General features: G+C 42.9%; 48 protein-coding genes (2 of these 48 cut by a window edge). 26 read left to right on the top strand and 22 right to left on the bottom strand.

The genetic code is table 11. The features are described from left to right. The 5 genes from AC2A4J_RS07210 to arfB all read right to left on the bottom strand — a co-directional run. Positions 1-122 carry the start of a D-alanine--D-alanine ligase gene (locus AC2A4J_RS07210; protein ID WP_484175478.1) on the bottom strand. The gene continues 1,012 nt to the left of window position 1, outside the view, so 122 of the gene's 1,134 nt are visible here — the first part of the coding sequence; the start codon lies at positions 120-122; the stop codon falls past the left edge of the window. Further along, the gene (locus tag AC2A4J_RS07205; protein ID WP_484175477.1) at positions 119-700 is read right to left on the bottom strand and encodes a DedA family protein; all 582 of its coding nucleotides are present in this window, start codon (positions 698-700) and stop codon (positions 119-121) included. Before AC2A4J_RS07205 ends, AC2A4J_RS07210 begins: the two co-directional genes overlap by 4 nt. 190 nt (positions 701-890) lie before the next feature. Continuing rightward, positions 891-1,094, bottom strand: coding sequence for a DUF1289 domain-containing protein (locus AC2A4J_RS07200; RefSeq protein WP_484175476.1), 204 nt, complete (start codon positions 1,092-1,094; stop codon positions 891-893). Between the two features lie 19 nt (positions 1,095-1,113). After that, positions 1,114-1,587, bottom strand: a complete 474-nt coding sequence (locus AC2A4J_RS07195; protein WP_484175475.1) for a GNAT family N-acetyltransferase — start codon at positions 1,585-1,587, stop codon at positions 1,114-1,116. A gap of 43 nt (positions 1,588-1,630) precedes the next feature. After that, entirely contained in the window at positions 1,631-2,044 is a 414-nt protein-coding gene (gene arfB / locus AC2A4J_RS07190; protein WP_255828486.1) for an alternative ribosome rescue aminoacyl-tRNA hydrolase ArfB, read from the bottom strand. A 141-nt stretch (positions 2,045-2,185) separates the two neighbouring features. Between arfB and hisA the strand changes: the two genes are divergently transcribed. After that, positions 2,186-2,947, top strand: coding sequence for a phosphoribosylformimino-5-aminoimidazole carboxamide ribotide isomerase (hisA, locus tag AC2A4J_RS07185; RefSeq protein ID WP_484175474.1), 762 nt, complete (start codon positions 2,186-2,188; stop codon positions 2,945-2,947). A gap of 193 nt (positions 2,948-3,140) precedes the next feature. After that, positions 3,141-3,941: a hypothetical protein gene (locus AC2A4J_RS07180; RefSeq protein ID WP_484175473.1), complete on the top strand. Its 801-nt coding sequence runs from the start codon at positions 3,141-3,143 to the stop codon at positions 3,939-3,941. A 65-nt stretch (positions 3,942-4,006) separates the two neighbouring features. Here AC2A4J_RS07180 and AC2A4J_RS07175 read toward each other — a convergent pair whose 3' ends face one another. Next, entirely contained in the window at positions 4,007-4,474 is a 468-nt protein-coding gene (locus AC2A4J_RS07175) for a hypothetical protein (RefSeq protein ID WP_255828483.1), read from the bottom strand. Between the two features lie 163 nt (positions 4,475-4,637). Between AC2A4J_RS07175 and AC2A4J_RS07170 the strand changes: the two genes are divergently transcribed. Continuing rightward, positions 4,638-5,990: a sigma-54 interaction domain-containing protein gene (locus AC2A4J_RS07170; protein ID WP_255828482.1), complete on the top strand. Its 1,353-nt coding sequence runs from the start codon at positions 4,638-4,640 to the stop codon at positions 5,988-5,990. Between the two features lie 68 nt (positions 5,991-6,058). Here AC2A4J_RS07170 and AC2A4J_RS07165 read toward each other — a convergent pair whose 3' ends face one another. Further along, positions 6,059-6,331 carry a hypothetical protein gene (locus tag AC2A4J_RS07165; protein WP_114411813.1) on the bottom strand — a complete coding sequence of 91 codons (273 nt, stop codon included), beginning with the start codon at positions 6,329-6,331 and terminating at the stop codon, positions 6,059-6,061. Between the two features lie 440 nt (positions 6,332-6,771). Between AC2A4J_RS07165 and aguA the strand changes: the two genes are divergently transcribed. The 4 genes from aguA (at position 6,772) to AC2A4J_RS07145 (ending at position 11,834) form a co-directional block, all read left to right on the top strand. After that, positions 6,772-7,872, top strand: a complete 1,101-nt coding sequence (gene aguA / locus AC2A4J_RS07160; RefSeq protein WP_484175472.1) for an agmatine deiminase — start codon at positions 6,772-6,774, stop codon at positions 7,870-7,872. A gap of 304 nt (positions 7,873-8,176) precedes the next feature. After that, entirely contained in the window at positions 8,177-9,154 is a 978-nt protein-coding gene (rsgA, locus tag AC2A4J_RS07155; protein WP_484175471.1) for a GTPase RsgA, read from the top strand. Between the two features lie 190 nt (positions 9,155-9,344). After that, on the top strand, positions 9,345-9,872 hold the full coding sequence (hemG, locus tag AC2A4J_RS07150; RefSeq protein ID WP_255828479.1) for a menaquinone-dependent protoporphyrinogen IX dehydrogenase: 528 nt from the start codon (positions 9,345-9,347) through the stop codon (positions 9,870-9,872). Between the two features lie 96 nt (positions 9,873-9,968). Then, positions 9,969-11,834, top strand: coding sequence for a cation:proton antiporter domain-containing protein (locus tag AC2A4J_RS07145; RefSeq protein WP_484175470.1), 1,866 nt, complete (start codon positions 9,969-9,971; stop codon positions 11,832-11,834). Here AC2A4J_RS07145 and AC2A4J_RS07140 read toward each other — a convergent pair. Beyond that, entirely contained in the window at positions 11,831-12,307 is a 477-nt protein-coding gene (locus AC2A4J_RS07140; protein ID WP_484175469.1) for a Fis family transcriptional regulator, read from the bottom strand. The two genes, AC2A4J_RS07145 and AC2A4J_RS07140, sit on opposite strands and share 4 nt — an antisense overlap. 150 nt (positions 12,308-12,457) lie before the next feature. Here AC2A4J_RS07140 and argC point away from each other — a divergent pair, with 150 nt between their 5' ends. Both argC and AC2A4J_RS07130 read left to right on the top strand, forming a co-directional pair. Further along, entirely contained in the window at positions 12,458-13,396 is a 939-nt protein-coding gene (argC, locus tag AC2A4J_RS07135; RefSeq protein ID WP_484175468.1) for an N-acetyl-gamma-glutamyl-phosphate reductase, read from the top strand. A 58-nt stretch (positions 13,397-13,454) separates the two neighbouring features. Beyond that, positions 13,455-14,891 (top strand): SLC13 family permease, encoded by a 1,437-nt coding sequence (locus AC2A4J_RS07130; RefSeq protein WP_484175467.1) that lies wholly within the window; start codon positions 13,455-13,457, stop codon positions 14,889-14,891. Here AC2A4J_RS07130 and AC2A4J_RS07125 read toward each other — a convergent pair whose 3' ends face one another. Beyond that, positions 14,892-15,707 (bottom strand): TauD/TfdA dioxygenase family protein, encoded by an 816-nt coding sequence (locus tag AC2A4J_RS07125; RefSeq protein ID WP_484175466.1) that lies wholly within the window; start codon positions 15,705-15,707, stop codon positions 14,892-14,894. A gap of 170 nt (positions 15,708-15,877) precedes the next feature. Here AC2A4J_RS07125 and AC2A4J_RS07120 point away from each other — a divergent pair, with 170 nt between their 5' ends. Then, positions 15,878-17,491 carry an NAD(P)/FAD-dependent oxidoreductase gene (locus AC2A4J_RS07120; protein WP_484175465.1) on the top strand — a complete coding sequence of 538 codons (1,614 nt, stop codon included), beginning with the start codon at positions 15,878-15,880 and terminating at the stop codon, positions 17,489-17,491. 70 nt (positions 17,492-17,561) lie between these two features. Here AC2A4J_RS07120 and AC2A4J_RS07115 read toward each other — a convergent pair whose 3' ends face one another. Continuing rightward, positions 17,562-18,950: an MATE family efflux transporter gene (locus AC2A4J_RS07115; RefSeq protein WP_255828471.1), complete on the bottom strand. Its 1,389-nt coding sequence runs from the start codon at positions 18,948-18,950 to the stop codon at positions 17,562-17,564. Between the two features lie 215 nt (positions 18,951-19,165). On the opposite strand from AC2A4J_RS07115, the gene AC2A4J_RS07110 reads away from it, so the two are divergent. After that, positions 19,166-19,963 carry a transglutaminase domain-containing protein gene (locus AC2A4J_RS07110; RefSeq protein WP_484175464.1) on the top strand — a complete coding sequence of 266 codons (798 nt, stop codon included), beginning with the start codon at positions 19,166-19,168 and terminating at the stop codon, positions 19,961-19,963. A gap of 39 nt (positions 19,964-20,002) precedes the next feature. On the opposite strand, the gene AC2A4J_RS07105 is transcribed toward AC2A4J_RS07110, so the two are convergent. After that, on the bottom strand, positions 20,003-20,683 hold the full coding sequence (locus AC2A4J_RS07105; protein WP_484175463.1) for a hypothetical protein: 681 nt from the start codon (positions 20,681-20,683) through the stop codon (positions 20,003-20,005). A gap of 187 nt (positions 20,684-20,870) precedes the next feature. Between AC2A4J_RS07105 and AC2A4J_RS07100 the strand changes: the two genes are divergently transcribed. Then, positions 20,871-22,223 (top strand): YdgA family protein, encoded by a 1,353-nt coding sequence (locus tag AC2A4J_RS07100; protein ID WP_484175462.1) that lies wholly within the window; start codon positions 20,871-20,873, stop codon positions 22,221-22,223. 101 nt (positions 22,224-22,324) lie between these two features. Here AC2A4J_RS07100 and AC2A4J_RS07095 read toward each other — a convergent pair whose 3' ends face one another. After that, a complete protein-coding gene (locus tag AC2A4J_RS07095; RefSeq protein ID WP_484175461.1) occupies positions 22,325-23,056 on the bottom strand; it encodes an SPOR domain-containing protein in 732 nt (243 codons plus the stop codon). Positions 23,057-23,123: 67 nt separating this feature from the next. Beyond that, positions 23,124-23,558, bottom strand: a complete 435-nt coding sequence (locus AC2A4J_RS07090; protein WP_484175460.1) for a YqaA family protein — start codon at positions 23,556-23,558, stop codon at positions 23,124-23,126. A 215-nt stretch (positions 23,559-23,773) separates the two neighbouring features. Here AC2A4J_RS07090 and AC2A4J_RS07085 point away from each other — a divergent pair, with 215 nt between their 5' ends. The 4 genes from AC2A4J_RS07085 (at position 23,774) to glgX (ending at position 33,175) form a co-directional block, all read left to right on the top strand. Continuing rightward, the gene (locus AC2A4J_RS07085; protein WP_484175459.1) at positions 23,774-25,390 is read left to right on the top strand and encodes a methyl-accepting chemotaxis protein; all 1,617 of its coding nucleotides are present in this window, start codon (positions 23,774-23,776) and stop codon (positions 25,388-25,390) included. A gap of 329 nt (positions 25,391-25,719) precedes the next feature. Next, positions 25,720-28,845 carry a glycoside hydrolase family 15 protein gene (locus AC2A4J_RS07080; protein WP_484175458.1) on the top strand — a complete coding sequence of 1,042 codons (3,126 nt, stop codon included), beginning with the start codon at positions 25,720-25,722 and terminating at the stop codon, positions 28,843-28,845. A 26-nt stretch (positions 28,846-28,871) separates the two neighbouring features. After that, positions 28,872-31,067, top strand: coding sequence for a 1,4-alpha-glucan branching protein GlgB (glgB, locus tag AC2A4J_RS07075; RefSeq protein WP_484175457.1), 2,196 nt, complete (start codon positions 28,872-28,874; stop codon positions 31,065-31,067). 68 nt (positions 31,068-31,135) lie between these two features. After that, on the top strand, positions 31,136-33,175 hold the full coding sequence (gene glgX, locus AC2A4J_RS07070; RefSeq protein WP_484175456.1) for a glycogen debranching protein GlgX: 2,040 nt from the start codon (positions 31,136-31,138) through the stop codon (positions 33,173-33,175). Here the strand turns inward: glgX and AC2A4J_RS07065 are convergent. Together AC2A4J_RS07065 and AC2A4J_RS07060 are read right to left on the bottom strand one after the other, a co-directional pair. Continuing rightward, entirely contained in the window at positions 33,172-34,959 is a 1,788-nt protein-coding gene (locus tag AC2A4J_RS07065; RefSeq protein ID WP_484175455.1) for an ABC transporter transmembrane domain-containing protein, read from the bottom strand. The two genes, glgX and AC2A4J_RS07065, sit on opposite strands and share 4 nt — an antisense overlap. A gap of 107 nt (positions 34,960-35,066) precedes the next feature. After that, on the bottom strand, positions 35,067-36,623 hold the full coding sequence (locus AC2A4J_RS07060; protein WP_255828460.1) for a methyl-accepting chemotaxis protein: 1,557 nt from the start codon (positions 36,621-36,623) through the stop codon (positions 35,067-35,069). Positions 36,624-36,971: 348 nt separating this feature from the next. Between AC2A4J_RS07060 and AC2A4J_RS07055 the strand changes: the two genes are divergently transcribed. The 4 genes from AC2A4J_RS07055 to AC2A4J_RS07040 all read left to right on the top strand — a co-directional run bounded on the left by AC2A4J_RS07055 (position 36,972) and on the right by AC2A4J_RS07040 (position 42,386). Continuing rightward, positions 36,972-37,622: a 2OG-Fe dioxygenase family protein gene (locus tag AC2A4J_RS07055; protein ID WP_484175454.1), complete on the top strand. Its 651-nt coding sequence runs from the start codon at positions 36,972-36,974 to the stop codon at positions 37,620-37,622. Between the two features lie 419 nt (positions 37,623-38,041). Then, complete coding sequence (locus tag AC2A4J_RS07050; RefSeq protein ID WP_484175453.1) at positions 38,042-39,307, top strand: response regulator; 1,266 nt, start codon at positions 38,042-38,044, stop codon at positions 39,305-39,307. A gap of 92 nt (positions 39,308-39,399) precedes the next feature. After that, positions 39,400-40,407 carry a serine/threonine protein kinase gene (locus tag AC2A4J_RS07045; RefSeq protein WP_484175452.1) on the top strand — a complete coding sequence of 336 codons (1,008 nt, stop codon included), beginning with the start codon at positions 39,400-39,402 and terminating at the stop codon, positions 40,405-40,407. Then, positions 40,404-42,386 carry a RecQ family ATP-dependent DNA helicase gene (locus tag AC2A4J_RS07040; protein ID WP_484175451.1) on the top strand — a complete coding sequence of 661 codons (1,983 nt, stop codon included), beginning with the start codon at positions 40,404-40,406 and terminating at the stop codon, positions 42,384-42,386. The genes AC2A4J_RS07045 and AC2A4J_RS07040 overlap by 4 nt, the downstream gene beginning before the upstream one ends. Here the strand turns inward: AC2A4J_RS07040 and AC2A4J_RS07035 are convergent. From AC2A4J_RS07035 to AC2A4J_RS07020, 4 genes are all read right to left on the bottom strand, one after another. Then, on the bottom strand, positions 42,361-42,762 hold the full coding sequence (locus AC2A4J_RS07035) for a VOC family protein (protein ID WP_484175450.1): 402 nt from the start codon (positions 42,760-42,762) through the stop codon (positions 42,361-42,363). The genes AC2A4J_RS07040 and AC2A4J_RS07035 overlap by 26 nt on opposite strands. Before the next feature lie 109 nt (positions 42,763-42,871). Next, entirely contained in the window at positions 42,872-43,186 is a 315-nt protein-coding gene (locus AC2A4J_RS07030; RefSeq protein ID WP_484175449.1) for a GIY-YIG nuclease family protein, read from the bottom strand. 22 nt (positions 43,187-43,208) lie between these two features. After that, complete coding sequence (locus AC2A4J_RS07025; protein ID WP_484175448.1) at positions 43,209-43,817, bottom strand: LysE family translocator; 609 nt, start codon at positions 43,815-43,817, stop codon at positions 43,209-43,211. A 12-nt stretch (positions 43,818-43,829) separates the two neighbouring features. After that, entirely contained in the window at positions 43,830-44,021 is a 192-nt protein-coding gene (locus AC2A4J_RS07020) for a DUF1127 domain-containing protein (RefSeq protein WP_484175447.1), read from the bottom strand. Positions 44,022-44,257: 236 nt separating this feature from the next. On the opposite strand from AC2A4J_RS07020, the gene AC2A4J_RS07015 reads away from it, so the two are divergent. The 4 genes from AC2A4J_RS07015 (at position 44,258) to AC2A4J_RS07000 (ending at position 51,606) form a co-directional block, all read left to right on the top strand. After that, positions 44,258-45,667: an aminotransferase-like domain-containing protein gene (locus AC2A4J_RS07015; RefSeq protein ID WP_484175446.1), complete on the top strand. Its 1,410-nt coding sequence runs from the start codon at positions 44,258-44,260 to the stop codon at positions 45,665-45,667. Positions 45,668-45,866: 199 nt separating this feature from the next. Continuing rightward, complete coding sequence (locus tag AC2A4J_RS07010) at positions 45,867-47,246, top strand: TolC family protein (protein WP_484175445.1); 1,380 nt, start codon at positions 45,867-45,869, stop codon at positions 47,244-47,246. Beyond that, complete coding sequence (locus AC2A4J_RS07005) at positions 47,243-48,409, top strand: efflux RND transporter periplasmic adaptor subunit (protein WP_255828448.1); 1,167 nt, start codon at positions 47,243-47,245, stop codon at positions 48,407-48,409. Before AC2A4J_RS07010 ends, AC2A4J_RS07005 begins: the two co-directional genes overlap by 4 nt. Beyond that, positions 48,409-51,606 carry an efflux RND transporter permease subunit gene (locus AC2A4J_RS07000; RefSeq protein WP_255828447.1) on the top strand — a complete coding sequence of 1,066 codons (3,198 nt, stop codon included), beginning with the start codon at positions 48,409-48,411 and terminating at the stop codon, positions 51,604-51,606. Before AC2A4J_RS07005 ends, AC2A4J_RS07000 begins: the two co-directional genes overlap by 1 nt. 63 nt (positions 51,607-51,669) lie before the next feature. On the opposite strand, the gene zigA is transcribed toward AC2A4J_RS07000, so the two are convergent. After that, positions 51,670-52,881, bottom strand: coding sequence for a zinc metallochaperone GTPase ZigA (gene zigA / locus AC2A4J_RS06995; protein WP_484175444.1), 1,212 nt, complete (start codon positions 52,879-52,881; stop codon positions 51,670-51,672). Between the two features lie 184 nt (positions 52,882-53,065). Continuing rightward, on the bottom strand, positions 53,066-53,926 hold the full coding sequence (locus AC2A4J_RS06990; RefSeq protein ID WP_484175443.1) for a delta-class carbonic anhydrase: 861 nt from the start codon (positions 53,924-53,926) through the stop codon (positions 53,066-53,068). Between the two features lie 285 nt (positions 53,927-54,211). On the opposite strand from AC2A4J_RS06990, the gene AC2A4J_RS06985 reads away from it, so the two are divergent. Both AC2A4J_RS06985 and AC2A4J_RS06980 read left to right on the top strand, forming a co-directional pair. Further along, positions 54,212-54,682: an Lrp/AsnC family transcriptional regulator gene (locus AC2A4J_RS06985; protein ID WP_441806147.1), complete on the top strand. Its 471-nt coding sequence runs from the start codon at positions 54,212-54,214 to the stop codon at positions 54,680-54,682. A gap of 51 nt (positions 54,683-54,733) precedes the next feature. Then, the gene (locus AC2A4J_RS06980; protein ID WP_484175442.1) at positions 54,734-56,413 is read left to right on the top strand and encodes an aminotransferase class V-fold PLP-dependent enzyme; all 1,680 of its coding nucleotides are present in this window, start codon (positions 54,734-54,736) and stop codon (positions 56,411-56,413) included. An 80-nt stretch (positions 56,414-56,493) separates the two neighbouring features. On the opposite strand, the gene AC2A4J_RS06975 is transcribed toward AC2A4J_RS06980, so the two are convergent. Continuing rightward, positions 56,494-57,671: the 3' portion of a hypothetical protein gene (locus AC2A4J_RS06975; protein WP_484175441.1), read on the bottom strand. The gene runs 409 nt beyond the window's last position; 1,178 of the gene's 1,587 nt are visible here — the last part of the coding sequence; its start codon lies beyond the right edge, outside the window; the stop codon is at positions 56,494-56,496.

The raw sequence follows: 57,671 nt of genomic DNA, 5'->3' as shown, positions 1-57,671 counted from the left end.
AAAAACCAGCTTGGCATGAATTCATAAGGTGAAATACTCGCTTCCTCTTCAACTTGGAGCAGCGGCATTCCAGCATTAATTCTATTTGGCGCAATGAACTGCCCCTCAACCATGGCACTCATGACATACCTCGCGTAAACGATTTATTAAGAAAACGATTCATTAAAAACAACAGACCAAATGCCACAGGAATAAGCAGCCATTTCAGCTCTGAAACTTGCATAAAAACACTGCTACCTATTTGGTAAATTAGTGTGAACACCACCAGCGTCCAAATAGAAGTAGCAAGCAGAACAGCACTAAAAAAGACAGGTAACGGAATGACGAGAAAACCACTTAAGGTAAAACCAATGGTTCTTAAGCCGGGAATAAAACGAATTAAGAAAAGGTTCAAAAAAGCACGCTGGGTCAGCTTTTGTCTCACGACTTTAAACGAAGAATTGGTTAAGGCTCGATAGCGTAACCATCTGACTTTTCGGGCGTAACGCCCCAAGACATACAAGCCAAAATCCCCCGTCGCGATGCCAATAAAAATCGACATTAATGCAAGTGAAGAAGGCAAGTCCCCATGGGCAGACAAGGTCGCCGCTGTTGCGATGGCAAGGTCTTCGAGTAAATAAGACAAGAGCACAATGCCAACACACAACAAGGTCAGCGACGCTGTTCCCGATGTTAGCCATACTTGTAATTCTGCAATCAAGGTAAGTTACCTACCTATATCATCTAAAGACTTGGAAAGCTCCAAGCGCCCATATTTTGTTTCTGGAGATTAGACGTAGGCAGATATCACTTTCTTACAAAGAAATTTGAAAAATTAATTTAAAGCAGAACTGAATGCGCCAAATAAGGTAAAGGCGAGGAAGTAAATATTGAAAATTGCTGAGAGAATATTAAGGATAAAGGGAGTCGTGCTTCTTTTTTCGTATTGAGCAATTAGCCAAAATAGCTAATTTTTCACTTTGATTAGATTGCTGCCACCCCATGATTTCCTTCATGGTTCGATAACAGCCCACACAAACGTCGTCACCATCAAGGCAGCACTGACGAATACAAGGGCTTTTTATATTGGGATCGGTTTTATGTGTTTCTGACATAATTTGCAGACCACTACTTTTAGACAATGTTCTTAGACATATTATAGCCGGTCACCACAAAACCTATTTTTTCGTACAAGGCAAAGGCGCGTTTATTGTGGTAAGCCACTCTGAGCTTAATCTGATGAATGCCGTCATTTTTAAGTCGTTCTTCAAGTTCACTCATGGCATGTCTACCAAATTGTTTACTGCGATGAGGCTCATTAATATAAAAATCGCAAATAAACGCCGTTTGGTCTTCAGCATTGATTGAGTACCAAAGATAACCAATCAATGTGTTTTGCTGGTTAATGCTTGTCTCAATACAGAGCAATACTTGGCTATCACTGTCGACACCCGTAGGGAAGCTTTTTGACAGGTCTTGCTGCGCTAATAGAACGGCATCTTCAATAGAACGCTCATAGTTTAGAGCAATTTCTTGACTGTAGTCTTCGATAAAATAAGCACTATAAGCGGAGAATTCTTCTGGAAGCATTTTTCGTAACATAATCATGTTTCTCTCTCCCTAAAATAATACGGCTGGGGTTAATGGATGGCTAATCCCAATTACTACGGCGCAAACTTTTGATTTGGCCTTTTTGCTTTTTCTTATCAATCCGTTTTTTCTGCGAAGAGCGTGATGGTTTGGTCGGTCTACGCGCTTTTTGCACACGTACCGCTTCAAGAATCAGCTCTTTCAGTCTTGCCAGTGCATCTTCTCGGTTTAACTCTTGGGTTCGATGTTGCTGAGCCTTAAGCACAATGTCGCCGTCTTTGGTAAGACGAGAATCGCTTAATGCTAACAAACGCTCTTTATAAAATTCAGGCAAAGAAGAGCTGGCGACATTGAATCTAAGATGGATAGCAGAAGAGACTTTATTGACGTTTTGACCGCCTGCGCCTTGCGCTCGGATAGCGGTTAATTCAATTTCGTGGTCTGGGATCGCCACGGCGAGGGTAATTTGTAGCATGATGGCGGCTTTATGTTTCTTTCTATTGAAATGGCCGACGATTATAACAGGCTTAAGAAGTGTTTGCTTTGGTACATCGTTTATCAGTACATTATCGGTTACAATCGCCGTTTCATTTTCAGACTAGATAGGAGTTTTTTTGTGACCCAATTCCGTCCTTGTATCGATCTACACCAAGGCAAGGTTAAGCAAATTGTTGGTGGAAGTCTAAATGACACAGGTGCCACAGAGAACTTTATCAGCGAATACAATGCTGAACATTACGCAAATATGTATCGTGAACATGGCCTAGTTGGTGGTCATGTTATTGCTTTAGGTAAGGGCAACCAAGAAGAAGCACTTAGCGCCCTTCGCGCTTACCCTGATGGTTTACAATTTGGCGGCGGTGTTAACAGTAGCAATGCTGAAGGTTACTTAAAAGCAGGTGCTTCTCACGTTATTGTAACGTCTTATTTATTCGAAAATGGTGAATTCTCTTGGGATCGCTTAGATAAAATAAAACGAGAAACAGGTACTGATCGTTTGGTGCTGGATTTAAGTTGCCGTCGTACACATGATGGTTGGTATATTGCAACTGATCGCTGGCAAACCATTACATCGACTCAAGTTAACCAAGAAAATCTAATTGAACTAGCAAACCACTGCGATGAATTTCTGATTCATGCAGCTGATGTTGAAGGCTTGCAAGCTGGTATTGATGAAGAATTGGTTCAACTGCTTGGCCAAGGTTGCCCAGTTGCCGTTACTTACGCTGGCGGCGCTCGTTCTTTGTCGGACTTAAAACGCGTTCATGAATTGTCTAATGGCTTAGTGGATTTAACTATAGGTAGTGCGCTGGATATTTTTGGCGGCAAAGGCGTCACGTTAGATGAATGCATTTTGTGGAACCAGTCACAAAAATAATGTAAAGAGAGGCTTGCCGTGGCTTGTCTCTCGCCTTCGCTGTATATGATGTTCACCCAAGTCTTTTAGAGCTTCTATTTGCACTTTTAAATAGAATACTCGCATGAGTAACGGGTACTTCAGCTCGACATACAATCCGCCATACCGCATACTTGGTGACTTAATTATTCGCTTATAATCTCAGGATTAATCAATGTCTACATTTCGTACCGGCCTTTTACTTGCGACACTTTTTTTAAGTGCCTGCTCGATGCCAATTTTTAAAGACTTACAAAACAGTAAAACTGAGACAACACCAGCTCAAAATACCGTAAACACAGAGCAAGAACTCGCCCCTAGCAAAACATCTGCTGGGGAAGTCGAAACGGTAGAAACCAGCGTTATTACTGAAACTAACAATAACAACGCTGCAAAAACAAACAGTACTAAAAGCAACGCAGACTTAGTTGAACAACTTAATGCTCAAAAAAAACTAGCTAATGCTAACTTTTTAGAATTAAAAAACAGAGCGGGAAACGCCCCTGACTTACCTAAAATAGTCACTAATAACAAAATGAGCGAAAAGGAATTAAACACGGGCATTCAACTACTTCGTTCATATGTTAGTAAGACCAATACAGCGCTTGCTATGTTGAATTCACGTGTAAGTGACAGAGAAAAAGTGGCGATGAATGGCGATTTGATTCGAATTTTCCTATCAGAAGCCACCATCACTAATGATAAGGCGACATTTAAAGCTCAACCTCTTGTTGGCCAATGGGTCCGTGGCGAGAGTCGAGTGATTCGCTTAAAAGACAATATTTTGTTTGAAAACCCAAAATCAGAAGACTTGCATATTACTTTCTCGGAAACTTACCAGCTTGTTGTTAATGGTCAGGTCATCTCTACCGTTAATCCAAAAAGAGAAAAAAATAACGCAAGCTTTAATGTGATTACATCAGACAATCATGGCACTATTGTCGGCAAATTGGACTACAGAATGGTAGATAAGTGATAATCTAATTATCATTTAACCACTATGTTTTATAAGTAAAAAAAGAGCGCATGCTCTTTTTTTATTTAGCTCAACTCTGCCGCTTTTCTACGTTTATGTGCGTTATCTAATACCATCTGTATGCAAGCTAAATAATCAACAACCATATTTACCAACAACAGGTTATCTAATTTCTTAACTAACTTACCAATACGTTTTACTACCTGCCAGTTAACCGACATAACACGACTTGCGACATGTTTGTCTGCTGCATTTAGAGCCGATAAATACGCGGTGGCGATATAGCCTGGCTCTGGATTCATTGTGCCAGTGTCTTCTGGTAGCCTTCCCATCCCATGCAACAAGCGTTCAGCCAAACGTCTGTATAAGGACGATACCTTTTTAAACACATGTTTATCCATTGTATTCCCAACTCGCCCATATAGTGCCGAGTTAGCAACAAAGCCATCAAAACACATAGAAAGCATGTCACATAGGACGCATGAGTCCCTATCTGGATAAGGCATACCCTCTGAACTATTGTGGTTAAGCATGCTTGTCTCCTTTCAAAAAAGGGTGAACTTTGTGCAAATAAGGATAATTAACCCCGTGTTTAATGCAAAGTTACTTTAAAAGACTAGGAGCGACTTATCTTCCTATGATTCCATGACCCATATAAATTTTAGGATCAATCTTCTGTTCTATCTAGGGAAAATAATGATGTCTTCACCAAAGCTATTTATGCATGTTCAAGATCCATTATTAGCTTCAAATTTGCTATCTTTAAATGGCGTTCGACAATACGAGTTAAACATCAGCCATCAAGATGAAAACTGGCTGGATCAACTGTCCACCACAAAATCTGATGTTGCTCTTATTGAAGTCAGTTCATTACAGGATGTTGCCTTAAAAGCGCTTATTAATAGCCCTGTCTTGTATCAGACTGAATTCTTATTTTTCAGCAAAGGCGAACCTGACCCAATACTGGATTCGCTAATGCAGAAAGGCGCCGGATTTCACTATCGCGCCCCTTACAATCTAAAACTGATTGAATCTTCGTTAGAAGAAGTCTTTTATGACCTAAACCGATCTCACGAAAACACTCACACCCAAACCAGCTATTTGGATCAATTTGGATTATTGGTCGGCTCTTCAACGGCGATGCACTCTCTTTATCGTACCATTCGAAAAGTAGCTGCAACTAAAGCTAACGCTTTTATTATGGGCGAAAGTGGCACTGGTAAAGAGCTTATCGCCAATACATTACATGTTTTCAGTCAACGCGCCGAAGGCCCTTTTGTCGCTATCAACTGTGGAGCACTTAGCCCCGAATTGATTGACAGTGAACTATTCGGTCATGTTAAAGGTGCATTTACCGGAGCACATAAAGATCACCAAGGCGTTTTCGAGCAAGCAGAAGGCGGTACTCTGTTTTTAGATGAAATCACCGAGATGCCGTATGAGCAACAAGTAAAACTATTAAGAGTGCTTGAAAGCGGTGAATACAAGCCTGTTGGCTCTCAACAAGTAAAAATCGCTAACGTACGCATTGTTGCAGCCACAAACCGCACATTAAGTGACGCCATTCGAGACGAAGTTTTCCGCGAAGACCTCTATTTTCGTTTAGCTCAATTTCCTATCATGGTTCCTACGTTACGTGCCCGTGAAGGTGATGCCTGTGGCCTTGCTCAGCACTTTTTGGCTTACCGAAACGCTCAAGATGGTCAGCAAAAACACTTTTCAGAACAAAGCCTAGAAAAGATCAACCATTACACTTGGCCAGGCAATGTGCGTGAATTAAAACACGCTGTAGAGCGAGCTTACATTCTGTCAGACTCTATTATTCACCCAGAACACCTTGTTACCAATGATCTTAGCGATCAAACCGAAACCAGCACCACAGCAGGTATTCCTACTGGCATGCGTTTAGATGACATCGAAAAAATTGCCATCTTAAAAACACTCAAAAACAATGACGGCAATAAAACCGATACAGCCAATCAACTTGGCATCAGTATCAAAACTCTCTATAACAAATTGGATAAATACGACCAAACTGATTTTTTATAAAGCAATAAAAGTCATATTTAAAAAATGTTAGAAAAAAGGCCGATCACTCGGCCTTTTTTCTGTTCATTTTAGCAATCAGTGTCTTTGGCGTTCATGCCTTCTTTTGCTTCTTCACACTTATCTTCAATGGCGTTACCTGTATCGGTCATAGTGTCTTCAATTGAGTTGCCAGCGTTGTTCAGTGCATCACCAGCATCATCCATAGTTTGCTCAACAGCATCACCAGCATTGGACATTGCGTCTTCTACTTTGTTGTCATCAGAGCTCTGATCACATGCAGCCAATGTACCAGCAGTAACAAGAACCAAAGCAGTATTTAGTAGAGTGCGTTTAATATTCATAATGGTAACCTCCATTTAGTTTTTAAAAGTTTGGGAGCAATAATTGCGGTCTATGCCTGCAGCCCAAATAATCAACTCAACAACCTAAAAAAGAGAACTTATGTTCGTGTTGTTGATTTCACTTAGAGTATTGCGAAGCGCGTGCCAACTTTTCAAAAAATCCATAAGATACTGATAAATATAGACTTTATCGGAAAACATTTAATCAGAGACAATCTCTACTAAGCTGCTAACAAGTAGTTTTTACAAAATTACTCGGTAACTGTTTCCGTCGAGTAATTGTAAAGACGCAAAAAATATGATCTAGCGACCATTTTTGTCGATTAAATAAACCACTCATTTGGTGAAATACACAAAAAGTCTCTTGAATGTTTGTATGTCTGCCATAAAATTGGCCAAAACCTTTGCTTTACTTATAAGCGACTATTAAGGACATGTTAATGAGCACCACGCTAAACACCTCACCAAAATTAGATGGTTTTCGTATGCCTGCAGAGCACGAACCGCAAGATCAAGTCTGGATGGCTTGGCCAACCCGCGAAGACAACTGGCGAGAAAAAGGCAAGCACGCTCAAGCAGAGTTTGTTGCGGTGGCAACAGCGATTGCGCAATCAACCAATGTCACTTTTATTGTCGATGCTAAGCATTATGAACAAGCTCGAACCGCCTTACCTGATCAAATCCGAGTCATTGAAATCCCCTCTGATGATTGCTGGATGCGTGACATAGGCGCAACTTACGTTGTTAACGACAAGGGTGAACGTCGAGCGAACAGCTGGGAATTTAATGCTTGGGGTGGAGAGCTGGATGGCTTATATGATTCTTGGGAACAAGATAATGCGGTTGCCGAAAAAATGGCGGCGGTTACTGGTGACCCAGTTTACCAAGTCCCCTTAATTCTCGAAGGCGGCTCTATTCATGTAGACGGTGAAGGCACCTTATTTACAACGGAAGAATGTTTGCTTCATCCAAGCCGTAATCCGCATCTAGGCAAAAGCGACATTGAAGACCTCTTAAAGGCTTACTTGAATGTCGAAAAAATTGTTTGGTTAAAAGATGGGCTTTATAACGATGAAACCAATGGTCACGTCGATAACATCATGCATGTTATTCGCCCGGGCGTTGTCGCATTAACCGATTGTGATGACTCAGATGATCCACAATACGCCATCAGTAAAGCGGCGCTGAAAGTCCTAAGCGAAACGATTGATGCCAAAGGTCGAACACTAGAGATCATTAAACTGCCATTGCCAGGGCCGCTTTTTGTATCTGAAGACGAGGCTCAAAATCTACTCGAAAGCGATTCAATGAATCGACAAGCAGGAGAACGCCTTGCCGCCTCCTACGCCAACTTCTTAATTACCAACAAAAGTATTATATTTCCAACATTCGGTGTAAAAACCGATGAGCAAGCGAGAGAGATTCTACAAAAAGCCTTTCCCGAGTTTACAGTAACAGGTGTTTACGCCAGAAATATATTATTGGGTGGAGGAAACATTCACTGCATTACTCAGCAAGTGCCGATAAAGTGTGCTGTATAAAGCGTTTTAATATCGTTCAAATATTGAATAGAGTTACCATTTGATAACAAATATTTTGTTGCTATTTCCGTATAAAAGCATCAAATATAAACCTTTTTTATGACAGTGATATTTCTGTTTGTAGTGCACTCACACTGTGCTAACCTCGTGCATTAACGCCTTGTAAAAACGGTCTGTAACGCATTGGTGTTTTATGTATTTTCTGGCTAGAACATAAACAAAAGATGTTGCTTATGTTTGGTTGTACTAATTGAAGCGTTTTGCTTCTTATTTACGATGGCGTATTTCGCTTGGGGTAATATTAATGGATTCCACGTTTACTTTATTGGACTTAGGCTGGCAGGCTTACTTTCAACAACAGTTATCATTGGATGATTTAGAATCTAACCGTATTGCTCGTATCTGCTCTCAAAAAGATAGCTATTACGAGCTTGTCAGTGAGTCTGGTTTCTTTAACTTAGAAAGTGATTCAGATATGCCAAGCATGGCTGTCGGCGACTGGGTTGTTACCGATACTGAATATAATTTTTTACGCCTTTTAGAACCAAGCTCTGTATTTGAAAACATCGCTTCAAATATAGACACTGTGTTTTTAATGTGTGCATTAAACCAAGATTTCAATTTGGCGTTGATTAAACGTTATTTAGAACTGACTCACGACGCTCAAGCTGACGCTGTTGTTATTTTGACAAAAGCCGATACCTGTAGTGATGCGGCAGAAAAACGTGCCCAAGTAGAAAAGCTTGATCCGTTACTTATTGTAGAGACGGTTAATGCTTTAGACGCTGACAGCCTACAATGTTTATCACCCTTGCTTAAGAAAGGTAAAACCATTGCCTTACTTGGCGCAGTTGGTTCAGGTAAATCAGCATTGATCAATACGTTGATGCAAACCACAGCCGAAGGCAAAGCACAAAGAAACATTGGCGACTCTGGCGCATTAAAGATTATGCCTTCCGGTGCTATTTTGCTTGATACCGAGGGCATGCGTGAATTACAGCTTGCTGAATTTGATAGCAGTGCGATAGCAAACTTTGCCGACATCATTGCATTGGAAAAAGAATGTCGTTTCAGCGACTGCCATCACCAAGGCGAGCCTGGGTGCGCCATCAAAGGCGCCGTTGAGGCGAATCGTTTAGATGAGCAACGTGTGGCTGACTTTATGCTGCTTCGTAATGAAGATAGCGATGATGATCAAGTGACTAAATCTAAACCGCAAGAAAAGTTCTATCGCAGCGCACAATCCGATATACGCGCTCGAAAACACAGTTCTGCTGAGTAAAATTTAGAGCAAGCTAACACTAGCAAAACAGAAAGCGGACTATGTTTGATAGTCCGCTTTTTTATTGTAAAAAAACTTCCAAAAACAATAACCATGCCCTCCGCCCTTTACAGCAAGCCACTGAGTGTTTATAACAACCGCTCTATTCGTTTTTACTCCACTCTAACAGAGGCAGCTTTTCTGAATCTCCATGTCTAATATTTTAATGATTTATTCAACTACAGACGGTCACACGAAAAAGATAAGCCTGACAATACAAGACGTTATCGAGAGCCAAGGCCATATCGTGACTCTTTTACCAGTAGAAGAGGCAACGGCTGAAAGCCTAGCCAAACATGACAAGGTAGTCATTGGTGCCAGCATTCGCTACGGCAAACACCAGAAAGTTGTGATCGACTTTATCGAACAAAATAAAACTCAACTTGAAAGTAAGCCAAATGCTTTTTACACCGTGAACCTTGTGGCTCGTAAACCTGAGAAGTGCCAACCAGATACCAATCCGTACATTATTAAACTGTTGGCGCAACTTGATTGGAAGCCTAGTGTACAAGGTGTTTTTGCAGGGAAATTAAATTATCCGCAATACGGCTTTATCGATCGTAATATGATCCGCTTTATTATGTGGATGACCAAAGGACCGACCGATCCAAAAACCAATATGGAATTTACCAACTGGAATAGCGTGAACCTGTTTGCCCAATCCGTAAGCGATATGTAATACACCGATGGGGAACCATCTATAGTAAAGCGACAACACTGAACCACACTAAATTGCCAACTTATTCTATTTAGCGATTAGAAAAGGAAAAATGAAATGACTGATACGCTGTTGCTAACCTTTATTTTTTTGGTTGCTGGGGTCATTTCTGTTCCTATTGCATCACGGCTTGGACTGGGTTCTGTATTGGGTTATCTGCTCGCTGGGATTATTATCAGCCCAATACTAACATTATTAAAAGTCGACATTATTTCCATCCAACACTTTGCCGAGCTAGGTGTGGTGATGATGCTGTTTCTTGTTGGATTAGAACTAAACCCGAAAAAGCTCTGGGCACTAAAGTCCAAATTAATCGGCTTAGGGGGCGGACAGGTTGTGTTAACCGCCCTTTTAATTATGGCTATAGGAATGTTGCTAAACCAAGAATGGCGCACTAGCTTGGCCATTGGTTTGGTGCTAGCACTTTCTTCAACCGCCATCGTGATTCAAACCTTAACGGAAAAAGGTTTGATGACATCCGACGGTGGTCAATCGTCTTTTGCCGTGCTGCTCGCTCAAGACATTGTGGTTATTCCAATGTTGGCGTTTATCCCTCTACTTGCCACGCCTGAGTTAATTGAATCGCTCAATCATGCTGCGGATATGGCTCAGGCTGGGAGTCACTCAGCAACACTCGTTGACGAATTAGATGCATGGCAAACCGCCTTAGTGACCATAGGCGCAATCGCCACCGTGGTTTTAGGTGGCAGCTTCTTAGTAACGCCCATCTTTCGCTTTATTTCAGTCGCAGAATTGAGAGAGTTATTTACCGCGACCGCACTCATGTTTGTCATCGGCACCACGCTACTGATGTCTTTGGTTGGTTTGTCTCCTGCTTTGGGGGCGTTCTTAGCTGGTGTCGTTCTGGCCAATTCGCCCTATCGCCATGAGTTAGAAAGCGATATCGCGCCATTTAAAGGATTATTGCTCGGACTCTTCTTTATGACTGTCGGTGCAGGCATCAACTTCGCCCTATTGTTTAACAACTTTCTCTCTATCCTTGGCTTAACCATCGGATTAATCCTCCTAAAAGCCACGACGCTTCTCATATTAGGACGGATTTTCAATATTCGTGGGTCAAACAAATGGCTATTTGCACTAAGTCTTGCGCAAGCTGGGGAATTTGGCTTTGTACTGCTGTCATTTACCGTCAGTAATGCGGTGATATCGCAAGAGATTGCCGACCTTCTGCTACTGGTGGTGGCGTTATCTATGCTGCTAACCCCAGTGTTATTTATTATCTATGACCGCGTGATCGCCCCCCGTTATGCCACCGACCAATCTGGAAGTGCACACGACGATCTGCCTGAAGACAACAAAATCATCATTGCCGGTTCAGGACGAATGGGAAGCACGATAGATAACCTTTTACGTCTAGCTGGATACCATTCAACAGTTATTGATTTCAGTGTAAAACGTCTTAGAGCGCTAGAACGCTTTGGCGTAAAAAACTACTTTGGTGATGCTACTCGTCCGGATTTACTTAAAGCGGCGGGTATAGATGAAGCTTCGCTGCTGATTATCGCCATTGATAATCCAGAGCAAACCACCAAACTTGTCAAATATGTCAAAGAACATCACCCTGAACTGCATGTTATCGCGCGAGCATTCGACAATAACCACGTATACGATTTATGGGCCTCTGGATGCCGAGATATTATTCGAGAAAACTACGACAGTAGTCTACGTATGGGACGCTCTGCCTTTGAAGCACTAGGCATTTCTCACCATAAAGCGGAACAGATGATCGACGTGTTTAACCAGCACGATAAAGTGTCTATGGTCGAAGTAGCAGACGCTCATCAGATAGGCGTGCCTTTCCATGAAAACAGCGTCTTTATCGATCGCCTCAAAGCGTACCTTGAAGAGAAAAACCCACAGCTTCAAAAAGCCATGAAAGACATTCAAGATCAGGCCGATTAGTGCAACGTCACGCTACTTTGCAACTTAGCGAGTCGTTCATTCCATTTACCAGCATGGGAGCGCTCGCAAGCTTCTTCGCTATCAAAGCTCACCTGCTGACGAAGCTTGTTTAATGTGATTTTTGCAGCGCTTAACTCTTGATGAATAAGCGTATAAAAGTACTCGTCTTGCTTGGCTTCAATGGCTTTAGACAAAGACAAGTCCGTTTCGAACACACAAACGATTTTGAGTGAATTAGGAAACGCATTGTAATTAACAACATGCGTTAACCAAACAAAACCTTCCACAGAACCCAAAGCGGTTTCGCACACGTTAGTTAACGCTTCCCGAAGAGCATTATCAATTTTCTTATCGGACTTCTTCATAAAAACACATAGCTGGTTAAAGAGGCAGAAAGTGTAACCTGTTGCAGAATTACAACCAACCGTCTCCAGTTGTTCAATCATATGGGATAAAAATGCTTTTTTGGGCATTAAGCGTTTCTATCAACTATTCAGCCGAACCCCGATGCATTACACTATTTGGCATTATCTAAAACATCTTTCAAACATCTGATAAAAGCAGAAACTCATAAAAGCGCCTGCTTTTACTTTGATGCAAGACACCTAGTAAGGAATCACGCTGTGAAAAAAGTATTTATTGATGGCGAAACAGGCACTACTGGCCTTCAAGTAAAAGATCGTCTGATCAAGCACCCCGACATTGAAATCATCAGTATCGATCCCGATAAAAAACGTGATGTAGAAGAAAAACGTCGCTTGATGAAAGAAGCAGATGTAACCGTGCTTTGCCTGCCAGATGATGCCGCCAAAGACAGCGTTGTTTTAGCCAAAGAAGAAGGCTGCCGCATTTTAGACGCCAGCTCGGTTCACCGTGTTGCCGATGGTTGGGTATATGGTTTGCCTGAACTAGACATCACTCAACGCGATAAAATCAAAGAAGCGCAGTTTGTATCTAACCCTGGTTGTTATCCAACAGGGGCTATATTGTTGCTAAAGCCTTTGATTGAAGCTGGATTACTGTCTGCCTCTTATGATTATTCTATCAATGCGGTATCGGGTTACAGTGGTGGTGGTAACGCACTTATTGATCGCTATGAAAGCACTAACAACGCACCTATTTATGGGGCTTACGGCTTAAGTTTTAATCACAAACATTTAGCAGAAACGAAAAAATGGTCAGGCTTGGATAACGCACCGATTTTCGTCCCAAGCGTGGGTAACTTTCGCCAAGGCATGTTGACGTTTTTACCGATCAACTTAAAAGGCGACGTCACCATGGAACAATTGCAAGCTAAGTTGGCCGAAGTGTATGCCAATGACATGTTTGTTACCGTTAATGGCTTTAATGTGATTGCCGATAACGCTGCCCCATTCTTGACACCTCATGGTCTTGAAGACACCAACCAAATCGAGCTGTCCGTTCTAAGTGAACCTGGTAATAAGTCAGGTATACTGGTTGCAAAACTGGATAACCTTGGCAAAGGTGCATCTGGCGCTGCCGTACAAAACCTAAACATTATGTTAGGTTTTGACGAAGCAACCGCCGTGAATCTTCGCTAGTCTCCTTATCCCACCTTCTCTGTAAAAAGAAGGTGGGATTTGTGCTTTAGAGCATCCAATGAATAATAAAAACAATTCCCCACATGTTGCTGAAACAACACCAACGCCCTCATTGACATCCCCAAGCAAACCTAACTGGCCGCTTTATTTGATTTTAGCGATGACATTGGCCATTGGGGCTATTTCATACCAATTTCTTACGCTTCCCCAATCGTTAACTGCTGGGCTATTGTTCATTTGCATCGCTTTCTGGGCAACATCTTTGGTGCCTGCTTATTGGCCAGCTTTAGGCTTATTTGCTTTTGCGACAGCAACACAGCTAGCGCCCACACAAGTGATATTCGCCGGATTCCAGTCATCAACATTTTGGTTATTGTTCAGCGGTATGGTGTTTGGCGCAGCAATTAATCATACGGGAATCAGTTCTCGCGCAACTCGATTACTAATGCTTATTTTGGGCAATAGCTACCAGGGCACCATAATAAAAATTGCTTTGTTTGCGATGGCGTTGGCCTTTTTGATCCCTTCTGGTGTGAGTCGTATCGTACTCATTATCCCGATCATTGCCTCCTTAGCCGATCACTTTGGCTATGACCAAAACTCCAATGGTCGAAAAGGTATGTTATTAGCTGGGGCATTTGGAACCTTTTTACCAGCCTTTGCTATCCTGCCAGCAAATGCGCCTAACATGCTGCTCTCTGGTATGACGGAAGCCCTGTATAACACGCCTTTTTCTTATGGCGAATATCTACTTCTGCATTTTCCTGTCTTGGGGTTTGGTAAGTTAATCATGACCATTGGTGTTATCTTGTGGCTTTTTCCAGACAAAGCACCAAACCAAGCGATACAAGCAACCATAGAAAAATCCGCCATGACGAAAGTAGAAACGCGCTTATTAATTGTGCTTTGTGTTTGCTTTGCTTTCTGGTTTACCGACTCGCTGCATCATATTTCTGCAGGTTGGATTGGACTTATTGCGGCGTTAGTTTGCTTATGGCCAAGCCTTGGATTAACCGCAAAAAGCAGCATCGACAAAGATATTCAGTATGGCACCTTGTTATTCGCTGCTGGGATTATCGGTTTAAGTGCCATCATTGCTTATTCTGGATTGGGTACTATCTTGGTGAACTATTTAACCGAGGTGATTCCTTTCACCCAAGATTCACCTTTGATGAATTTAGGCTTGCTGACCTTTATTTCTACTTGCGTGTCAGTGGTAACAAATTTGGCTGGCGTACCCGCCATTATGACGCCAATGGCAGAGCATCTTGCTAACATTACTGGCTTGTCTAATAACGCCGTACTAATGACTCAAGTACTGGCGTTCTCCAACGTCTTATTGCCTTATCAAGCGCCACCTTTGATTACCGCAATAGCGCTTGGTAATTTATCGATCAGCGCTGTCACAAAAGTATGTTTGGCGACCTTTGTGCTAACAAGTGTTTTATTACTACCACTGAACTTCCTCTGGTGGCATATTCTGGGAATGTTTTAACTATCCCCGAACCGTTACTCGATGCAGTTTTCTCGGTTGATCACCATAATCCGTCACTGCAAAGTGCTGAGTCACTCGGTTGTCCCAAATGGCAACCGAGTCAGCTTGCCATCGAAATCGGACATGAAACTGAGGTTGTCGAGCAATAGCAAACAGTCGATCTAGCAAGGCTCGACTTTCCTTATCATCAAGACCAACAACCGAGCGCGTAAACTGCTCGTTGATAAACAAAACCGCTTCATTGGTCTCCGGATGACGAGTCACCATTGGACGAACGATAGGTGGATAAGCTTGAGATTTTTGTGCGACTCGACTTTTACCCGAATCATCTTGTTCATCGTATCGACTGCCTTCGAACGCGTGCAATCCATGAATAGCGTCCATAGAATCTAGCATATTTCGATCTTCTTTCGATAAACTCGCAAACACCGCCGCCATGTTAGACCAAATCGTATCACCACCTTCTTTTGGAACATATTGGGCATGCAATATTGAACATTTTGGTGGCGTTTCCTGCCATGTCATGTCCGTGTGCCAAAAACTTTCTCCCGGTGGGTTACCACGCGCGGTTTCAATAATGACGACTTGATCGTTTTCGGCCAAATGTGGGAAGAAAGGATGCGCAGGCTCTAGTTCACCAAACATTCGACCTAAGGCAAGATGCTGTTCTGGAGACAGACATTGATCACGAAAGAACAACACTTTATGGGTCAAAAATGCTTGATAAATGTCCCCAACAGTTTGTGACGTTAACGCGGACAAATCTATGCCATCAACTTGAGCGCCAAGCACGTCAGCCAAAGGGTGAACAATCATAATAAAATGTCCTCTCTCTATTATTTGAATAAAACTAATACGCTCTGCGATACTAAAAAAATTCACCGACTGTCTTGCCAATAAAGCAAGTTTTACCAGCTTTTTCAGCTAAAATATCGTACTATGCCCGTTAAATCACTCTTGACCCAGCATTCTAATTATTGATTCCTATGATACGACTTTCCAATATCCAACTTCCTCTTGATCACGACGCTAGCGCAGTAGAAAACGCGATTTTATCCATGCTTGATATTCCAGCGGAGAAACTCGTTAGTTTTAACGTCTTTCGCCGCGGCTACGATGCGCGCAAAAAAACCAACATCATGCTGATCTACACCTTGGATGTTGAAACGACGTGCAACGATGACTTACTTAGCCAATTCGCGGATCACCAACAAGTCAAAGAAACACCCGACCTAGACTATCATCAAGTCGCACAAGCACCAGCAACACTAACCGAGCGCCCTATCGTCATTGGATTTGGCCCTTGTGGTTTATTAGCGGCTTTAGTTTTAGCGCAAATGGGCTACAAGCCAATCGTTCTGGAACGCGGTAAAGAAGTACGCGAACGCACCAAAGACACCTTTGGTTTCTGGCGTAAAAAAATTCTGAACACCGAATCTAACGTACAGTTCGGTGAAGGCGGCGCAGGGACCTTCTCTGACGGTAAACTTTATAGTCAGGTTAAAGACCCTAAACAATACAGCCGTAAAGTACTAAACGAATTTGTGGCTGCTGGCGCGCCAGATGAAATCCTCTTCGTCAGCAAGCCTCACATAGGCACCTTCAAACTGGTTGCCATGGTTGAAAAAATGCGCGCGCAAATTATTGAGCTGGGTGGCGAAATTCGTTTCAGCTGTCGCGTAGATGATTTGCACATTGAAGACGGCCAAGTCACTGGCGTTACACTTGCCGATGGCGAACAACTGCATTCTAAACACATCGCTATTGCTATTGGCCACAGTGCTCGTGACACCTTCGAGATGCTGCACAACAAAGGCGTATACATCGAAGCCAAACCTTTCTCGGTGGGGTTTCGTATTGAGCACGAGCAATCGTCAATTGATAAAGCCCGTTTTGGCCCAAATGCAGGCAACGAAATTCTTGGCGCGGCGGATTACAAACTGGTTCACCACTGTAAAAATGGTCGTTCTGTTTACAGCTTCTGCATGTGTCCTGGTGGCACCGTGGTTGCCGCTACATCGGAAGAAAACCGTGTTGTGACCAATGGTATGAGCCAATATTCCCGAAATGAACGTAACGCCAACAGCGCTATCGTAGTGGGGATTGATCCATCCGATTACCCGGGTGGCCCGCTTGCAGGAATCGAATTCCAACGCAAGCTAGAAAGCCTTGCTTATGAATTGGGTGGCAGCAACTACGATGCGCCAGCACAAACCGTCGGTGCCTTTTTGCGTAACGAAACACCTGAAAAACTCGGTACAGTTGAGCCTTCTTTCAAACCGGGTATTAAACTTACTAACCTAGCCGATGCCTTGCCAGATTTTTGTATTGAAGCGATTCGCGAAGCCATTCCGGCTTTTAATAAGAAAATCCGAGGCTTTGCCTTCGACGACGCTCTACTTACTGGTGTAGAAACACGCACTTCGGCACCTATCAACATCAAACGCGAAAACGACAGCCTTGAAAGCATCAACACCAAAGGCTTATTCCCAGCGGGTGAAGGTGCAGGCTACGCAGGCGGCATCATGTCAGCGGCCATTGACGGCATCAAAATCGCCGAAGCCATGGCATTGAGCATTAACGCCAAAAGCGCTCAGTAATTTTTTGCAGACATAGATGGCTATGTTGGTAACCTTTCAGAACAAGAAGCACAATGAGCATTCCAAAGGCTCATTGTGCTTCTTTATAAAACAACCCAAGCCTGGTGTTTTGAGTTCGATTACGCTGACCTAATACAAAAACAGTCAGCAACAAAGCAAGAAACTCGGTGCTCGCAGCGGCATACCAAATTCCCCATTCGGAAAAGAAATACGGTAAAATGAAAATCAACGGCAGAGAAAAGACATAGGTTTTCATGATGCCAAGGATACCTGCTCTTTTCGCATCGCCAATGGCTTGAAAAAACATGCTAATCATCATTTGCGGGCCGACTAGGAAAAGCGCTAGTGTAGAAAGCGGTAAGATTCGAACAACCTCACTGATAACCGCCTGATCACTAACAAACAAGGCTCCCAAATCACTTCTAAAAACAAACGCAATAAGCTGTAACAGCAGGCAATAAACAAAGGCAACAGTCAAAGCAATTCGGATGCTGGTATTTACTCTACCTAGCGAATTGGCTCCAAAGTTATTACCCACAATCGCCTGAAAAGCCATACTAAGCCCAAGTAGAGGCAAGAAAATAAACGTCATTAAACGCGTAACAATGCCATAAGCGCCCACTGTCGTTGCATAATTAGCAGCATCCCATATTTGTAAGTTGTATAAAATAGCCCCAGACGTTAATGCCAAGCCAATATAATTTAAACTCGATGGCGCACCTAAAGACAAAAATGTCAGCCAGTGCTGTCGGGATTTTGAAAACAGAATCACCTGAAGGTTCAGCTCGTTTTTCTGAGATTTACGGTAGAAAAAAATGATAATCAAAGAAACAGCTTGTGCGAAGACAGTCCCATAAGCTGAACCTTCCACCCCCCAGTTCAGTCTAACAATCAGTAGGTAATTGAAAATCCCATTTAATAATACGGACAAAAGAGAAACTGATGCCATGAAAGAAACACGCCCTTCGCAGCGTAAACTATCGCCATTGATGGCCAAAATAAAGATCAGAGGGGAGCAAAAAACCAAGATGGATATGTAGCGATAACTCATATCGGCAATCAAATTGGAGCCATTGCTGACAGCATCTGTCAATGCGTGTCCACCTAGCAGAAATAACCCAATCAACACCAAACAAACCAATAAAGACAAGCTAATTGCTTGAGAAAAAACGTCTACGGCACTGGAGCTATTTCCCGCACCCAACTGCCGTGCCATCAAACTGGCAAAACCATTCGATACGAGCGTTGATAAAGCAACAATCAGAATAAAAGCAGGAAACATAGAAGTAACCGCAGTCAGAGCATCCGCACCTACAAACAAACCGAGAAAGTATGCATCTACCAGCGCAAACGAACCGTTCACCATCATAATTAAAATAATCGGCGCGGCCGTTTTTAGAAAAACAAACGATAAAGGCTTATTTAGAAACGTATTGTTTTTATGTGATTCTGTCGTCATTAGAAATATGTCCCGCTATATCACCACAAGCAAAAGGTATTTAGAGTATGAGCTACCATCATAGGCTATGAGGATATTATTCTAAGCAAGAAACGAACGGGAGCTTTTATCGTGAGAAGTATCAAAAATAGCAATTTCTGTTACTTAAGCTCTATGGCTGATCCCTCTCATAGCTGCTAATGTAGTAACCACATTCCCTATTCATGAGTTGTTTTATGTGGCTAGAAGCATCCAGTACTCTTGAGTTCAACATTGAAACACCTTCTCCTTTTGTGCTTATGTTGCGCCCCCGTAGTGGTATGCAACAATGGATCGCACGAGAAGAATATGTCTTGTCTCCCAGTGTGCAGGCGGTGGAATTTACTGATTCCTTTGGTAACTTATGTCAGCGATTAGTTGCCCCTGCAGGGCATTTTTCAATACGAATTTCTGTGGTGATAGAAACCGCTAATGCATCAGATTCTGCCCCTGGCGCGCCCTTTGTCGACATTCAACAGTTACCAGACGAAACCTTACCTTTCTTGCACCCCAGCCGCTATTGCGACTCAGATCATTTTACTGATATGGCCTCATCCATCGTTACTGGTTTAACGCCAGGTTATGACCAATGCAGCGCTATCGTCGATTATATCCGCCAAAATATTCAGTACACACCAGGTGAAGGTGAACAAAACCTGAGTGCCTCTGAATTAAATGAATTAGGCCGTGGTGTTTGTCGAGATATGGCGCATTTAGGCATTGCTTGTTGTCGGGCTCTTGCCATTCCTGCACGCATGGTAGTCGGTTATCTCGAAGGCTTAGAGCCGATGGATTTGCATGCGTGGTTCGAAGCCTACGTTGGCAATCGTTGGTACACATTCGATCCGACGCAGGCCGATTTAGAAGGTGGTCGTGTTGCTATTGCCTTCGGGCGAGACGCTGCGGATGTTGCCATCTACACCCAATTTGGCCCACCAGTAGAACTGCTCAATCTCGACGTTAAGGTCCAAGAAACCCAAGGACCTACGCCATAAAGCAGCACTTCTTAGGAAGCAACACAATGAATGATGCGATTAGACAATCTCAAATTGAATAATAGCATCACCTTGATTGATAACTCGATTCACGCCTAAAGACTCAGCGGCAGGTACTAATCCATTTAAGGTTCCGGTAATAAAAAAGTAGTCTTTATTGCCATAGCCTCGTTGAATACACTGAAGTATCCCTTTCTTCACCACGTCTTTCTTTGCCTCTACAAGTTGGTTTAATTCAGCTGAGAAGCTATAACTTTGATTGCCGCCTTCAAAAAGTATCTCACCAGCTACTGGCTTTTGAGAGACAAAAACACCGTAGTTAAAGTAAAAATCGCATGCGGAATGGTTACTTGAATGAATCTCTGCACGAATCAATTCTACAGCCGCAAAAGGGGCCAATTCATCAACCAACTCACCCACTGGATCTGTGGTGCTTGGCACAGTTAATTGAAAGCACACTTCTAATTCAGTACCGCGAAATGCTTGATTTGATATGGTGTCGCCAAGATTAGCGAATACTTGGAAGTCAAAAATAGGCGAAAGAATAATCACACCATCTTTATCGACAATTTTCCAACCAGCAATTGTTGCACCCTTCTCGACTAGCTCAGTGATCAAAGCGTCTTGCGCTGAACAAACAGCGTTGAAACTGTCAGTTAACGATAATGACGCCTCATACTTAAATCCTTTTACTACCTGAGAATACTCTTCGAAAACCATAGCCTGACAACCCTTAAAAAAATAATAATTGGAGCATGAATAAAAACCTGATCATATACCAACTTAAACAACATATGACCACAATGCTATAAAAGCCAACGCAAATGCTTCATCTTAATTTTGTTTCATTATCATTTAATCTGTATCATGAGCCCACTTTAACCCATCCCATGAAAAGGAACTTCCAGTGAAAAAAATACTTGCCGTGCTCGTTTTCACGCTTGTTGCTGTATGCTTAGTTGCCCCTAAATTTATTGCACCCAAGCATCAAGAAAAAGTTGTAGAACTGATATCAAATATCAATAAAGCACCAGGCTACACTGCAAATATTGTGTCTACCAATTCAGTCTGGTTCGGCTCTGAAAATAAAGTACTTGTTACCTTTGACGCGACTCAATTCGATCCTACCATTCAGGATGGGGCTATTGAAGCTGAGATCACTATTGATACGCACTATGGTCCTTTGTTGTTTTCAAGCCAAGGTTTGTTTGGTTTGTATAAAACTGATATTCGTTTCGCTGGTGATAATCTGCGTGACTACGTTGATTGGGATGAAGATCAGCCTTTCTATGAGCTTTCTGTTCTTGGCGGCTTTACTGATAATTTCAAAATCGCGGATACAATTCCTGAGTTTACTAACCCAGCCGATACGATTCAATTCAGTGGTTATGCTGGCCAAGGTCAAATGTCAGACCAAGGATTCATCTACCAAGGCAATTTAAATCAAATGGATGTAGTAGACGGCTACACACCAATTAAAGCGGAAGGGTTTTCGATTTCTATTGAGCTAAATGCGGATCTCGCTTCCATTATGCAAGGTGGTTTTTACGACAGTACAACTGACCTAAGCCTTGAAAAGCTTAATGTAGGTGGCGACACGGAATTTTCAGGTCTCAACATTGAAGCGACTTCTAGTTTGGATCAAGAAACTCAGTTAGGAAATATTCAAGTAGCCTATCTAATTAAAAATGCCATGATTGGAACCTTCACCGCGAGTGATCTTTCTTTTGTCACTGAGCTAACAAAACTCAGTAACAAGTTCTTTATGGATTACAAAAAGTTCTCTGATGATGTGCTAGCAGAATCGCCTACTTCTGACACTTCCAGCGACGCGCTGTTTGCCTTTATGCAAAACAATATTGGTGAGTTATTGGCCGCGAAACCTGAATTCAACATCACAGACTTCAGCGGTACTTTTCCTAAAGGTAGCTTTAATGCGACACTGACAAGTAAACTCGCTGATATTGAAACACCAACCATTGATGAGTTATTAATTCCTGAGTTTTGGCTATACAACGCTGTTGTGACAGCTAATATCGAAGCGGATGAGCCTTTAATTCGTGACTTCGCAGAGCAATTTATTGCCAGCAAAATGCGTGCTCCAGTGACGGCCCCTGAAGTAAAACAACAAGCATTAATGATTATTAACAGCTTTGTTCAACAAGGCTTGATTCAGCTTGATGATGACAAATATAAAAGCGAAATAACCATCGAAGATGGCCAAGGCAAGATCTACGATTCGGCATTTCCTTTAATGTAAGTTACGTATTTAAAAATAGCCAAATTACAAACTAAAAAGGCGCGTCTTAAATTCTGTGCAAACAGAAATAAGACGAGCCTTTTTTAGTCTATTAAAGCAATTTAGTTACTAGCGAAAGTCTCGCCATTATATTGAGTCACTAAACAGTCTTTGCCTTTTTCCTTGAGCATTTTACAAAAGTCAGAACTGAAGGATTTATTCAAAAATGGACCCACTTTAAGCTGATACATAGTGCGTCCATTTACTTCCTTTTGGTTAACCAAGGGCACTAAACCATCAAAATACGTTGGGTAGCTTTTCAACAATACATTCCAACCACGAATGGCTTCATCACGATTAGCATAAGAAGCGACTTGAACACCATAGTCTTGTTGTTTTGCAGTTGCTTGTGGATCAGACATGGTAGGTGAAGACATAGCTGGGGCAGCAACAACCGGAGGTGCCGCTTTATCCATCTCTATGTTTTCTTCTGCGCTAACAGCCATAGAGTCTGAATTATCAGTTTGTCCCTCAATAGGCGCTTGCATAACTGCTGGTGCGACATTCACTGCAGCCATACTTTCGTCAGCTATCAAGTTATTCTCCACCCTATCATCTGACATTGATTCAGGTGCGACAGGCGATGCCTTGCCTTGTTTTAGTGCCGCCACTTCCGCTTCTAGCTCATCAATACGATCTAACTTCGATTGCACTGCTTGCCATTGCTCATCATGAGTACGAACTTTAGTTTGCAAATCTTCGTAGGTCATAAAGGTATTTTTATCACCAACCGATGAACAAGCAGCTAATGATAATCCAGCCATCACCACAATCAGTTTTTTGGACATTCCCATTCTTTTATTCTCCATGTACATCATTAAATCTTACGGCTCACTATTAAACACCGATTTAGGCGGCTCTCTATGAAGCAAATAGCGAGTACTGTCCCCACAAAATTAAGGCATAACGAGCTGCTTTGCCAATCAAAACCAAAGGTAAAAAATACCAAATAGGTGTGCGTAACACTCCTGATACTAAAGCAATCCCGTCGCCGACAACAGGTAACCAAGTAAATAATAAGCTCCAGACGCCGTATTTATTAAAAAAACGCTCTGCTTTTTGTCGCGTTTTAGGGGTCACTGGAAACCATTTTTTGTGCTCAAAACGCACCAAATATAAGCCCAGAAACCAATTTGTTAAACCACCAAGCGTATTCCCCAAACTTGCCCAAAGCCATAGATAGAATACTGACAAATTGACGTCATTTGCATAGTAAAGCAACAAGCCTTCCGACCCCAAAGGCAAGACAGTAGCAGACAAAAAAGAAACCAAAAATATGAACAAATAATCTAACACTGTTTCTCTCTATCTACTTTTATTAAGTTACTCGTTAAATACAAAAACATTGATTCAGCTCAATTTTATCTACTAGGCAATGTATAAAAAAACACTTACTCTAGAGAGTATGGCCATTTTCTATAAACATCAGCTATTTAAATAGCTCCATGTACTAATTCTCAAAAGTCTCATGTCGAAAGACTAATAACCTATCCCAATCTAACGGAGCTGGCATGCTGGATCGCATTAACGATATAAAAATTCGCTACAAGTTATGGGCTATTATCGGACTTATGTCCATGGGAACAGCGGCACTGATTCTAGTCTCCCTTTCTTCGCTATTTAACAGCCACGTAGACGCTCGAAAAGATAGAACGCAAGATATTTTAGATATCGTCAACACCACACTATCTCCTATTTATAGAAAACAAACCAATGGTGAAATAACCGCTGAAGAAGCCAAACAACAAGCTATTTCACTACTGTCTGAATTCCGTTATGGTGATCAACAGAGCCTATGGATCATCAATAAAAACAGTCGAGCTTTACTCAATTCTCCAGCGACTTATCGTAGCAGCACATCGCCCTCTTCGCTCATTGATGAACTAAACAAAGCGCAGGCATCGACTTCTAAAAAGAATTATCAAACTATCGAATTTGAGTATCAAGGTAATGATGGCAAAGTTCATCGAATGATTGCCAGCGCATCTACATTCAGCCCTTGGAACCTGACCATTATCGCTACCGCGTCTATGGATGCCGTGATCAGCTTCTTCTTAAAAGCGCTAATAGATTATGCCATTGTTGTGGGTCTATTGACCGTATTGGTCGGCGGGACCGCTTTGTATATTATCCATTTGGTAACAAGTCGTGTGACCTCTCTATGCAAAACAATGACATCCGTACAACACTCAGGCGATCTTACACAGCGTGTTGAGTTTACTGGTCAAGACGAAATGGGCGAAATGGCACGAGCATTTAACAGTATGATGAATGACTTTCAGTCCATCGTGCGCAATGTTAGCCATTCCAGCGAGACCTTAGACAGCATTGTTGGCCAAACGAATAATTCGACCACTAAAACAGCTCAAGGTGTCGCCAGACAATTATCCAACACAGGCAAAGCAACAGAGCTGATGCAAAGTGTAATGACCTCGGTTGAAGATACCCTTGCCATTGCCGAACAAGCCAATAACACAACACAAGAGCTTGGCCAGCACTCCAAACAAGGCCTTGGCGTCATGGATAAAGCCAATCAAGATATTCAGCAGCTTTCTATTGAAGTTGGCGATGCCGCGAAACAAATTCAGCAATTACGCGAAGACGTAACTCATATTAATGATCGATTAGGCATCATTGCCGAAGTGGCAGATCAGACAAACCTGCTAGCACTAAACGCAGCCATTGAAGCCGCTCGCGCTGGCGAACAAGGCCGAGGTTTTGCGGTTGTTGCTGACGAAGTTCGTCAACTTGCCCAGCGCTCACAACTTGCAGCGACAGAAATTGGCGGTTTAATCGATCAATTGACTCTGCAAACACTAAATACTGTTGAAGTGATGGAGTCCGCCAGAAGTACAGCGAACCAAGGTGCTGAACAAACTTCACAGGCAGGACAAGCCTTTACTCAAATAGCTAATGGCGTACTTTCTATTTCTAAGTTGAACAGCAGTATTAGCAAAGCCGCTGATCGACAATTTGAGTCTTCACAAACCGTCAATAAGACACTCGAAAGCATTGCGAGCATTTGTGAAGAAACCAATCACAATTCCACAGACATTCAAACATCGGTAAACAATCTACAAGATTGCGCCAGCCAATTACGTCAATTGGTTCACCAGTACAGTACTTAATTTTTTTACTATATAGAAAGAGGTGATGACCTTAAAAACTCATGACCTCTTTTTCTTTCTTCTAAAACTTATCCTTGCGTCATAAAACATTAAACAACGCACCTTAAACTGCACTTAAGCCCGATTTTATGCTCAAACATTGTGCATAAATGCCTGACTTGATTGAAATCTCGACATTTAAAAAAATTAAGTGAAAAAGAAGCTTCTTTACTGCTTTAACTTCTTGGTGAGTCACATTATGTTTGGGTATAGTGGTTTTAGACTTAATTAGTACTATAGTACGAACTGAGCTTTAGGCCTAAACAACAGAGTTTTATAAAGGATCGAACATGGCGTCTGATACGCAAGATAAGCTAGATTCTCTTTATCAACATATCCAAGCGGTCATACTGACCCGCCAGCACCCAGTAACAGGGCTTTTTCCTGCTAGCACAAGCATTAATAACCACGGTAACTACACCGATGCTTGGGTGCGAGATAATGTCTACAGTATTCAAGCCGTTTGGGCCTTACATCTGGCCTATAAACGAGCGTCCAATCCACAAAAACGCGCCAATGAACTTGAGTTCGCCTGCATAAAAATGATGCGCGGCTTACTGTTCGCTATGATGCGCCAATCCCATAAAGTGGAAGCCTTCAAGCACAGCCTAGACCCAAAAGACGCACTGCACGCCAAATACGATACCAAAACCGGTTTAGAAGCCGTCGCTGATGATGCCTGGGGCCATTTACAAATTGATGCCACCAGCTTTTATTTGCTGATGTTGGCTCAAATGACTAAAGCGGGCAGCAAGCTGATTTTTTCTCGAGATGAATTCAACTTCATCCAAAACCTTATTTATTATATTTCTCGTACTTATCGCACCCCAGATTACGGTATTTGGGAGCGTGGTAATAAGGTAAATAATGGCAAGGCTGAAATAAACGCCAGCTCTGTAGGTATGGCAAAAGCCGCCATGGAAGCCATGGATGGATTAAATTTATTTGGTGAAGAAGGCCCTGAATGGGCGGTCGTGCATTCCTTTGCGGATGCGGTTGCTCGAGCAGGATCGGTATTACAATCCTTATTACCTAAAGAATCTCGCTCCAAAGAAGTCGACAGCGCCATTCTTAGTATCATTGGCTTCCCTGCCTTTGCAGTGAACGATGAAAAATTAACACGTCGCACACGTAAAGAAATCATTAGCAAACTGGGTGGCGAATATGGCTGTAAGCGCTTTCTTTTAGATGGTCACCAATCTGAACTGGAAGACCAGAGTCGAATTTATTACGAATACGATGAGCTGATTAACTTTGAACACATAGAGTCCGAATGGCCGCTATTTTTCACTTATCTTTATATCGACCGCTTATTTGCCCGAGACTGGGAAAGTGCCAACTTCTACCGCCATAAACTCGAATCGTTGATGGTCGAAAAAGACGGTCAAATGCTGTTGCCAGAACTCTATTATGTGCCGCAAGAAAATATTCTCGCGGAGAAAGAAAAACCGGGCTCTCAAAAACGTGTGCCTAACGACAATCTACCTTTGGTTTGGGCGCAAAGTCTGTTTTTAGTCGGCAAAATGCTCGATGAGGAACTCATAACGACTGACGATCTAGATCCACTTGGTTTGCATCGTATTCAGCACAGACCAAACAAAGTCACCACTTCGATGGTTATCTTGGCACAAAATGACAAGGTCAAACAAAAACTAATAAATGCTGGTTGCCTTTGCCAAACCCTAGAGGACATTGCGCCACTTAAAGCCATTAGTGCTGACCAATTGGTTCAAACCTACCGTCATCTTGGCGCCTCTGAAACATTGGGTCTAAAAGGTCGTCCAAATCGAGCTTTAAATAGCTTGGCTACCTCTCAGGCGTTTAGCATCAATGACGAAAGTTATTTGTGTTTATCTTGGATTCAAAACGAAGACAAAGACTACAGAAAAATTGACCCTAGCCTATTCCAAGCACACATTCGTAACGAATTAAAAACCATCGCTGACCATTGGTACTATCAAGCGAATGCTGTTTTCAGCATACTTATTGATGAAGCCATGAGCGAAATGAAAGGCAGTGACGAATTATTTGAATTTATTCGCTTATTGCAAAAACGGGAACATGAAGAATTCCGCGTCATTCCTCAATCAGCTAAAAATGCCTTCAAGTCAGGTAATAGACGCGCCATTATCATTAGCTCGCTTGACCATAAACAGTTAGAAACAAATTTCCCTGTTCACGATACACTTTGGCCTTTAGCTGACAAACCAAAGCCCTACGATGTTGCTGCTATAAAGACAGCCGATACTGATGATTTGCTTGCTCGCCTAGTAGATCAACCAAGCTTAGACGAAGCGGTCGATTGCTTGATGGAGCTTGGGGGACGCCGTGCATTGATGAACACCATACCAGATTCAACGCCCGCTATTACCGCTTATAAAGTATTGAACAGTGTCTATCTGCAAGCACTAATATCAGAGAACTGGCGCCCAGCTCGACAGATGTATTCTCTTATTTTGAAACCATCAACCGATCTAGCAACCTATATTGCCGACATTACGGTTCGACAGCGTTTATTAGTCATTGGTGAAACACCCGAAACAGAAGTCGATATTCATTCGCCTCTGCACCAAGATGCCATTTTGGACATGCTAAGAAGTGTTTCCTCTTCGCCAATCGGCTTGGTCATTTGCCACGAGTTAATAGCGATTGCAGGCACTTTAATTAAAGTACATCCGGAGTTTTTCTCTGGCGTGCGTACTATTCGTGTTCATAACTTGGCTATGCTTTGCGCTCGACAGTTTGATCCTGAAGACGACGCGCCAGTTTTTGACACATTATCTAAGGTCTCCCCTAGCGAGCTTTACGAAGCACTAACTCAAGTGTTACAACAGAAGCACGATGAGTACGCCCATGTGGCGAACAACATGCGCTATCACAACAGTACTGATGCACAAAGCAAGATGAAAGACGTCGACTGGTTTGACTGGCGTTCTGAGCAAGGTATGATCACTAAGCTACCTGAGTCTATGTTATTGCAGTTATGGGGAAGCTTAAGCCATGCAAATACCATTGTATTTGGTGATTCGCAGAGCAATACCGCGTTAGATTGTAAACGCGCTCTTAGCTCAATGACACCAGGCGAAGATACCTTTGCTCTGCTGATCGAGACCTTAACATCAGACATTCATCCTAGCTGGTACAAGAGCCTAATTTTTGAGGGCTTATATGCCTTCATACAGTTTTGCCAGCAACATAAAAACTGCAAATTTGAGCAAGAAATTAACTTGCCAGTGTTAGTTACTCAAGCCGCTTTGGATCATGCTAAGCAACATCAAGCAGAACATCCAGAAGACAGTAGAGCAGAAGCGGCATTGGATGAATTTGCACAAATAACACCAAACAAAGTAAACCAATATTTGCGTTGGGCAGTGAGCAAACTTCACAGTCATCAGCACCAACACTCATCGAGTTAACACGCTCACTCTTGCTGGAGAAGTGAATGGATTTAATAAAAAACGCCCTAATTAATGATGTGCTGAGTGCACATTGTTCAGACCCATTTGGCTGTTTAGGACTACAAGTATCTCCTTCTAAAAAAGGTTTATCGTTACTGGTTTGGCAACCAGAAGCCATTTCTATTCGTGTATTAGCCATAGACTCAGATAAAGAACTCGCCACAATGAGCGAGACCAATGACAAAGGCCTGTTTCACGCTGAATGGCCAAAAGAAAATACGCGCTTTCATTATCGCCTTGAAATTACTTATAAAGACAAAAGCACGTATACAATGGTTGATCCCTATCAATTTCCTAATACGACTTTTGTCGACCCTGAGCACCATCAAGCGAGTCAATACAAAAGCCAAGGAGCGATTCGTGCTGCTGCCAAGGTAAATGATCAACTCACTATTCAAGGCACACGCTTTGCCGTTTATGCACCAGCCGCTCGTTCCATCTCTGTGGTTGGCGACTTCAATGCTTGGGATGGTCGTATTCATCCTATGTCGAGTAATGGTGATGGCATTTGGCGATTGTTTATTCCAGATGTTAATCACGGTGCTCGTTATAAGTTCGAGATTCGCGCGAAATCCGGCGACATTCTTCCTCATCGTAGCGATCCCTACGCGCAGCGTATTGAACAATATCCGTCCTTTGCCAGCGTAACCTGCTTTGATAATAAACACGCTTGGCAAGATGACACTTGGGTTAATCGCCCTATCGAAGACATTTATGAAAAACCCATGAGCATTTATGAATTGCACATCGGCTCATGGCGTCGCAAAGGTGATAATCAGCCGCTAACCTATCTGGAAATAAAAGATCAGCTGGTTCCATATATCCAAGAAATGGGCTACACGCACGTTGAGTTATTGCCTATTACCGAATATCCATTCGATGGATCTTGGGGTTATCAGCCTGTTGGTTTGTATGCGGTAACCTCTCGATTCGGTACGCCTGAAGATTTCAAAGCCCTCGTGGATGCGCTTCACCAAGCCAATATCGGCGTGATTATGGATTGGGTTCCAGCACATTTCCCTGCAGACAGTCATGGCTTGGCGAACTTCGATGGTTCCAAGCAATACGAATACCCAGATCCTAAAAAAGGCTGGCATCCAGAATGGAATTCGTTGATCTACGATTTTGGTAAAGAACACGTTGTAAATTACCTAATCAGTAATGCCGTTTATTGGCTAGAAGAATTCCATATCGATGGATTGCGCGTTGATGCCGTGGCCTCTATGTTGTATCTGGATTATTCCCGTGAAGACGGCGAATGGATTCCCAACAAAGACGGCGGCAATCACAACTACGAAGCCATTGATTTCTTACGCCGTTTAAACGAAACCGTGTATCTGAATCATCCGCGCTGCTTTACTGTCGCGGAAGAATCTACTGCGTTTCCAGGCGTATCTAAACCAACTTACATGAATGGTCTGGGCTTTGGTTTCAAATGGAACATGGGCTGGATGAATGATTCTCTGGATTACATAAAAAAAGACCCAATTTATCGCCAACATCATCAAGGCGAGCTTAGTTTTAGCATGGTTTATGCTTTTGATGAGCAATTTGTACTACCAATTTCTCACGATGAAGTGGTACACGGTAAAGGCTCAATGATCACAAAAATGCCTGGGGATGCTTGGCAGAAATTCGCCAATCTGCGCGCATTTTCGGCTTACATGTATTTCCATCCAGGTAAGAAGCTGAACTTTATGGGCAACGAGTTTGCTCAAGGTCAAGAGTGGAGTCATGAGCGCTCTTTGGATTGGCACTTGTTAGACACGGATTACCATAAGGCCCAGCAATCTCTGTCCAAAGACTTAAACCATCTATATAAAAACGAAGCGAGTTTGCAGTTTGATCATTCTTATCTAGGCTTTGAATGGATCAGCTACGACGACAGCGCCAACAGCATCTTAGCCTTTGCCCGCAAAGCAAAAAACAGTGATGAACACACTGTGGCTGTGATTAACTTCACCCCAACCCCCCATGGCAACTACCGTATTGGTGTGCCCAAATCAGGCCGCTACCAAGTCGTCATGGATACGGATGAGACAAGCTACACTGGCAGTGGCTTCGCTAAAAGCAAAGAATACGATACACAGGCTATTGTCAGTCATGGCCGCGACCAAAGCATTGAGCTGCAAGTGCCACCACTGGCTGGTGTTTTGTTAAAATGGCTAAGCGAGTCTTAGCCTTAAGTTCAAACCTAAATATCAGCACAAGCAAAGCAACAGTTCGACCACAGCATCTAGAGGTATTCATGAACCAAACGCAACACGTTTCCAATGGCTCTCCTTTTCCTCTAGGTGCTACCGTCACCAAAGACGGTGTTAACTTTGCCGTGGTTGCTGAAGATGCCATCCAGTTAAATTTGTGTTTGTTTGATAACGAAGGCAATGAACAGGAACCAATACCTTTTATTAATAAAAATAAAGGGATTTGGTATATGGAAGTGCTCGGTTTAACAGAAGGCCAGCATTACGGATTACGGGCAGAAGGCGAATTCAAACCTGAACTGAAACAACTCTACAATAAGCAAAAGCTGCTGATTGACCCTTATGCAAAAGAACTAAGCGCCAAACTGGTTTGGCACGAAGATCAAGCCGCGATCACCAAAGAAGGCCAAGCACACCAAACCGATTCCGCATATTGTGTGCCTAAATCGATTGTTCGCACTATCGAAGCAAAGTCAGGTCGTCCTGAAAGAATAAAAGTCACCCCTTCAAGTCGTGCTTTATATGAATTGCACGTTAAAGGCTTCAGTAAAAACCTGCCCATTGAACGCGAGCTGCAAGGTACTTATCTTGGTGTTATATCTTCCGCTGGCATTGAACATTTAAAAAGCCTAAACATCACCACAATCCAGTTAATGCCTTGCTTCAGTTTCATGACAGAACGTCATTTAGAGCAATTAGAACTCAACAATTATTGGGGTTATAACCCGATTAGCTTTTTTGCAGTAGAGCCCTCTTACGCCATAAAAGACGCGATTGTTGAGTTTCAACAAATGGTAGATGGATTACGCCAAGCAGGTTTTGAAGTGATTTTAGACGTGGTGTATAACCACACTGCTGAAAGTGAAGTAGACCAATCCAGCGTGTGTTACCGAGGCTTAGACAATGCACGCTACTATCGCCACCAAGATGGCCAATATTTGAATTACACGGGCTGTGGTAACTGTATCGATACCTATAGCCCCACCAGCATTCGTCTTATCTGCGACAGTATGCGTTATTGGGTCGATGTCATGGGTGTAGATGGTTTTCGCTTTGATCTAGGTGTCGATCTTGGTCGAACTGATCACGATTTCACGGCAAAAGCACCGTTATTACAAGCCATTCTCCAAGATCCTGTTTTAAGCGAAACCTGCCTTGTCATGGAACCTTGGGATATTGGTCCAAACGGCTATCAAGTCGGGCAATTTCCCAGAGGCTTTCTCGAATGCAACGACCAATACCGAGATACCATTCGTCGTTTCTGGCGCGGTGATGGCGCTCAAGTACCTGAATTCGCAACTCGCCTTATGGGATCAAGAGATTTTTTCCATAAAGGGCAAAAGAGCGCACTTAATTCGGTAAATTACATCACCTATCATGATGGTTACACTATGAAGGACTTGGTGTCTTATCACCAACGCCATAACCTTGCCAACATGGAAGAAAACCGAGACGGGCATGGCGATAATATTAGCCAAAACTTTGGTGCCGAAGGCGAAACAGACGACCAAGAGATTCAACAGAAACGCTTAAATCAGCAATTATGTTTTATCGCGACGTTATTATTAAGCCAAGGTACACCGCACATTTTGGGTGGTGACGAACTGTCCCATAGCCAACAAGGCAACAACAACGCCTACTGCCAAGACAACGACATTACTTGGCAAACTTGGCAAGACATAGATACGGCAACAAGCCATGCAAGAACAGCAATCCAAGACACCATAGCAACACTGATGGCATTACGTAAAAGCTATCCGGTTTTGGCTGAAATTCGCTTAGAAGACGACCCACTCTATCAACACACAACATCGGATAAAATCCATTGGCTAAACGAACATAGCGAACCAATGTCAATCGAAAACTGGGCGGATGACAGCCGACATTTTATTGCGTTAACGCTCACACCCGCGGATCTTTCTAACAGCTTTTGGATTGTTTTTTACAGCAGCGACGCACCACTGAGCGTTCCATTACCAACAGACAATGACGAGGTTGAAACGCTTTACCAAACGCCAGGTTTATCCATCAAAAACAGTGCTCTCCATTGCGCTTACCGAGGTGTTTTTGTGGGTAAGTTTTAATCAGCCCGAACGTCGTCATTTTGATTAAACTGCAAATCCGCCAATCGCTTATACAAGGCACACGTTTCCAGCAATTCACTGTGGGTGCCTTGGGCGATTATTTCCCCTTGCTCCATCACAATAATTCGATCTGCATTCAACACAGTTGCCAAGCGGTGAGCAATCACCAAGGTGGTTCTTCCCTTCATAAGTGGTTCTAGAGCCGCTTGAACCTTGTTTTCACTTTCCGCATCTAGAGCGCTGGTTGCTTCGTCTAGCAACAAAATCGGTGCGTCTTTTAATATCGCCCGAGCAATGGCTACACGTTGCCTTTGGCCACCAGACAAACGCACGCCGTCTTCCCCTAAACGCGTCTCATAGCCCTTGTCCAAACGAGTAATAAATTCATGGGCATTGGCTTGTTCTGCGGAATGTTGAATCGATTCCTTGCTTGCGTTGCGATTGGCGTAGCCCAAGTTATCGTAAACTGTTTGGTCGAATAGAACCGTCTCTTGTGGTACAAAGGCAAAGCGCTGACGTAAATCCTCTAAGGAATACGCTTTAATGTTCTCGCCAGCCAAGTAAATACCACCTTCTTGAGGATCATAAAAGCGCAGAAGTAATTCAAATAAGGTCGACTTACCCGCACCTGATGGTCCAACTAGAGCCAACATCTCGCCTTGTTTAATGGAAAACGACAAATTCTTTAACGCCGCATAATCTGGTCTTGTTGGGTAACGAAATTCGACATTTTTAAACTGAATGATTGCTTCGCCTTGACGGATCTTAGCCATATTCTGAGAAGAAAACTCGCTAGAACCACTGACTACAGCACTTTTAGCACTGAGCAATTCCATAATACGCTCTGCTGCCCCCGCAGCCCGTTGCAACTCGCCCATAACTTCGGAAATGGCACCAACGGCACCGGCAACAATAATGGAGTAAAATAAGAAGCTCGCCAGATCACCAGCACTGATGGCACCAGAGATGACATCTTTTCCGCCGAACCACAACATCACACCAATACCACTCATGGACAGCAAAATAACCATTAAAGTGAGCCAAGAGCGTTGTTGAATTCGTTTCACACTCACATCAAAGGCTCGATCGACTGTGGCTGAAAAACGCTGTGCATCATGCTTTTCATGAGTAAAAGCTTGCACTACTTTTATGTGACGCAGCGCTTGTGATAAATAGCGCCCGACATTAGCCACTTCATCTTGGCTATCACGTGAGAGCCGGCGTACTCGTCTTCCAAAATACACCACAGGCACAATGACAAAAGGCACACAAGTCAGCAAAATGAGCGTGAGTTTAAAATGCATCACCAATAAGAATAAAATCCCACCAATCAGCATCAAGCTGCTGCGTAAAGCAATCGATAAAGAAGAGCCAATCACACTCTGCAAAAGTGTGGTATCGGAGGTAATACGGGATTGAATTTCACTCGGAGAATTGTCTTCAAAAAAGGAAGGAGACAAGGTAAGCAGGTGAGCAAAAACGGCTTGACGAATATCCGCCACCACGCGCTCACCTATCCATGACACCAGATAAAAACGACAAAAGCTGCCAATACCCAATAAAAACACCAAACCGATAAAAATAATCAGGGCATGAGTTAAACCCGCTTCCGATCCAGAAGCCAAGCCTTGATCAATAAGGAATTGTACCCCCTTACCCAAGCTCAACATGGTACCAGCGGTAACGACCAAGGCAATCAAGGCCATTACCATCTGGCGTCGATATGGACGCAAAAAAGGCAGGAGTGTTTTTATTCCGCTATCAACTTTTTCCGACTTGTTCATCTGTCAAAACCACCACAAAGTAATAATGACCGTCACTATAGCGTATCTGAGCTATCGCAACTGGGTAAATACCGAGTAGAGATGGCTCATTGCTAAACACTTTGTAATCAGGCGCCCGATTTGAATCCCATACGGAAACCGCCCCAATGCTTACCATTGACAAAAATAGGCACGGAAAGATCATGAAGAATTTCTCCCGTATCACGCTTATAGGTTTGTAATAAAAAGCTTTCTGTATGCGCACCGCAACGACTGCCAGTAGCATCATTAAAAATACGTTTGCTGCGATTGTTTACCAAATCTTTTTCGTAATCTCCCGTTAATGGCTGACTAAACTTTTTGTTATGGGTTGGAAAATAGCCATTCACATCCACAGCACCGGCAAACATCACCTGCTCATGCTTTTCCAATATGGCTTCTTGAATAGCAGGAAATGCTCGATCACTAAAGGCATCGTAAGACGTACTGTATTTCTGTGGATTGGTGTTATTGATTGGTTGGTAGTCTTTAGAAAAAACAACTTGCTCTGTTAACTCGCCTTTTTGAATGGCTTCTTCGAAAAGTTGCCCTATGGATTGAGCTGCCGTTTTAGCCACCATCAATAATTCAGAAAAGAATAATGATTGATCAACCTTATCAAGTTCTCTAAAGACGATTTCAGCTCCATTACTCAAACCCGATGCCTCTTTGGACAATTTATCACTACGCTGAGAAATGTCTTGCAAAGCACCACTAATTCGCGAAATGGAACCATTAATCTGAGTACTGGCTGTACCAAGCTCTTCTCCGGCACTCTCTACTTCTGACAGAACCCCTGAGGCATGCTGAACCTCTTCTGTTAACGAAATAAAACGCTGAGTTTCTCCTAATAAGGTACTAGAAAGAGACTCAGTAAGACTTTTCAACGATGACATTTCATTATTGGTGAGTTCACTGTTACGACGAACATCGGCCAAAAGGCTAGAAATTTGCTCTGAGGCATCGGCGCTTTTGGCCGCTAATGCACGCACTTCATCTGCTACTACTGCAAAACCTCGCCCTTGTTCACCGGCACGAGCCGCTTCAATGGCAGCATTTAACGCTAATAGATTAGTTTGCTCAGACACCCCCTTAATAACCGCTGTGATAGTGTCAATGTCATCAGCACTTTTGGTTAACAAGGCCAATTGCTCACTGGCGGCTTGTACTTTTCCCGTTAGTTCATGAATCTGATCGGCACTTTGTGACAAGGCCGTTTGAGCAGTACGACTAGATTTAGCCGTATCGCTCATCGTATGAGCTAGCTGACCTAAGTTGGTCGACAATGTCATCCCCGTGTTAGATAGCGTTTCTACTGCCTGAGATATCTGCTCGCTATCGTCTCGAGTAAGGTGAATGTCCTTACTAAGTGTATCAACAAAGTGAGACACCTCTGCCGCCCCCATTGCCATCTTAGAGGTAGCCCGTGTGACAGTTTCACTGACTTCAGAAAAGGTTTTATCGTCCTTAATATCAGAGTCTTGCGAAATACTTATCGGTGTTTTTCGAATACATTTTGGGATAATCAGAAAAGCGCATAACAAAATGCCAATACCAACATAAGAAACAGGAACTGAGCCTTGCACATAGCCAACGATAAAAAGTATGAGAAGCCCAAACACACCACATAACTGGAAATACACCATCGCCTTTTCCTTCCTTTTAATTATTATTTTTTTCCAGTGTTAAGTTATGTAAGCAGAAGGTCAACACAAAACGAAGCGCATAAGACTAAAGTCTCACAGAAAAAAACAACAATACTTGCTATCGGCCAATAGCGATCATCAGAAGTAAGTTTTCAAAAAATTAGATTGGTAATGCTAAAAAAAACAAAAAACTAGATTAGATATCTCTAATTTTACTTTTTACACACATAAAAAGCAGAAAAATTCTTCGACAATCCAACTACACTAGAAAGTGAGCTCACGAAGCACAACAAAAACAAGAAAGCCGTTGCGCACAACCTGCCAACGTATGAATTGAGGATAAATATCATGATCACTAACAAGTTTAAGACAGAGTCCTTTTACCTGGAATTAGGGCAACTAACACCAGATAGTGTGAACCACCTTGCCCCTTCTTTTGATCATTTACCTGCCAATCCTTACGCGGATGGCGAATTTCGCTTACGTCGCTATTCCCGCTTTACCTTTGAACAAGGAAAACTAAACCGCCTACCTTCCAAGGACTTCGTACAAGATGAAAACATCAACCATTTTCAAGGTAATGTCGTCCGACACTATGAAGAAGTTGATGACCACATAGTGTTAGATCCTGCCTTTATTGAATTGTTTGAGCATTTCCAAAACATGGCTAGTGTGGCAGATGGAACAACAATCGAAGTGCACCAGCTGCGCATTTTTGCAGACCATAAAAGTGCAGAAGTTGCACCTGAAGGTGTACATCAAGACGGTTTTGATCGCATCGGAATATACGTAATGCAGCGTCATAATATCGAAGGGGGAAATATTAATATTCACTTAGACAAAAATAGCCCTGCTCTAATCAGTCATGACTTTGATAAAGGTGAATTTATCGTTCTAAACGATCGTAAGTTTTTCCACAGCGCTCAACCAATTACACCCACTAATGACGACCAAGGATACATGGACATATTTGTGCTTACAGCGAATTTACTACATTAGAAATAACATTCGCTCGCAAAAACCTTATTGCTTGCTATTTTCACAACAAAACCAATCAAAAAGCGCTAGAAGCTGGCCTTGATAGCGTGATATGAGATCGGAGGTGTAAAAGTCTTTCTTCTATTTTTACACCTGCGCTGCCTTATTTTGTAGAAACATTCCACATTTAGAAATAAACTATCAGCCTATTTCTAAATAACATAATCACGCTTTTTGAAGCCCTTTAAATATATAAATCCTATGATTGCTTAACATTCTGTAACAAATATTAATTCCCAACAAGCTACTGATATAAAAGAAAAAAAACCATTCAGTTACAGATTCTCACTTTAAATAACGATTCCAATAAGTTTTTTAATTTCTCAAATGATATAAATTAAGAATTAAATTTTAAACACTTATTAAGATCAGGTATCGCTTTGACAGACGTAATAACCCTTGGCGTTGATAGCCCTAAAGATATCCAACAAGAAATTATAGATATATCAAAGAAGACTGTTCTGATCATCGAAGATCTCGGTGAAATGCGCTCGATGCTTAAATCTTTGATTACGTCTATGGGGTACTCCAATATCGACATTGAGCAGTCTGGACAAGCTGCTCTTAAGCGAATTTTAGAAAGATCGTACGACGTCGTTTTATCTGATTACAATTTAGGAGGGACCGTAGACGGCCAGCAAATCCTAGAAGCCTCACGCAAAACCTACTCTCAAGACTATTCTAATATTTTCATTATGATTACCGCCGACACGGCTTATGAAAGTGTCGTCAGCGCCTTAGAATTTCAGCCCGATAGCTATTTAGTCAAACCCTTCACGCCCGCGGCTTTTTTTCGCCGGTTTGAGCGAGTTAAAAAGCAAAAAAATATCTTTCAAACCATCAACAATGCCCGCAAGGAAAGTGATTTCGAAACAATGGAGTCACAGGCCAAAGTCATCATGGAGCAACACCCCAATTATGCCAGTCAATGCCTAAAAACCATTGGCGAGTCTTTGTACGCAAGAGGACACTACAAAGAAGCAAAAAGCCATTACCTGCTTGTGATCAAGCAAAACAAACAACTTGCGTGGGCTCATTTTGGCATCGCACTATGTGAATTTAAGCTTGGCGCTATAGTCGCTGCTGCCGCAAAACTAGAACAAACTATTAATTTGAGCCGTCACTACATGTCGGCTTATGATTTACTGAGCGATGCCTATGAAGAATTAGGGAACTTAGAAGACGCTCAAACAACCATGATAAACGCATTAAAGGTTTCCCCGCGTTCTTTAGACCGAGTGATCCGCTTGGCAGAAATTAGCATGCAACTGCAAGATTGGGAAACCGCTGAACATGCCTATGCAAAAGTCATCCGACTAACTAAAGAAACCAGCCATGAAAAGGTAGAGTTCTACTATGAATACCTGACATGCCTAACTAATTTAATGAGCAACGGCTCTGAAAACTCCCGTTTGGTAAGTAAATCCAAACGTACACTTATTCGTTTGCGTTCTTTTGGTAAAGGTAATCCAGCCGCAATATCTAACTCTTTTCGCATAGAAATAAAACAACATCTTGCTCGTAACCATACAGGTGAAGCCATTAAATCTTGGCAACAATGGAACCATCTCATTGAAACTGAGCAAGCTTCTCCTCTTACCGAAGCTCAAAAGCACACACTGAAAAAACGCCTCGGCTTGCTATAATCCCCTGACACCGTTATCGTCACCCGCATATTTGTGTTGGTACTTTAACAGACACGCCCTATTTATATTTTTTTACGATCAGAGCATCCTTTATGACGGCTACTCATTCCTTTTCGTCCCTTATTCCTGATGTCATTTTAGATGCCGTAGAGTCCACTGGCTTATGGAGCGACTCTCGCATTTACCCGTTAAACAGTTACGAGAATAGGGTTTACCAAATTGGTATCGAAGACGCCTCACCGGTTATAGCAAAGTTTTATCGCCCCGAACGCTGGAGCGAAGCGCAGATTAGAGAAGAGCACCAAACACTATTAAAACTCAAAGCCGCCGGCGTTCCCGTTGTGGCACCGTTAGAATTTAATGGCGAGAGTTTACTCCGTCACAAAGATATGCTTTTTTGCTTGTCTCCAAGATTGGTGGGGCAGCATCCAGAAGCAGACAATCTAGATCAGCTTTATCAAATTGGCGAACTTATTGGCCAACTACACCAAAGTCTGCAAACAGACACCTTTAAAGATCGCATCAGTGTCTCTCCCTTATCGCAAATGGACGACGCTGCGAATCAAATTTTGACCGGGCGTACTTTATTTGGAAAAGCAGAACTTGCCAAAGAGTTACAGTTGCCTGAAAAGCTCAAACCTATTTATCAAAAGCAAATCACAACATTGCGAGAAAAATGTGAGGCCATCATAAAGCGCTATTGGCCGTCTCAGCTACGTCCAATACACGGCGACTGCCATCGCAGTAACCTAATGCTGCAAGATGGACAATTTCATCTATTAGATTTTGATGACTGTCAGAATGGCGTTGCTATTCAAGATTTATGGTTGCACATCACGCAAACTGAGAACCCCAGACAACAGTTAAGTGAAATAATTGAAGGCTATGAAACCTATTTGCCCTTTGAAACGCGCGAATTAGATTTGGTAGATGTGTTCAAGTGTGTGCGGGTTATCAGCTACGCCGCATGGTTACAAAGCCGATGGCATGATCCCGCTTTCGTCAAAGCCTTTGCTTGGTTTGGCAGCGAAGATTACTGGATCAACCACTTAAGCGAATTGAAGAACTGCGAATTAGAATGGGGGCAGATTTCACGATGATACCTTCAAATATCCCGCCACTGGAACACTCGCTACATTCTCAGTTTGGTTTCAACGAATTCCGTGAAGGTCAAAAACAAACCATTAAACAGCTTCTTGCTGGGCATTCCTCTCTCGCGGTTTTTCCAACAGGTTCTGGTAAATCATTGTGTTACCAATTTACCGCCACTCAGCTGCCCAATTTGACACTAGTCATCTCACCGTTGATTGCCTTAATGCATGACCAACTAGCCTTTTTAACCGAAAAAGGCATTCCTGCCGCGTGTTTAGATTCCAGCCAGAGCAAAGACGAAAGCCAAGCGGTTATATCTGGCGTGCAAAGTGGCGCTATCAAGATTTTAATGATCTCGGTAGAACGCTTTAAAAATGAACGTTTTCGTCGTTTTATCAAGCGTGTTCCCATTTCCATGTTAGTCGTAGACGAGGCACATTGTATTTCTGAATGGGGCCATAATTTCAGGCCTGATTATCTAAAACTGCCCTCTTACCAACAAGAACTGGCCATCCCATTAGTCTTACTGTTAACCGCCACGGCAACACGTCGAGTTCAGCGAGACATGGCACAGAAGTTTGCAATTTATCCTGAACATATTGTGCAAACTGGCTTTTATCGACACAATTTAGACATTGATCTTATACCCGTTCAAAGCCATCAAAAACTAAACGCCTTAAAAAACATACTCAACGAAACCCAAGGCGCGAGTATTGTTTATGTCACTCAGCAGAAAACAGCCGAAGATGTCGCTCGTGCTTTACAAGCCGATGGTTATTCTGCTGAAGCTTATCATGCTGGATTGAGTAGTGATGTCCGCAGCGCTATCCAAGCCCGTTTCATGAATGACAAAGCCACGGTTAGCAAGACACGTATTATCGTTGCGACCATTGCGTTTGGCATGGGCATCGACAAGTCCGATATTCGTTTAGTCGTGCACTTTGATCTTCCTAAATCCATTGAAAACTACAGCCAAGAAATTGGCCGTGCGGGGCGTGACAACCAACCAAGCCGATGCGTCTTACTTGCTAACTTAGAAGGCTTAAGTACCTTAGAAAACTTTGTTTACGGAGATACACCAGAACCTCAGAACATAAATAATTTACTTCGCACTATTACTGAGGAAACCGTTGCAGACGAATGGGAAACACAGTTATACGGATTATCTAACCATACAAACATTCGCTCATTGCCGTTAAAAACGTTATTGGTACAGCTTGAATTATTGGACGCCATCACGCCAAAATACAGTTTTTACGCGGATGTAAAAATAAAATGGGAAGGCGATAGAGTCGCTTTTGCTAGCCAGATTCCAGCTGAATGGCAAGCCGCCTATCAAGCACTGCTAAAAAGCATCCAGTATAAAAAAATCTGGGGCACACCTGATTTTGACAAACTGTTTAATGAAGCAGGGTTATCTCGGGGAGACGTGCTACAAATCTTGGAATTCGCAGCGGACCACAATGTTCTGACACTTGAAAGTAAAGGATTAACCGAAGTCTACCAATTCCATACAGAACACTTTCATCACCAGACATTAGCCAGCCAATTGCATGAATATGTGGAAGAAAAACAAAACGCCGAAATTGAACGTATTGCGACCATGATTCGTTTTTTTCAACTGGATCGTTGTTTAAATCATAACTTAGCGCGCTATTTTGGCGATCAAAACTCACCTGAGCGCTGCGGGCATTGTTCGGTTTGTCGTGGAAATGTTCTTGAATTATCGCAACAAGAAGACATAAATAACGATATTGAATGGCTGGATAGTTTAACCGAATACGTTCGAGAATTTTCTCAACATGTTGGAAGCAAAAGCCCAGCAACAGAAATCACAGCCGTATTGATAACACGCTTTTTAACAGGTTTAACACAACCTATTTTCACAAAAATCAAAGCCCGACAACTTAGCGGTTTTGGTAAGTACGAAGAACAAAGTTATGAATCAATACTGGATGCCGTTACTCAGCTTCTTGCTCGTCGTTAGAAAGGGACTCTTCGTAGACACTGACTTCAATGAGATTATTATCAGGATCATTGAAATAGACAGATTGGATTGGCCCCAGTGCTCCAGATTTGGTAACAGGGCCTTCTAGGATAGTCACCTTACAACCTTTAAGATGATCAATCACTTCATCCATACTCCAGTCAGTAATCAGGCATACATCGCCAGACCCTTCCATCGCATGGTTGCGAAGCTCTTGACCCAGTAATTGAAGATTGATCTTTTGCTTGCCAAAGCGCATTGCTTTGCGTCCGTTAGCAAAAGTCACAGGCTCCATTTTTAGCACGATTTCGTAAAAAGACACGGCTTTGTCGATATTTGCCACCGTCAAAACGATGTGGTCAAAATGACTTATCATAGCTCCTTGCCTCCTAATGCAAGCCATCACAGAATATAAGACATGCTACGAATGATCGACAGGAAAGACAAGCTTATATTGTGCTTGATAGACTCGCCTTTTTTCACATTCAATGACTAAGTGACGTAAGATCTAACCCACCCTCTATGAGGCTTAGTTTTTGACGCCGATTTAATTTTTTCACTTTATGCTCCAATACTAATGCGTCACTCTTTGTACCGACGGCTTGTTGCCACACTAATTCAAGTGGTCCTTTGCCTTTCAGATAACGAGCGCCCCGCTTATTGGCACCAGAATGTTCTTTGAAACGTCGATCTACATCGGTACTAATGCCAGTATAAATGGTATTTAAGCGAGTCTTTATCATATAAAGACTCCATTCCAGATTTTTCGAAACACCTTGCTCTTTCCGTTTATCCGTCACTTTAAATTCCTCTCCTGTGCGCTCAATTGCCAATAATAAGCAATAACGTCGAGGCCGTGGCAATTCCCATACAATAGTTAAATATTCGTTGACGCTTTTGGTCGGTTAACCAACGTCGAATACTCACGCCAGCCCATGCCCAAATAGAAATGGCCGGAAACCCCATCGCTGCAAACAAAACAATCATCCAAACACCAGACTGGACATACAAATCGCCCGCAATAGCAAAAGAACTAACACATCCAATCGCCATCATCCATGCCTTCGGATTAACGTATTGAAAAAGCAAAGCTTGCCACCAGTTCATTGGGGCAGAAGATGATTTTTTAGCGTCCAAGTTACCCACTGGCGCACTACCAATTTTCCATGCTAACCAAAGTAAGTAAGCACAGCCGACCCATCTTAATACATTGTACAAAGGCGGATATAACGTAAATAATGCACCAAGGCCGAGCAATGTTGAAAACAGCAAACTGGCAACTCCCAGAACAATCCCCAGCATATGCGGTAACGTTCGACGAAAACCAAACTGGGCACCAGAAGCCAACAACATAATATTATTAGGACCTGGTGTCACGGAAGTCACAAAAGCAAACAGGGCAAGCGCTAAAAAAAATGACACATCTATCATGATATCCGCCCTTTATTTTTTAATATAAAACAGCACATCTCGTAGAAACCCCATGATGCCAGCCTTTGCTAATTCCATCTCTTTAATCTCTGCTGTCATACCTATGTCACTCATCTGCTGAGCGGTCATAGACGCTAATTTTCTACGTGTTTTGAAACGCTCTACACTTTTTTGAATACAAGCAAATACGCCGACAACTAACATATCCTTCTCCCTTTAAGTCGCACAAATCAGAATTTCATAGTGCTATGTGTATGAGTAACTACTTTAAAAGAAGGCAGAAATACAATACAGATCCAATAAATCACATATTGAAACATACAGTTCGTCATTTCGTTCCACTGTATGGTTCAATAAACCCTAATCTGTATGGTCATAAGTGACACGTCTACACCTTATAATCGATACAGATATCACCAACGTTTTTAAGGAAGGATGCTATGACACTTTATCAACAGCTTGCCAATCGCTTACGAGAGCACATACAGCATGACTTCTATAAGTCTGGCGATAAACTGCCATCAGTACGTCAACTATCCCAAGAACATGGTGTCAGTATCTCCACCGTACAAGAAGCGTATCGACAGCTTGAACAAGAGTTACTGGTAGAAGCTCGACCGAAATCTGGCTACTTTGTTTGCTCACGAAAAAAAGACAATCTGCCAAGCATTTCAAGGCCACCGCAGCGTCCACTAGAAGTTTCCCAATGGGAAGAAGTGCTCAACATGTTAATGAATCGCAGTGGCAATAAAGGTGTGCAGTTGCAACATGCCATGCCGGATATGAAAGCAACCACCTTAAAACCCTTACTCAAAACCTTGTCTGATCTCTCCAAACAAAAACCTGAACTCGGCCTTGGTTATGCCGATATCCGAGGGACAGAAGAATTACGCTCGCAACTTTGTCGCCTAGCGGTCGCATCAGGTTGTCAGCTACACCCTGACGATTTAGTCGTCACCTCAGGTTGCCAAGAGGCACTATCGGTTTGCTTACGAGCTGTCACAGAGCCTGGCGATATTATTGCCATCGAGTCTCCAAGTTTCTATGGTTCCATGCAAGCGATCAAAGCGGCTAACCTTAAAGCGATGGAGATTCCAACTCACCCTGAAACGGGTATCAGTCTTGAAGCCCTAGAATTAGCGCTTGATCAATGGCCAATCAAAGCCATTTTTGTTACGCCAACCTGTAATAACCCAATGGGCTACACCATGCCAGAGGACAAAAAAGAACAGCTTTATCGGCTCGCACAAAGCTATGATATTGCCATCATAGAAGACGACATCTACGGGGATATTTCGTATCAATTTCCACGCCCTAAAAGCATAAAATCTTTTGATACTGATGGGCGAGTTTTATTGTGCTCATCTTTTTCTAAAACCATTGCGCCGGGAATGCGAGTTGGCTGGATTGCACCCGGCCGCTATCGTGATAAGGTAACTCACATTAAGTACGTCAGTAGTTCCATGTGCCCTGTTTTTCCACAACTAGCCATCGCTAAATTTATCCGCTTAGGTGGCTACGCCAAGCATATCCGTAAAATGAGACAAGACTACGAACAACAGCGCGACCATTTACTTCATATCATAAAAACCTACTTACCTAGCGATACAAGGGTAAGCTACCCTGCGGGCAGCTTTATTTTATGGGTAGAGCTACACCCTAGCATTGACAGTATGAAGCTCGTCGAACGATGCCGTGAAGAAGGCGTAGGCTTTGCGCCTGGCCCACTATTCTCTGCCACAGGCAAATATCGCAACTGCTTTCGACTCAACTTCAGCGAACAAAGTATGGAAAAACGTGAATGGGCAATCAAAACCTTGGCAAAAATACTGAAGCAATTCAAAGATTAAACTAAGTCTATCGCCATCAACCTCATGGCAAGCTGAATAGCCGGATGAGGAATGTAAATAAACGAAAAGAAGGTTAAAAGCACTAACCAATGACGGGATAATTAGGTAAAAATACCGTATTGACTGTAAGGCAATATTACAAAATTTTTTTAAAGGCCACGATGGCCTTAATAGATAGACACCCATTAGGATTAAATGAATGCAAAACAGGCCTTTACGATACTTAGGGCTCTTCTTTCTTTGCCTGAGCCTCGCTGCATGTAGCGCGACAGAAAGCCGCAAAAATTTTGCCAATCTTGCAAAACAAGAACTAAATAAAGTCAGTAGTGAAAAAGTATCGCAATGGGATACGTTAGACACTGTAGCGCCTGCCAGCCATTTAACCGATCTGATTCAAGATCCAGTATTAGATGAATTAATCCAACAAGCCCTTACAGCGAACCCAAACTTACAAAGTACCCTACTCACTCTACAATCTAGCTTATGGGAACTAAAAAGCACCCAAGGTAACCAACTTCCCACAGTGGATGCCAGCGTCTCTTCGAAAAAAGCCAAAGAATCAGATACAAATTACAGTGCCGATATCAGTGTTAGTTGGCAATTGGATGTTTGGGGGACACTAGCCAATACAGAACAAGCCGCCAGCAAAACCTTAGCCAGCGACGAAGCACTTTATCAAGCTAGCCGAGACACTCTAGTGGCAAACGTGATGAAAGCCTGGTTATCATTAACCGCCAAGCAACACGCCATTAATATCGAGCAACAAAGGCTTGCGCTACTAGAAGCCAATGAAAAACGCATCATAAAACGTTTTAAAAACGGGCTAGACAACCTTGAAAAAATGGATGAAGCACGAACTTCTACCTCGCAATCAAGAGCCAATCTTGCGCAATTCAAAGAAGACTTCGAAGTCAACAAACGTGAGTTGCAGCTCCTACTCGGCACCGCAGAACCATTAAACCTATCACCTAACACAGATTACCCGAAAGTCAGCCTAACCCTTGACGAATTGCCAAACCAAAGCCTACAACGCAGACCTGATTTAAAATCAGCTTATCTAAATATTGAAGCTGCGGACCTAAATACCACAGTGGCTTATAAAAACATGCTGCCATCAATCAGCTTGAGCGCGGCTTTAAGCCAATCAGCAGACTCACCTCGCATGGCATTATTTACTTCGCCAGTTTGGTCATTAGTGGCACAGTTAACTCAGCCGCTTTACCAAGGCGGTAAACTCAAGGCCGCCAGAGAAGTTGCTAAGCTGAATACAGCCAAAGCTTATCAAGCTTATCGCAATACTTTACTAACCGCGGTCAATGAAGTGGAAAACGCCATAGGACAAGAAAAAGTCTTACAGCAACAAGTCAGCCATATCAGAGAAGCGCTTGCCAGCTCTCGCAGTAACCTTGCCCAGTATGAAAAAAAATATCGCAGCGGACTGGTGCAACTCAGTGATTTAATTGCCACACAAAAAACCACTTTTGACCTAGAAGCCCAACTTGATGGGCTAATTTACAATCACTTATCGAATCGAATCACTTTAGGCGTGGCGTTAGGCCTTGGAGTCCAGCAACAATGAAAACCTCTTCACAATGGATACTACTTATCCTCTCTTTGCTTGTCGCAGTCGCTGCTTATTTTTATATAGACAACGCCCTAAACAAAAAAGCGTATGACATTGGTCGACCGCTGCCTGAGAAGAAAGAAGAAGCTCTAGACGTGAGCGTTATTTCGGTTATCGCCTCCAGCCATAAAGCCACTATCCAGGCTTCTGGCATTGCCAACCCAAGATACAAATTAACTCTGAACAGCAAAGTCAGTGGCGAAGTGATCAAAGTATCAGATCAATTAGAAGCAGGACAACGTGTAAAAAAAGGCGACCGACTCGTCAGTTTAAACAACAAAGAGCTCAACAGCGCGGTCGCCAATGCCAGGAAAAACTTAGCCAGTGCTGAGCTAGCACTAAAAGAAGAAATGCGCCAAGGCGATCAAGCCCGAGCTGAATGGAAAGCCGCAGGGTTTAAAGGCGATCCAGATTCTGATCTGGTATTACGAGTTCCTCAACTGGCCAGCGCGAAAGCGGAAGTAGACTCAGCAAAAGCCGCATTATTGGAAGCCCAAGACAATCTAAAACATACTGAAATCGTCGCCCCATTTGATGCACTAGTAATCAGTCGCAGTATTTCACCTGGCTCTTACTTAAGCTCAGGCGGCGAAGTGGCTACTTTATACAGCACAGACCGAGCCGAAATCACCATTAATCTTGCCAGTACCGATTGGCAAAAGTTGCCTGACATGAAAACGCTACTTAACCGTCGCACCTCCGTGATTATCCATAGCATAGATTCCAATGACCAATGGCAAGGCCGCGTTATCGGTATAGATCAACACATTGATACCACCACCAGAATGCGCAGTTTAATTGTCGGTGTTGATTCACCACTGGATCAAACACCACCGCTCTTCCCCGGATCATTTGTCACCACACAATTAGAAGGCAAAGCCATTGATAATTTATGGAAACTGCCAAGCACAGCCTTAAGTCAGAAAAGTGAAATTTGGTACGTGAATGACGAAAAACGCCTTGATGCTTTTGATACCACGCCGTTTTTCGTTGATTCCCAATCCATCTACATTTTGGTGCCTGAAACTCTTAGAAACCGAGCCTATCAAGTCATTAAAAAGCCATTTAGTAGCTATTTAAAAAACACTCTTGTTAATCCGTCAGAGCAGTCTCAATAATGAATCCACCAGATCAACCAAAAGGTATTATTCCGTGGTTTGCAGGCAACCCTGTAGCCGCTAACCTATTAATGCTGCTTGTTATTTCCCTCGGTGTTATCAACATGGGATCACTAAATAAAAAAAGCTTTCCGACACTTCCTCCCAACGGCATAGACATTAATGTCAGCTACGACAGTGGTTCGGCCAAAGAAAGCGAAGAAGGCATTGCCATTCCCATCGAACAAAAACTGCAAGGCGTAGAAGGCATCAAGAACATCATGTCGACGTCTTCAGCGAGCGGTGCAAAAGTCAGCATTGAAGTCAAAGACGGTTACGATCTTGACAATGTGTTTTCGGACATCAAAGACAAAGTCGGCGAGATCAATTCCTTTCCGAGTGAGGCAGACCGAGCCGTAATCACCAAGGACACACGTTCCGAGCTGGCTATTATTATTCAACTTTATGGTGATGCAGACAGACGCACCCTACAAAAGCTGGCAGATGAGCTAAAAACCGACTTGCTTTCCGATGAGCAAATTAACTCTGTGGGTATTTCTGGCACGTTAAATCCCATCATGTTAATTGACGTCGACAAAAACAAACTCGAAGCTTACGGCTTGACCTTGTCGAATCTAAGCGCTGCGATAACGGCCGAATCAGCAACATCGCGAGTCGCAGCGTTAAGTAACAAAGATGTTTACTTGAAAATCAGCGCCGCAGAACAAGCCTATTTCAAACAGCAATTTAGCAATATCATCATCAAGACCAACGCCACGGGCGGTAATATCAAACTGGGTGATATCGCGGCCATTAGAGACACTTTTGACGATGATGAGTTTGTGTTGTCGCGTTTTAATCAAAAAGACAGCCTGTCGATTCGTGTCAATACCACGGGTAACGACGACATCATCAATACAGTGGAAGCCACCAAAAAAGTGGTGGATAAATGGAAACAAAGCGACCGTTTGCCGTCTCAAGTGCAACTCACTACTTGGAATGATCGCAGTGAATCTATCAACCAACGTTTAGACTTGATGATCAAAAATGCCCTGACTGGCGTGTTATTGGTATTTGTATTACTGGCGATTTTCCTCAATATCACTGTGGCATTCTGGGTCGCCATGGGCTTGCCTTTCATTTTTTTCGGCACTATTTTTGCCATGGGAACCAGCAGCATTGACCTCACTTTGAACATGATCACTACTTTCGGCTTTATCCTTGCGTTAGGAATTGTGGTCGATGACGCTGTGGTGGTTGGAGAAAGTATTTATGCCACCCGAGCCAGAGATGGAGACACATTAGGCAATACCATTAAAGGCACCATGGAAGTGGCTGTGCCAACGTTATTTGGTGTGTTTACTACTGTGGCGGCATTCTGGGCTTTGTCCAATATCGATGGACGACTCGGACAGATTTATTCCCAATTCGCCATCGTTGTAGCCATCTGCTTGGTACTCTCTGTGATCGAGTCGAAAATCATTTTACCGGCGCACTTGTCTCACCTAAATACTCGAAAATCCAAGCCAAATAATATCTTGTCTTCTTTTTGGGCAATCATTCAAGGTGGCGCGGATAAAGGCTTACAGTTTTTCAGCGACAAACTCTACCGACCAGCCATAGACTTTGCATTACAGCAACGCTACGCAATGTGTGTTGCTTTCGTTACCTTATTTGCTTTGGTTATGTCGATGCCATTTACGGGCGACATTCGCATGAGTTTCTTCCCTCGTATTCCGGGAGATTCGGTACGTACCACTTTAACTATGCAGAGTGATAGCAGCTACGGAGAAACGCAAAAGGCGCTCTTGATTATCGAACAAAAAGCCTATCAAGCCGATAAAGAACTCATTCAAGAAGCGAAGAAAAAAGGCAAAATCCCCGCTGATACATCACCGCAAGCAACAGGTATCAAACATATACAAACAGCGTCAAATGGCGATCAAGCCGGTAACTTTCGCGTCGAACTGGTCAGTGGTTCGCCTTATTACAATTCAAGACAATTCACCAGTAAATGGCAGGACATTTCAGCACAAGTCGAAGGCGTAAAAAGCTTACGTATTCGCTATGGTCAAGACACGGTAGATGCTCTGTATGTAGAGCTAACCAGTAGTAATTCCAGTGCACTAGACGGCGCAATAGAAACCTTGATTGAAAAATTAAACGCTGTACCAGCCGTAACCGGTGTGGAAAAGTTTGATACTCCTCCTGAAGCCCGTTTAGCGCTTGATCTAACAGAACAAGGGCGTTTATTGGGGCTCGACACCAAGGATCTCGCCAGCCAAGTGGCACAAAATTTCGATGGCACCGTGGTGCAAAAATACCAACGAGATAACGACGAGATTGAAGTTCGTTTAGGCTTCCCTAAAGATCAACAAGAATCTCCCGCGGCGGTGATGGACACCAAAATCGCTCTCGAAAATGGTTCAAGAATTCCACTTTCGACCGTGGCACGCTTAACGAAAACAGAAGTTCAGACCGACATTATCCGTATTGATGGTAAGCGCTCTTATTATCTTTCAGCCGAAGTAGACAAAGACGTCATGTCCTCTACAGAAGTGGTCGACTATCTGCAAAGCGCCATCATGCCTAATTTGCAAAAGCAATTTTCCAGTGTGAATTTTAATTTTTCAGGCGAGGCTCAAGAACAAGAAGAAACAGAATCGTCTTTGGCTAAAATGTTTATGCTGGCACTACTGATCATTTATGCCTTGCTAGCGATTCCGTTAAAATCTTACAGCCAGCCAATCATTATCATGATGGCGATTCCATTTGGCATCATTGGTGCTCTTTTAGGCCACTGGATAAATGATCTCGCCTTAAGCATTTTCTCGCTCAATGGCATCTTGGCTCTGAGTGGCGTGGTGGTAAACGACAGTTTGTTGCTGGTTTCACGATTCAACGACATTCGCAAAGACACAGTGCATGTAAAACAAGCTATTCGCCAAGCTTGCCAAAGCCGTTTACGCGCGGTTTTGCTAACGTCTTTCACCACTTTTGCGGGACTCATTCCAATTTTGTGGGAAACCTCAAGGCAAGCTCAAGCATTGATTCCAGCAGCGGTTTCACTTGGTTACGGCATCATGTTCGCCACCGTTATTACACTAATTTTGATCCCTGTTTTATTGATGATCAAAGAAGATATTCATCTGCTCATTGATCGATTAAAAAATAAGACTGTAGAAGTGTTAGAGCCGATTAGCGAAAACAAAGAATAGTAAAAAAAGACTCCCTGTCTTATTAAGATAGGGAGTCTTTGCGTTTATTAATGAAATACGGTCCTAAGCAACTTCATCCCACTCAGGAAATGGATCTGGTAGAGTAGACCATGCATTTTTTCCTGCCAGTAGTTCTTGTTCGCTTAGCAAGCAGCTATCTAAGGCTTCAATGACCGCCTCTTTATTTAGGTTCTGACCTATAAAAACCAGTTCCTGACGCATATCACCAAAGGGTTCAACCCATTGATTGGCTATCGATTCAAGGTATTCTGGATCTTGTGGCCATTTGTCTTTGGGAACCGCCTTCCAGAACATACCCGCAAAACCATAATGCGCAATACCACCCGCCTGACTCCATTGCCCAGCAAACTCGGGGCGAGTTGCTAACCAAAAGAATCCTTTCGAGCGCAACAGCTTTCCATAAGCTTCTGTTCCATGAAGAAAGTCAAAAAATCGCTGGGGATGAAAAGGTCGTCGAGCCAAATAGGAAAAACTGCCAATGCCATACTCTTCTGTTTCGGGTACATGCTCACCACGCATTTCTTTTAGCCAGCCAGCTGCTTGCTGTGCCTTTTCAAAGCTAAATTTACCTGTGCCTAGCAAGCGCTTAGGCTCTATTTTGCCTTGATGAATGGGGATAATTTCCGCTTCTGTATTGAAACTACGCAGGATGGATTCTAATTGTCGCAATTCTGCTTCGCTCACTAAGTCGGTTTTACTGATCAAAATAATGTCGGCAAACTCGACTTGATCAATCAACAAATCCGCCACGCTACGTTCATCTTCCTCACCAAGTGACTCACCCGTTTCCTGCAATGAGGTAGCCGCTTCATAATCCTTCATGAAATTCACCGCATCAACAACCGTCACCATGGTATCAAGACGTGAAATATCTGATAAACTCACGCCATCCTCATCCGCAAATGTAAAGGTTTCTGCTACAGGCAAAGGTTCCGAAATACCGGTTGATTCAATCACTAAGTAATCAAAGCTATTCGCCTCGGCAAGCTTTCGAACCTCTATTAATAAGTCCTCTCTTAGCGTGCAGCAGATGCAGCCATTGCTCATTTCTACTAACTTTTCTTCACTGCGATTTAGCGACACTTCTTGTTTAATCGTCGCCGCATCGATATTGATTTCACTCATATCGTTCACAATCACCGCGACCCTCAAACCTTCACGGTTATTTAATATATGACTTAATACCGTCGTCTTTCCTGCACCTAAAAAACCAGATAACACCGTCACCGGCAATTTGCTTTGTATAGCTGTCATGAACCTCTCCCACAAGAATCTATTGAAATGTTATGATATAACATTTCAATAGATTGAGATAGATGCCTTTTTAATGGAACATTCACAATAAAATAATGAACTAAGAAATAGACTTAAAACAGCCCTCTATAAGAGGGCTTACATAGAGGGTCAGAGCGATACACAGGAATAGATAATAAGCCGTTCAATCAGCTGTATTTGAAAGTAAATCTGGATTGGTTATTAAATTTCTTACACCATGGGCATGGTCTTCTTGGTATATATTTTGACTATCGCACCAGTCTCCTACAGATTGAATATCAACCTTAGCCACCTTGGGCCGAACATTCCATGTAACTTGAAAGGGTGAGGCTTTTGTATTGTAACTAGGACCTGTCGTTGACCCTGCATAAGTTACAGGGTCACCAGTGTGCTTAGGAATTCCCGTTGCTTGATACAAGCTATGTCGAACATCGTGGGCTGTCAAAGCATTAAATTTCAGTGCCTGATCATCATTGACCAGAACATACACTTGAGCTTCTACTCGCAACTGAGGCATAGCTTCACCCTTGACGACACAAGCAGCTAAAGTCGGCCCAGGTTCAACCTTAGCACTGGAATACACATAGTGCGCCTCAATAGTATCACCAGGGTAAAGCTCACTATGTTTGCCCTTGCAGATAGCACCATCCTTAACTGGCTTCAGCTCTTCCAGAGTAAGCTGACCAGAATAAAGATAACCCGTTTGAAACCCTTGGCCGTCACCATTACCAGCATACTGAGTAAAATCTCCGCCCTTGTGTTCAGCATTTTTGTGAAAATGAATATTACATAGGTTCATCTTGTTCGATGCTGGTGCTTGCGCGAAAGTTTGAAGATTGCGCCCGAAGAGCTTATCTATATCCCTTGGAGATTGTGGCCCAACATCTCGTCCTATTGTGCTTTCTTGTAGTGCTTGGCGCTGCTTCAAAATAAAGCCATCTGGCACTGCACCTTTATTCGCTGCAAAGACAGCACCTGAAACTAAAGTTAGACCGATACCGCGAACAACATTAACCGCTTTCATAAATATCCTTAAATAGAAAATCCCTAATACATTTCTAACGCAGCGTTGAGACTAAAAAGCCCAGAGAACATTCAATCCAAGCCTTTCATTGCTAATTTTTTGCACTTAACACCGCCTTAATTTACTTTCTCCTTAAATAATTCGAATTTATACGATATTTTTCGCACCAAATAAAAAAACGAAATTCCACTATCCAACACGACAAAAGGATGAGATTGCGAATAACAAGAAAAAACACGACAATAAGAAATATATTTCTAAAAATTAAATGAAAAAGAGAACAAAATGCACTTAGATGACATAGATTTGCAACTGCTTGCCTTAATTCAAAGTGATGATAGTATTTCCACAGAGTCTATGGCTCAGCAAGTTGGCTTATCCAAAACCCCTTGCTGGCGACGCGTTCAAAAGCTAGAAAACGCCGGTTTTATCAAACGCCGTGTCGCGCTGTTAGACGCAGACAAACTTGGCCTTGGCGTATCTGTTTTTGTACAAGTGAAAACCAACCAACACGATGCAAGTTGGGCAGAAGAGTTTGCCCGCGTCGTGGCAGAATTTCCCGAAGTGGTTGAATTTTACCGCATGGCGGGAGAGTACGATTACTTATTACGCGTGCTGGTGAAAGACATTCCAGCGTATGACAAATTTTATAAACGATTAATTAGTGCCACCGCATTAACCGACGTCACCTCAAACTTCGCCATGGAGCAGATCAAGTGGACAACTCAGTTGCCCTTGCCTAGCCCAAAAGAATAAGCGGTGAACGAACAAGTGTATCGATGCGGCCAGCCAAATGAGGAAAGAGTTATGTCCATTGCTGCCGCAGAAAATACAACCAAGCAAACCCTATCTAATAGTGAGACTTTATTCGCTCGTATTCGTGATGGCATCATAGGCAAAGACACGCAAATAAATACACCATTTGGCAAAAGAGCACTTACCTACGCTGACTACACGGCATCGGGTCGCAGTCTCGATTTTATCGAAGACGCCATTCGCAATCATGTGTTGCCGCTTTACGCCAACACACATACCGAAGCCAACGCCACCGGCCAACAAACCACCACCTTTCGAGAACAAGCTCGCCAGCAAATCCGAGAGGCGGTTAACGCATCAATAGATGATTTAGTGATATTTTGCGGTAGCGGCGCCACCAGCGCGATTAATACCTTAATTAGCCAATTGGGCTTACGCCAACTTAGCACCGAAGAAAAATCCCAAACGACGGTATTCATTGGACCTTATGAACATCACTCCAACGAATTACCTTGGCGCGAATTGGGTATTGAAGTTATTAGAATTCCTGAATCAAAAGACGGTGGTGTATGTTTAGCTACCCTAGAAAGCCAATTACAGGCAAAGCCGAATAAACGACTCATCGGCAGTTTCAGTGCCGCATCTAACGTCACAGGAATTTTGTGTGATCAAGACGCCATTAGCAGCTTACTTCATCGCTATAACGCTCTGGCTTTTTGGGATTTTGCCGCTGCTGCGCCTTACGTCAAATTGGATATGAACCCAAGTTCAGACCCAGCTCTTGCCAAAGATGCAATCTTTTTCTCTACTCATAAATTTATCGGTGGCCCTGGCACACCAGGCGTTCTAGTCGTCAAAAAAGCCATCATCGGCAACCAAACACCAAGCCACGTGGGCGGTGGAACCGTGTCTTTTGTGACACCGAAAGATCATACATTTTTGCCCGTTGGCGAGCGCAGAGAAGAAGGTGGTACACCAAGCATCATTGAATCGATTCGCGCCGGATTAGTATTCCAGCTCAAACAAGCGGTTGGCGAAAAAGCCATCGAAACTCGTGAGCACGCACTTGTGCAACTCATCGACAAGCATTGGCAGCAGCAAACGAATATCGAACGCTTGGGCCACGCAGATGCAGAACGCTTATCGATTACCGCATTTCGTATCAAAACCGAATTGGGTTATTTACATCATGGCTTTGTTACTGCGTTATTAAATGATGTATTTGGTATTCAAGTTCGCGGCGGTTGCTCATGTGCTGGCCCATATGGCCACCAGCTTTTAGGCATAGACAAAACGGAATCAGAGCGTATTCAAGTAGCATTGAAACAAGGTGAGAAACTCGTAAAACCGGGTTGGGTTCGCTTCAATTTGAATTACTTCTTAGACGATGCAGAAGCCATGTTTATTTTGGATGCGATCGATTTTGTCGCGAAACACGGCACCACGCTTTTGCCTTACTACGCTTATAATCAAACTTCGGATTTATGGCGCTTCCAAGGACAATCCAACACGCCTAAGTCGCTTAACGAGCTATTGTTCTCGCAAACAGAAACACAGCAACCACAGACAGAGCAAACAACAGATAGAACAGAAGATAAAAACACTTATCTAAAACAAGCCGAAGAGATAATCAAAGACTGCCTAGCAGGGAAATACACATCGCAGCCACAGCCTTTTAACAAAGAGTTCAACGACATCAAACGCTTCGTATTGGCTGAGGATTTTGTTTAGTTAATACAAAATAAAAGCAGCCACCAAAATGATAGCTGCTTTTATTATTACGCTTACTTTGTAATTATTACTGACAGACCTTACACACCACAGAGATGTACTTCTATGCCAAGCTCTTTTGCGAGCGCCCCTTTCGCGTACATTGCACGCTCAGCATCCGCCTCAGAGTGCGCGTAAACAACTTGAATGTGGTTAGCTTTGTGTCGTGCCATCATTTGATCACGACTGATCCCTTTAAGTACCGCGTTCATAATTGGCCATTCAGGGGTAGTAGATTGAGAACGACGAGCCACTTCTTCTTCGGGTAAATCAACCGCTTTGCCACGACCAAGATCCATATGAAGAGCACCTTGTTGGACATATATTCTTGACCAGATAATGTTTCCTGCTTTCGCAATACCTCGTAAAGAACCTCCGCCAAATGGGAAATACATCAATGGTTGACGTAAGCTCTCTGAACCAGCCCAACCACCTTCATGGTGAGCTGGCGGTACAGCACCCGATATTTCAAAAACCCACACATAATCATCACAGCTACCTGTAGGATCATATGACCCCCAGCGAATATCATGCAGCGTATTTTCAACAGGCTGCCCAAGCGCTCGATGCAAACGATTGATTAAAACACCATCTAATGCCGCACACTCATCCACTTCATTAAAATGCACTATCGCTTGCCCTTGGCGAATAACACTTCCATCTGCACGCTTTACATCAGGACGGTCTTCATTATTTAGCATACCTTCAGCTAAATCAGAAGCAGGCAGCAAATCCTTCAAGCCTTGCTGATATTGAATGCCTATAGCTTCACACCCAAACTGATCAGCTAAACGAACAGATGCAATGTACATCTTGCATTGCCCAAGAACTTGCGCTTCCGTTAAATCTGTCTCAGGGTTTGGGCCATAATGGAACGTCATGCCTTTATCTAGCATCCACTGATACGCTTCGGCTGCTTCTTCATCAGGCACTTGCAATGTCGCATGATACAAAGTTGATTGTGACAACCTTTCTTTAAAGATGCCCATAGGCATGAGTAATTCATCAGGAATGATGGCGTTATACATACCCATACAGCCTTCATCAAAAACCCCTAAGATGACTTTATTGTGACGAATATCGGCTGCAATTTCCGCAACCAACTTATGATCAGCTTCATTTATAGTCTTTTCGAATGCTCTAACATGCGATGAATCATGAGTAACTTTTCCAGTACTCAACCATTCATTGATACCTTTTAAGAAGAAATCATCGTCAA

Source organism: Marinomonas sp. ATLA20 (genome assembly GCF_057180105.1).
Note: the sequence above shows the minus strand (reverse complement) of the source record. Positions and strands in the feature narration are given on the sequence as shown.

Coding starts and splice junctions, on each gene's coding strand:
- AC2A4J_RS07200 (WP_484175476.1), bottom strand. CDS start 1,094: ATGTCAGAAACACATAAAACCGATCCCAATATAAAAAGCCCTTGTATT.
- AC2A4J_RS07195 (WP_484175475.1), bottom strand. CDS start 1,587: ATGATTATGTTACGAAAAATGCTTCCAGAAGAATTCTCCGCTTATAGT.
- arfB (WP_255828486.1), bottom strand. CDS start 2,044: ATGCTACAAATTACCCTCGCCGTGGCGATCCCAGACCACGAAATTGAA.
- AC2A4J_RS07180 (WP_484175473.1), top strand. CDS start 3,141: ATGTCTACATTTCGTACCGGCCTTTTACTTGCGACACTTTTTTTAAGT.
- AC2A4J_RS07175 (WP_255828483.1), bottom strand. CDS start 4,474: ATGCTTAACCACAATAGTTCAGAGGGTATGCCTTATCCAGATAGGGAC.
- AC2A4J_RS07170 (WP_255828482.1), top strand. CDS start 4,638: ATGATGTCTTCACCAAAGCTATTTATGCATGTTCAAGATCCATTATTA.
- AC2A4J_RS07165 (WP_114411813.1), bottom strand. CDS start 6,331: ATGAATATTAAACGCACTCTACTAAATACTGCTTTGGTTCTTGTTACT.
- aguA (WP_484175472.1), top strand. CDS start 6,772: ATGAGCACCACGCTAAACACCTCACCAAAATTAGATGGTTTTCGTATG.
- rsgA (WP_484175471.1), top strand. CDS start 8,177: ATGGATTCCACGTTTACTTTATTGGACTTAGGCTGGCAGGCTTACTTT.
- hemG (WP_255828479.1), top strand. CDS start 9,345: ATGTCTAATATTTTAATGATTTATTCAACTACAGACGGTCACACGAAA.
- AC2A4J_RS07145 (WP_484175470.1), top strand. CDS start 9,969: ATGACTGATACGCTGTTGCTAACCTTTATTTTTTTGGTTGCTGGGGTC.
- AC2A4J_RS07140 (WP_484175469.1), bottom strand. CDS start 12,307: ATGCCCAAAAAAGCATTTTTATCCCATATGATTGAACAACTGGAGACG.
- AC2A4J_RS07130 (WP_484175467.1), top strand. CDS start 13,455: ATGAATAATAAAAACAATTCCCCACATGTTGCTGAAACAACACCAACG.
- AC2A4J_RS07125 (WP_484175466.1), bottom strand. CDS start 15,707: ATGATTGTTCACCCTTTGGCTGACGTGCTTGGCGCTCAAGTTGATGGC.
- AC2A4J_RS07120 (WP_484175465.1), top strand. CDS start 15,878: ATGATACGACTTTCCAATATCCAACTTCCTCTTGATCACGACGCTAGC.
- AC2A4J_RS07115 (WP_255828471.1), bottom strand. CDS start 18,950: ATGACGACAGAATCACATAAAAACAATACGTTTCTAAATAAGCCTTTA.
- AC2A4J_RS07110 (WP_484175464.1), top strand. CDS start 19,166: ATGTGGCTAGAAGCATCCAGTACTCTTGAGTTCAACATTGAAACACCT.
- AC2A4J_RS07105 (WP_484175463.1), bottom strand. CDS start 20,683: ATGGTTTTCGAAGAGTATTCTCAGGTAGTAAAAGGATTTAAGTATGAG.
- AC2A4J_RS07095 (WP_484175461.1), bottom strand. CDS start 23,056: ATGGGAATGTCCAAAAAACTGATTGTGGTGATGGCTGGATTATCATTA.
- AC2A4J_RS07085 (WP_484175459.1), top strand. CDS start 23,774: ATGCTGGATCGCATTAACGATATAAAAATTCGCTACAAGTTATGGGCT.
- AC2A4J_RS07080 (WP_484175458.1), top strand. CDS start 25,720: ATGGCGTCTGATACGCAAGATAAGCTAGATTCTCTTTATCAACATATC.
- glgB (WP_484175457.1), top strand. CDS start 28,872: ATGGATTTAATAAAAAACGCCCTAATTAATGATGTGCTGAGTGCACAT.
- glgX (WP_484175456.1), top strand. CDS start 31,136: ATGAACCAAACGCAACACGTTTCCAATGGCTCTCCTTTTCCTCTAGGT.
- AC2A4J_RS07065 (WP_484175455.1), bottom strand. CDS start 34,959: ATGAACAAGTCGGAAAAAGTTGATAGCGGAATAAAAACACTCCTGCCT.
- AC2A4J_RS07060 (WP_255828460.1), bottom strand. CDS start 36,623: ATGGTGTATTTCCAGTTATGTGGTGTGTTTGGGCTTCTCATACTTTTT.
- AC2A4J_RS07055 (WP_484175454.1), top strand. CDS start 36,972: ATGATCACTAACAAGTTTAAGACAGAGTCCTTTTACCTGGAATTAGGG.
- AC2A4J_RS07045 (WP_484175452.1), top strand. CDS start 39,400: ATGACGGCTACTCATTCCTTTTCGTCCCTTATTCCTGATGTCATTTTA.
- AC2A4J_RS07040 (WP_484175451.1), top strand. CDS start 40,404: ATGATACCTTCAAATATCCCGCCACTGGAACACTCGCTACATTCTCAG.
- AC2A4J_RS07035 (WP_484175450.1), bottom strand. CDS start 42,762: ATGATAAGTCATTTTGACCACATCGTTTTGACGGTGGCAAATATCGAC.
- AC2A4J_RS07025 (WP_484175448.1), bottom strand. CDS start 43,817: ATGATAGATGTGTCATTTTTTTTAGCGCTTGCCCTGTTTGCTTTTGTG.
- AC2A4J_RS07020 (WP_484175447.1), bottom strand. CDS start 44,021: ATGTTAGTTGTCGGCGTATTTGCTTGTATTCAAAAAAGTGTAGAGCGT.
- AC2A4J_RS07015 (WP_484175446.1), top strand. CDS start 44,258: ATGACACTTTATCAACAGCTTGCCAATCGCTTACGAGAGCACATACAG.
- AC2A4J_RS07010 (WP_484175445.1), top strand. CDS start 45,867: ATGCAAAACAGGCCTTTACGATACTTAGGGCTCTTCTTTCTTTGCCTG.
- AC2A4J_RS07005 (WP_255828448.1), top strand. CDS start 47,243: ATGAAAACCTCTTCACAATGGATACTACTTATCCTCTCTTTGCTTGTC.
- AC2A4J_RS07000 (WP_255828447.1), top strand. CDS start 48,409: ATGAATCCACCAGATCAACCAAAAGGTATTATTCCGTGGTTTGCAGGC.
- zigA (WP_484175444.1), bottom strand. CDS start 52,881: ATGACAGCTATACAAAGCAAATTGCCGGTGACGGTGTTATCTGGTTTT.
- AC2A4J_RS06990 (WP_484175443.1), bottom strand. CDS start 53,926: ATGAAAGCGGTTAATGTTGTTCGCGGTATCGGTCTAACTTTAGTTTCA.
- AC2A4J_RS06985 (WP_441806147.1), top strand. CDS start 54,212: ATGCACTTAGATGACATAGATTTGCAACTGCTTGCCTTAATTCAAAGT.
- AC2A4J_RS06980 (WP_484175442.1), top strand. CDS start 54,734: ATGTCCATTGCTGCCGCAGAAAATACAACCAAGCAAACCCTATCTAAT.